This window comes from Nocardioides sp. Z30_9, from assembly GCF_058215735.1.
On the sequence record NZ_JBZAJF010000002.1, the window covers coordinates 1,349,529 to 1,405,718 of the forward strand.

Annotated in this window: 53 protein-coding genes and 2 tRNA genes (1 of these 55 cut by a window edge); 40 read left to right on the forward strand and 15 right to left on the reverse strand. The window is 72.1% G+C overall.

Annotated elements, in window-relative coordinates; genetic code table 11:
• Nucleotides 1-425, forward strand: the final stretch of a protein-coding gene (gene serA / locus AC4BGB_RS17200; protein WP_490548143.1) for a phosphoglycerate dehydrogenase. 1,177 nt of this gene lie to the left of the window's left edge; the window shows 425 of its 1,602 coding nt (coding positions 1,178-1,602); the start codon falls outside the window, past its left edge; its stop codon occupies nt 423-425.
• A 27-nt stretch (nt 426-452) separates the two neighbouring features.
• On the opposite strand, the gene yczR is transcribed toward serA, so the two are convergent.
• The gene (yczR, locus tag AC4BGB_RS17205) at nt 453-1,886 is read right to left on the reverse strand and encodes a MocR-like transcription factor YczR (RefSeq protein ID WP_490548145.1); all 1,434 of its coding nucleotides are present in this window, start codon (nt 1,884-1,886) and stop codon (nt 453-455) included.
• Nucleotides 1,887-1,947: 61 nt separating this feature from the next.
• On the opposite strand from yczR, the gene yczE reads away from it, so the two are divergent.
• On the forward strand, nt 1,948-2,661 hold the full coding sequence (yczE, locus tag AC4BGB_RS17210) for a membrane protein YczE (protein WP_490548146.1): 714 nt from the start codon (nt 1,948-1,950) through the stop codon (nt 2,659-2,661).
• On the opposite strand, the gene AC4BGB_RS17215 is transcribed toward yczE, so the two are convergent.
• Nucleotides 2,662-3,228, reverse strand: coding sequence for an O-methyltransferase (locus AC4BGB_RS17215; RefSeq protein ID WP_490548147.1), 567 nt, complete (start codon nt 3,226-3,228; stop codon nt 2,662-2,664).
• A gap of 360 nt (nt 3,229-3,588) precedes the next feature.
• Here AC4BGB_RS17215 and AC4BGB_RS17220 point away from each other — a divergent pair, with 360 nt between their 5' ends.
• The 8 genes from AC4BGB_RS17220 (at nt 3,589) to AC4BGB_RS17255 (ending at nt 13,112) form a co-directional block, all read left to right on the forward strand.
• Entirely contained in the window at nt 3,589-3,714 is a 126-nt protein-coding gene (locus AC4BGB_RS17220) for a hypothetical protein (protein WP_490548148.1), read from the forward strand.
• 24 nt (nt 3,715-3,738) lie between these two features.
• The gene (locus tag AC4BGB_RS17225; RefSeq protein WP_490548149.1) at nt 3,739-4,797 is read left to right on the forward strand and encodes a 3-isopropylmalate dehydrogenase; all 1,059 of its coding nucleotides are present in this window, start codon (nt 3,739-3,741) and stop codon (nt 4,795-4,797) included.
• Nucleotides 4,798-5,091: 294 nt separating this feature from the next.
• Nucleotides 5,092-6,174 carry a branched-chain amino acid aminotransferase gene (locus AC4BGB_RS17230; RefSeq protein WP_490548150.1) on the forward strand — a complete coding sequence of 361 codons (1,083 nt, stop codon included), beginning with the start codon at nt 5,092-5,094 and terminating at the stop codon, nt 6,172-6,174.
• A 22-nt stretch (nt 6,175-6,196) separates the two neighbouring features.
• A complete protein-coding gene (locus AC4BGB_RS17235; RefSeq protein ID WP_490548152.1) occupies nt 6,197-7,879 on the forward strand; it encodes a protein kinase domain-containing protein in 1,683 nt (560 codons plus the stop codon).
• 123 nt (nt 7,880-8,002) lie between these two features.
• A complete protein-coding gene (locus tag AC4BGB_RS17240) occupies nt 8,003-9,043 on the forward strand; it encodes a matrixin family metalloprotease (RefSeq protein WP_490548153.1) in 1,041 nt (346 codons plus the stop codon).
• Between the two features lie 217 nt (nt 9,044-9,260).
• Nucleotides 9,261-10,832: a citramalate synthase gene (gene cimA, locus AC4BGB_RS17245; RefSeq protein WP_490548154.1), complete on the forward strand. Its 1,572-nt coding sequence runs from the start codon at nt 9,261-9,263 to the stop codon at nt 10,830-10,832.
• Nucleotides 10,833-10,877: 45 nt separating this feature from the next.
• Entirely contained in the window at nt 10,878-12,269 is a 1,392-nt protein-coding gene (locus AC4BGB_RS17250) for an amidase (protein WP_490548155.1), read from the forward strand.
• Between the two features lie 126 nt (nt 12,270-12,395).
• Nucleotides 12,396-13,112: a hemerythrin domain-containing protein gene (locus tag AC4BGB_RS17255; protein WP_490548156.1), complete on the forward strand. Its 717-nt coding sequence runs from the start codon at nt 12,396-12,398 to the stop codon at nt 13,110-13,112.
• 19 nt (nt 13,113-13,131) lie between these two features.
• On the opposite strand, the gene AC4BGB_RS17260 is transcribed toward AC4BGB_RS17255, so the two are convergent.
• The 3 genes from AC4BGB_RS17260 to AC4BGB_RS17270 are packed head-to-tail and all read right to left on the reverse strand — an operon-like array spanning nt 13,132 to nt 17,940.
• Nucleotides 13,132-16,485 carry an ATP-binding protein gene (locus AC4BGB_RS17260; RefSeq protein WP_490548157.1) on the reverse strand — a complete coding sequence of 1,118 codons (3,354 nt, stop codon included), beginning with the start codon at nt 16,483-16,485 and terminating at the stop codon, nt 13,132-13,134.
• A gap of 46 nt (nt 16,486-16,531) precedes the next feature.
• Nucleotides 16,532-17,446 (reverse strand): 3-methyladenine DNA glycosylase, encoded by a 915-nt coding sequence (locus AC4BGB_RS17265; protein ID WP_490548158.1) that lies wholly within the window; start codon nt 17,444-17,446, stop codon nt 16,532-16,534.
• Between the two features lie 2 nt (nt 17,447-17,448).
• Nucleotides 17,449-17,940 (reverse strand): MmcQ/YjbR family DNA-binding protein, encoded by a 492-nt coding sequence (locus tag AC4BGB_RS17270; protein WP_490548159.1) that lies wholly within the window; start codon nt 17,938-17,940, stop codon nt 17,449-17,451.
• A gap of 51 nt (nt 17,941-17,991) precedes the next feature.
• Between AC4BGB_RS17270 and AC4BGB_RS17275 the strand changes: the two genes are divergently transcribed.
• The 9 genes from AC4BGB_RS17275 (at nt 17,992) to AC4BGB_RS17315 (ending at nt 25,079) form a co-directional block, all read left to right on the forward strand.
• Entirely contained in the window at nt 17,992-18,789 is a 798-nt protein-coding gene (locus tag AC4BGB_RS17275; protein ID WP_490548160.1) for a fumarylacetoacetate hydrolase family protein, read from the forward strand.
• On the forward strand, nt 18,786-20,303 hold the full coding sequence (gltX, locus tag AC4BGB_RS17280; protein WP_490548161.1) for a glutamate--tRNA ligase: 1,518 nt from the start codon (nt 18,786-18,788) through the stop codon (nt 20,301-20,303). The genes AC4BGB_RS17275 and gltX overlap by 4 nt, the downstream gene beginning before the upstream one ends.
• The gene (locus AC4BGB_RS17285) at nt 20,303-21,379 is read left to right on the forward strand and encodes a CPBP family intramembrane glutamic endopeptidase (protein WP_490548162.1); all 1,077 of its coding nucleotides are present in this window, start codon (nt 20,303-20,305) and stop codon (nt 21,377-21,379) included. Before gltX ends, AC4BGB_RS17285 begins: the two co-directional genes overlap by 1 nt.
• Nucleotides 21,380-21,484: 105 nt before the next feature.
• Nucleotides 21,485-21,556: transfer RNA gene (locus tag AC4BGB_RS17290), tRNA-Gln, on the forward strand.
• A 69-nt stretch (nt 21,557-21,625) separates the two neighbouring features.
• Nucleotides 21,626-21,701, forward strand: a tRNA-Glu gene (locus AC4BGB_RS17295).
• 117 nt (nt 21,702-21,818) lie between these two features.
• A complete protein-coding gene (locus AC4BGB_RS17300) occupies nt 21,819-22,688 on the forward strand; it encodes a sigma-70 family RNA polymerase sigma factor (RefSeq protein ID WP_490548163.1) in 870 nt (289 codons plus the stop codon).
• Between the two features lie 96 nt (nt 22,689-22,784).
• Nucleotides 22,785-23,021 (forward strand): hypothetical protein, encoded by a 237-nt coding sequence (locus tag AC4BGB_RS17305; RefSeq protein ID WP_490548164.1) that lies wholly within the window; start codon nt 22,785-22,787, stop codon nt 23,019-23,021.
• A gap of 58 nt (nt 23,022-23,079) precedes the next feature.
• A complete protein-coding gene (locus tag AC4BGB_RS17310) occupies nt 23,080-24,570 on the forward strand; it encodes an AlkA N-terminal domain-containing protein (RefSeq protein WP_490548165.1) in 1,491 nt (496 codons plus the stop codon).
• A gap of 17 nt (nt 24,571-24,587) precedes the next feature.
• Nucleotides 24,588-25,079, forward strand: a complete 492-nt coding sequence (locus AC4BGB_RS17315; RefSeq protein WP_490548167.1) for a methylated-DNA--[protein]-cysteine S-methyltransferase — start codon at nt 24,588-24,590, stop codon at nt 25,077-25,079.
• 21 nt (nt 25,080-25,100) lie between these two features.
• Here AC4BGB_RS17315 and AC4BGB_RS17320 read toward each other — a convergent pair whose 3' ends face one another.
• The 3 genes from AC4BGB_RS17320 to AC4BGB_RS17330 all read right to left on the reverse strand — a co-directional run bounded on the left by AC4BGB_RS17320 (nt 25,101) and on the right by AC4BGB_RS17330 (nt 28,767).
• Entirely contained in the window at nt 25,101-26,915 is a 1,815-nt protein-coding gene (locus AC4BGB_RS17320; RefSeq protein ID WP_490548168.1) for a DUF6752 domain-containing protein, read from the reverse strand.
• 153 nt (nt 26,916-27,068) lie between these two features.
• The gene (locus tag AC4BGB_RS17325) at nt 27,069-27,932 is read right to left on the reverse strand and encodes an NAD(P)H-binding protein (RefSeq protein ID WP_490548169.1); all 864 of its coding nucleotides are present in this window, start codon (nt 27,930-27,932) and stop codon (nt 27,069-27,071) included.
• A 112-nt stretch (nt 27,933-28,044) separates the two neighbouring features.
• Nucleotides 28,045-28,767 (reverse strand): IclR family transcriptional regulator, encoded by a 723-nt coding sequence (locus AC4BGB_RS17330; RefSeq protein WP_297605168.1) that lies wholly within the window; start codon nt 28,765-28,767, stop codon nt 28,045-28,047.
• Nucleotides 28,768-28,872: 105 nt separating this feature from the next.
• On the opposite strand from AC4BGB_RS17330, the gene leuC reads away from it, so the two are divergent.
• From leuC to AC4BGB_RS17345, 3 genes are all read left to right on the forward strand, one after another.
• Nucleotides 28,873-30,309, forward strand: a complete 1,437-nt coding sequence (gene leuC, locus AC4BGB_RS17335; protein WP_490548171.1) for a 3-isopropylmalate dehydratase large subunit — start codon at nt 28,873-28,875, stop codon at nt 30,307-30,309.
• 2 nt (nt 30,310-30,311) lie between these two features.
• Nucleotides 30,312-30,914, forward strand: a complete 603-nt coding sequence (gene leuD, locus AC4BGB_RS17340; protein ID WP_490548172.1) for a 3-isopropylmalate dehydratase small subunit — start codon at nt 30,312-30,314, stop codon at nt 30,912-30,914.
• Nucleotides 30,915-31,046: 132 nt separating this feature from the next.
• Nucleotides 31,047-31,823: an HU family DNA-binding protein gene (locus tag AC4BGB_RS17345; RefSeq protein WP_490548173.1), complete on the forward strand. Its 777-nt coding sequence runs from the start codon at nt 31,047-31,049 to the stop codon at nt 31,821-31,823.
• 68 nt (nt 31,824-31,891) lie between these two features.
• Here the strand turns inward: AC4BGB_RS17345 and cofC are convergent, their stop codons facing one another.
• The gene (gene cofC / locus AC4BGB_RS17350; protein ID WP_490548174.1) at nt 31,892-32,515 is read right to left on the reverse strand and encodes a 2-phospho-L-lactate guanylyltransferase; all 624 of its coding nucleotides are present in this window, start codon (nt 32,513-32,515) and stop codon (nt 31,892-31,894) included.
• Nucleotides 32,516-32,654: 139 nt separating this feature from the next.
• Between cofC and AC4BGB_RS17355 the strand changes: the two genes are divergently transcribed.
• The gene (locus tag AC4BGB_RS17355; RefSeq protein WP_490548175.1) at nt 32,655-33,425 is read left to right on the forward strand and encodes a lysophospholipid acyltransferase family protein; all 771 of its coding nucleotides are present in this window, start codon (nt 32,655-32,657) and stop codon (nt 33,423-33,425) included.
• Entirely contained in the window at nt 33,422-34,423 is a 1,002-nt protein-coding gene (locus tag AC4BGB_RS17360; RefSeq protein WP_490548176.1) for an NAD(P)H-dependent glycerol-3-phosphate dehydrogenase, read from the forward strand. Before AC4BGB_RS17355 ends, AC4BGB_RS17360 begins: the two co-directional genes overlap by 4 nt.
• 19 nt (nt 34,424-34,442) lie before the next feature.
• Here the strand turns inward: AC4BGB_RS17360 and AC4BGB_RS17365 are convergent, their stop codons facing one another.
• Nucleotides 34,443-35,495: a trans-sulfuration enzyme family protein gene (locus AC4BGB_RS17365; protein WP_490548177.1), complete on the reverse strand. Its 1,053-nt coding sequence runs from the start codon at nt 35,493-35,495 to the stop codon at nt 34,443-34,445.
• A 45-nt stretch (nt 35,496-35,540) separates the two neighbouring features.
• Between AC4BGB_RS17365 and AC4BGB_RS17370 the strand changes: the two genes are divergently transcribed.
• Nucleotides 35,541-36,653, forward strand: a complete 1,113-nt coding sequence (locus AC4BGB_RS17370) for a D-alanine--D-alanine ligase family protein (RefSeq protein WP_490548178.1) — start codon at nt 35,541-35,543, stop codon at nt 36,651-36,653.
• A gap of 82 nt (nt 36,654-36,735) precedes the next feature.
• Here the strand turns inward: AC4BGB_RS17370 and AC4BGB_RS17375 are convergent, their stop codons facing one another.
• A complete protein-coding gene (locus tag AC4BGB_RS17375; protein WP_490548179.1) occupies nt 36,736-37,266 on the reverse strand; it encodes a DUF3515 domain-containing protein in 531 nt (176 codons plus the stop codon).
• Nucleotides 37,245-37,481: an Lrp/AsnC family transcriptional regulator gene (locus tag AC4BGB_RS17380; protein WP_490548180.1), complete on the reverse strand. Its 237-nt coding sequence runs from the start codon at nt 37,479-37,481 to the stop codon at nt 37,245-37,247. The genes AC4BGB_RS17375 and AC4BGB_RS17380 overlap by 22 nt, the downstream gene beginning before the upstream one ends.
• Before the next feature lie 123 nt (nt 37,482-37,604).
• Here AC4BGB_RS17380 and AC4BGB_RS17385 point away from each other — a divergent pair, with 123 nt between their 5' ends.
• A complete protein-coding gene (locus AC4BGB_RS17385; protein WP_490548181.1) occupies nt 37,605-38,579 on the forward strand; it encodes a thiamine-phosphate kinase in 975 nt (324 codons plus the stop codon).
• A gap of 82 nt (nt 38,580-38,661) precedes the next feature.
• Here AC4BGB_RS17385 and rpmB read toward each other — a convergent pair whose 3' ends face one another.
• The gene (rpmB, locus tag AC4BGB_RS17390) at nt 38,662-38,847 is read right to left on the reverse strand and encodes a 50S ribosomal protein L28 (RefSeq protein ID WP_348089035.1); all 186 of its coding nucleotides are present in this window, start codon (nt 38,845-38,847) and stop codon (nt 38,662-38,664) included.
• Between the two features lie 166 nt (nt 38,848-39,013).
• Here rpmB and AC4BGB_RS17395 point away from each other — a divergent pair, with 166 nt between their 5' ends.
• The 7 genes from AC4BGB_RS17395 to rnc all read left to right on the forward strand — a co-directional run bounded on the left by AC4BGB_RS17395 (nt 39,014) and on the right by rnc (nt 45,586).
• A complete protein-coding gene (locus AC4BGB_RS17395) occupies nt 39,014-40,654 on the forward strand; it encodes a DAK2 domain-containing protein (RefSeq protein ID WP_490548182.1) in 1,641 nt (546 codons plus the stop codon).
• Entirely contained in the window at nt 40,654-42,828 is a 2,175-nt protein-coding gene (locus AC4BGB_RS17400) for an ATP-dependent DNA helicase RecG (RefSeq protein WP_490548183.1), read from the forward strand. The genes AC4BGB_RS17395 and AC4BGB_RS17400 overlap by 1 nt, the downstream gene beginning before the upstream one ends.
• A complete protein-coding gene (gene rsmD / locus AC4BGB_RS17405) occupies nt 42,825-43,397 on the forward strand; it encodes a 16S rRNA (guanine(966)-N(2))-methyltransferase RsmD (protein ID WP_490548184.1) in 573 nt (190 codons plus the stop codon). The genes AC4BGB_RS17400 and rsmD overlap by 4 nt, the downstream gene beginning before the upstream one ends.
• Before the next feature lie 13 nt (nt 43,398-43,410).
• Nucleotides 43,411-43,914 carry a pantetheine-phosphate adenylyltransferase gene (gene coaD, locus AC4BGB_RS17410; RefSeq protein ID WP_490548185.1) on the forward strand — a complete coding sequence of 168 codons (504 nt, stop codon included), beginning with the start codon at nt 43,411-43,413 and terminating at the stop codon, nt 43,912-43,914.
• Between the two features lie 128 nt (nt 43,915-44,042).
• The gene (locus tag AC4BGB_RS17415; protein ID WP_490548186.1) at nt 44,043-44,573 is read left to right on the forward strand and encodes a YceD family protein; all 531 of its coding nucleotides are present in this window, start codon (nt 44,043-44,045) and stop codon (nt 44,571-44,573) included.
• A 75-nt stretch (nt 44,574-44,648) separates the two neighbouring features.
• The gene (gene rpmF / locus AC4BGB_RS17420) at nt 44,649-44,834 is read left to right on the forward strand and encodes a 50S ribosomal protein L32 (RefSeq protein WP_490548187.1); all 186 of its coding nucleotides are present in this window, start codon (nt 44,649-44,651) and stop codon (nt 44,832-44,834) included.
• Nucleotides 44,835-44,848: 14 nt separating this feature from the next.
• Nucleotides 44,849-45,586 (forward strand): ribonuclease III, encoded by a 738-nt coding sequence (gene rnc / locus AC4BGB_RS17425; RefSeq protein ID WP_490548188.1) that lies wholly within the window; start codon nt 44,849-44,851, stop codon nt 45,584-45,586.
• Between the two features lie 24 nt (nt 45,587-45,610).
• On the opposite strand, the gene AC4BGB_RS17430 is transcribed toward rnc, so the two are convergent.
• On the reverse strand, nt 45,611-47,236 hold the full coding sequence (locus AC4BGB_RS17430; RefSeq protein ID WP_490548189.1) for an alpha/beta hydrolase: 1,626 nt from the start codon (nt 47,234-47,236) through the stop codon (nt 45,611-45,613).
• Between the two features lie 160 nt (nt 47,237-47,396).
• Between AC4BGB_RS17430 and mutM the strand changes: the two genes are divergently transcribed.
• The 7 genes from mutM (at nt 47,397) to ftsY (ending at nt 55,477) form a co-directional block, all read left to right on the forward strand.
• Nucleotides 47,397-48,260, forward strand: a complete 864-nt coding sequence (mutM, locus tag AC4BGB_RS17435; protein WP_490548190.1) for a bifunctional DNA-formamidopyrimidine glycosylase/DNA-(apurinic or apyrimidinic site) lyase — start codon at nt 47,397-47,399, stop codon at nt 48,258-48,260.
• A 79-nt stretch (nt 48,261-48,339) separates the two neighbouring features.
• A complete protein-coding gene (locus AC4BGB_RS17440) occupies nt 48,340-48,546 on the forward strand; it encodes a hypothetical protein (RefSeq protein ID WP_490548191.1) in 207 nt (68 codons plus the stop codon).
• A gap of 196 nt (nt 48,547-48,742) precedes the next feature.
• The gene (smc, locus tag AC4BGB_RS17445) at nt 48,743-52,300 is read left to right on the forward strand and encodes a chromosome segregation protein SMC (protein WP_490548192.1); all 3,558 of its coding nucleotides are present in this window, start codon (nt 48,743-48,745) and stop codon (nt 52,298-52,300) included.
• Nucleotides 52,301-52,366: 66 nt separating this feature from the next.
• The gene (locus AC4BGB_RS17450; RefSeq protein ID WP_490548193.1) at nt 52,367-53,380 is read left to right on the forward strand and encodes an AF_0692 family protein; all 1,014 of its coding nucleotides are present in this window, start codon (nt 52,367-52,369) and stop codon (nt 53,378-53,380) included.
• A 5-nt stretch (nt 53,381-53,385) separates the two neighbouring features.
• On the forward strand, nt 53,386-53,853 hold the full coding sequence (locus AC4BGB_RS17455) for an acyl-CoA thioesterase (RefSeq protein WP_490548194.1): 468 nt from the start codon (nt 53,386-53,388) through the stop codon (nt 53,851-53,853).
• A gap of 89 nt (nt 53,854-53,942) precedes the next feature.
• Nucleotides 53,943-54,233 (forward strand): hypothetical protein, encoded by a 291-nt coding sequence (locus tag AC4BGB_RS17460; protein WP_490548195.1) that lies wholly within the window; start codon nt 53,943-53,945, stop codon nt 54,231-54,233.
• A gap of 110 nt (nt 54,234-54,343) precedes the next feature.
• On the forward strand, nt 54,344-55,477 hold the full coding sequence (gene ftsY, locus AC4BGB_RS17465) for a signal recognition particle-docking protein FtsY (RefSeq protein ID WP_490548196.1): 1,134 nt from the start codon (nt 54,344-54,346) through the stop codon (nt 55,475-55,477).
• Here ftsY and AC4BGB_RS17470 read toward each other — a convergent pair.
• Entirely contained in the window at nt 55,474-56,109 is a 636-nt protein-coding gene (locus tag AC4BGB_RS17470) for a TetR/AcrR family transcriptional regulator (RefSeq protein ID WP_490548197.1), read from the reverse strand. The genes ftsY and AC4BGB_RS17470 overlap by 4 nt on opposite strands.
• Between the last annotated feature and the right edge of the window lie 81 nt (nt 56,110-56,190).

Here is a 56,190-nt window from a genome sequence, read left to right on the forward strand (position 1 = left end):
TCGCCGCCGAGCGCGGCACCGAGGTCCGGCTCATCACCGACTCCGAGAGCCCCGACCACCGCAACCTGATCACCCTGCGCGGCACCCTGGTCGACGGGTCGCAGGTCTCGGTCTCCGGCACCCTGATCGGGATCGGCCAGCGCGAGCGCCTCGTCGAGGTCAACGACTTCGTGGTCGACCTCGAGCCCACCGAGCACCTCGCCTTCCTCACCTACCGGGACCGGCCCGGCATGGTGGGCACCCTGGGCCGCATCCTCGGCGAGGCCGGGGTGAACATCGCCGGCATGCAGGTCTCCCGCGCCGAGAAGGGCGGCCAGGCCCTCGTCGCACTCTCCGTCGACTCCGCCGTCACCGCCGAGGTGCTCGAGGACATCCGCACCTCCATCTCGGCCGACATGGTTCGCGGGGTCGACCTCTCCGAGTAGTTCGCCGAGCGGGCACGAACGTCCCGGTCAGGCCACCAGGTTCGGGGCCAGGCGGGGGGTGAAGCCGGGGTCGGCCACGGTCTCGCGCCAGGCCAGGCCCAACCGGGCGATCGCGTCGACCAGCACGTGCGCCGGTTGGGTGTAGGGGAGCCGGACGAACCGGTCGAGGCCTCCCTCCGGCGCGAAGCTGGGCCCGGAGGCGAGGAGGACGTCGCGCTGCTCGGCGCGGGGCACCAGCGCCGTGGAGAGCGCGTCCGGGAGCTCGCACCACAGGTTCAGGCCCCCGGTCGGCCGCGTGGGCCGCCAGTCGGGCAGGTGCTGGCCGACGGCGACCAGGGCGGCTTCCCTGGAGGCGCGGAGCTGCTCGCGCCGGTGGGCGAGCAGGTCCTCGCCGTCGCGCAGGAGATCGGTCGCCACGAGCTGCTCGAGCAGGGGAGCCCCGAGGTCCAGCGTCAGCCGGGCACGGAAGAACGCGTCCATCCGCGCAGGCGGCACCCGGATCCAGCCGATCCGCAGGCCGCCCCAGAACGGCTTGCTCAGGCTGCCCACGCTCACGGTGTCCTCGAGGTACGACGCGAACGGCGGCGGCATCTCCTGGCCGTCCAGGGAGAGCAACACCATCGACTCGTCGATGATCGGGGTGGTGCGGGTCCGCGCAAGGGTCCGGGCGACCGCGGCCCGCCCGGTGGGGCCCATCAGCGAGCCGGTCGGGTTGTGGAAGTCGGGGATCAGGTAGGCGACCCGAGGAGCCACCTGGCGCAGGGTCGTGGTCAGGGCGTCGGTGTCGGTCTCGTCGCGCGGCAGGTCGACGCCGACGATCCGCGCCCCCGAGTGGGTCAGCGTCGCGATCGCGTTGGGGTAGGTCGGGCTCTCGGTGACGGCGCGGTCACCCATACCGAGCAGGGCCCGCGCCGAGATCGCGACACCGGCCATGGCCCCCGGCACGACCATGATCTGGTCGGGGCTGGTGGGCAGCCCCCGTGCGGCGTACGACGACGCGACGGCCTCGCGCAGCGCCGGCAGCCCGGAGGGGTAGTAGCCCGTCCCCGCGAGGTACGCCGGCAGCTCCGCGACCGCACGCTCGTAGGCGGCGAGCACCCCCGGACCGGGCAGCGGCGCGGCGCAGGTGAGGTCGATCTTGTCCTCGGGGAGGTCTCCCGGCGGCAGCAGGTGGTCGCCACGGTGCCCGCGGGTCGCCGGGAGGCTGGCCACGCTCCCGGACCCCTGGCGCGAGACCAGGTACCCGTGCTCGCGCAGCTGCGCGTAGGCGCGGGTCACCGTGGTCCGGCTGACCTCGAGCGCCCCGGTCAGGTCGCGCTCGCTGGGAAGTCGTACGCCGACCGGGACCCGGCCGTCGGTGATCAGCACCCGCAGTCCCTCGGCGAGGCCCCGGTAGGCGGGGGAGCGGTCGAAGTCGCCGAGGAGGGTGGCGATCCGGGGGGCCGAGATCAGGCGGGACATGCAGACCAGTGAATCAGCATTGGCTATTTGCGACCAGACCACTTCGCGATCCAATGAGGTAATGACCAGCCAGCCCCCTCTCGAGTCCCTGGGCGAGGCGGTGCCCCGTCGGGTGCGCGACCTGGCCCGCCTCGGGCCGGTCGCCCAGCTCCGGGCCGGCCGGCTCCCGCGGCGGTTGGTGCAGCTCACCCTCGGGCTGGTGCTCTACGGCATCACCCTGGCGATGCTGATCCAGGCGACGCTGGGCAACGCGTCCTGGGACGTGCTGCACCAGGGGATGGCCGAGCACCTGCCGATCAGCATCGGCACCGCCGTCATCGTGATGAGCCTGGTCGTGCTCCTGCTGTGGATCCCGCTGCGCGAGCCCCCGGGGCTGGGCACGATCGCGAACTCCCTGGTCGTCGGGCTCGTCGCGGACGCGACCATCAAGGTGCTGGACACCCCCGACGTGCTCTGGGAGCGCGCCGCGCTGATGGTGGCAGGGGTGGTGCTGAACGCGCTGGCCACGGCCGTCTACATCGGCTCGCAGTTCGGCCCCGGTCCCCGGGACGGGCTGATGACCGGCCTGCACCGGCGGACCGGCATGCCCATCGGGGTGGTGCGCACCTGCCTCGAGGTCGTGGTGGTCGCGGTCGGCTGGGCCCTCGGTGGAGTCGTGGGCGTCGGCACGGTGCTCTACACCCTCGCGATCGGTCCGCTGGTCCAGGTGATGCTGCCGCGCTGCATCGTCGAGCTCGACGAGACGAAGCTGCCCGCTCGGCGCCCTGAGGTGTGACTAGCGGCGGGTGGCGATCAGGGCGCTGGCGTCGGGGGCGACCATCACCTCGACGGCGGCGAAGCGCTCGTCGAGGAGCCAGTTCTCGCGGAGCATGTCGACGCGGCCGTCGGTGATCGGCGGCCACATCTGGCAGGGGGCGAAGTCGTCGAGCACGACGATGCCGCCGGGCTCGACGAGGTCGGCCACCACGTCGACGTCGGCGTCCTCGGGGACCGAGGGGTCCAGGAACAGCAGCGAGTACGGCCCCTTGTTGCGCAGTGTCGACCAGTCGGCGGCGAGCACCTCGACCTGCGGGTCGTCCTGGAAGATCTCCTGCGCGGCGACGGCGAGGTCCGAGTCCACCTCGGCGGAGATGATCTGCGTGCCGGGGCGTACGCCGGAGCGCAGCCAGGCGGTGCCGACGCCGGCGCCGGTGCCGAACTCGGCCATCGTCCCGGTCCGCGTGGCGGCCAGGGTCGCCAGCAGCCGCCCGGTCTCGTTGCGGCAGAAGGACACGTAGCCGGCTCGGCGCGAGACCGCGAACGCCCGGGACACGATCTCGGGGACCTCAGGCGGAGCACTCATGCCCCGAGTCTCGCAAATCCCTCGGGCCATCCCAACGACGAGACGGTCGTCTCGAATCGCGAGATGCGGCGTGTCCCCGGCTTCGAACGGCTGGGAGGCAGGCGTAGGCTTGCGCACATCATGCGGAGGAACTTCGTACTTATTTGCCGCCGTGGCGGGGCCTCGATTCGATAGGCCACCTCGCCGCGGAGTTCGGCGTACCCGCCGACAGGCCTCTCAACCCCTCCGCGAGCGAGACACAGAAGTCCCACCCCTGATTTCTCGCGAACCGCATCCGCCCTTGTGATCCATCGGCGTCGAGCGGTTCCTCTCCTCCCGGAGTCCTCTTTTCAAGACTGACTCAACTCCAGGAGAAGCACGATGTACGACATGTACCCCGAGTGGGGACCGGCCAGGAACAACCCGGACAGCTCGTGGAGCAGGCAGGCCCTCCAGGCCGCGCTCGACCTGCGTGACAACGGGGGACAGCGCCCGGACGACAACTGATGCAGGTCCACTAGCATCTGGTCCATGCCCCCCACGAACGAGTCTGTGAAGCTTGCCGTCATCCCCGGTGACGGGATCGGTTCCGAGGTGACCGCAGAGGCCCTCAAGGTCCTCGAGGCCACCTCGACCGGCGTCAAGTTCGAGCCCACCCGCTACGAGCTCGGCGCGGAGCACTACCTCGCGACCGGCGAGGTGCTCCCGGACTCGGTGCTCGAGGAGATCCGCCAGCACGACGTGATCCTCCTCGGCGCCATCGGTGGCAAGCCCAACGACCCGAAGCTGCCGGCCGGGCTCCTCGAGCGCGGCCTGCTCCTCAAGCTGCGGTTCGCGCTGGACCACTACGTGAACCTGCGACCCAACCGGATCTTCCCCGGTGCGGCCTCACCCCTCGCCGCCCCCGGGGACGTCGACTTCGTCGTCGTGCGGGAGGGCACCGAAGGCCCCTACACGGGCAACGGCGGTGTCCTCCGCGCCGGTACGCCGCACGAGATCGCCACCGAGGTGTCGGTGAACACCGCCTTCGGGGTCGAGCGCGTGGTGCGCGACGCCTTCCGCCGGGCCCAGAAGCGCCGCGGCAAGCTGACTCTGGTCCACAAGACCAACGTGCTCGTCAACGCGGGCCAGGTCTGGTGGCGGCTCGTGCAGAGCGTGGCCGCGGAGTACCCCGAGGTCACGGTGGACTACATGCACATCGACGCCGCGATGATCTTCATGGTCACCGACCCCGCCCGGTTCGACGTGATCGTCACCGACAACCTGTTCGGCGACATCATCACCGACCTCGCGGCGGCCGTCACCGGTGGTATCGGCCTCGCGGCCAGCGGCAACGTCAACCCCGACCGGACCGCTCCGTCGATGTTCGAGCCGGTCCACGGCTCGGCCCCCGACATCGCGGGCCAGCAGAAGGCCGACCCCACGGCAGCGATCCTGTCGGTGGCCCTGATGCTCGACCACCTCGGCCTCGAGGACGCAGCCGCCAAGGTCGAGGACGCGGTCGTGGCCGACCTGGCCGCTCGCGAGGGCGGCGAGCGCGGCAGCACCTCGGAGATCGGCGACTCCGTGGCCGCCCGCGTCGCTGGGTAACGCCGGCCCTTCGTCACCGGGGCTGCCCGGCCCCGGCCCCGGCGGCCCGGTGCCGGACCCGCCGAACCCGGCTCCGGGCGGGACGGCCAGGGCCCCCGACAGGGAGCGTAAAAGCGACGCGCGGCGCGAGAAGACCAGGCCGGGAACGGCAGGGAAGTCCGAGCGACGCGGGCCGCCAAGCGACTGAGGGGGTGCTGGGCGGCACGACCGGAGCCGACCCCGTGGTGGTTCCGGCCCCGTTGCGCCACCGAGAGTGACTCCGAAACCCACATCGACGAGAGATAGCGTGCCCTTATGACGCTCGACATCACCACCACCGTCTCGGACGCACCGCGCAACGACTCCGAGGTCGCCGAGATCCTCGCCGACCCCGGGTTCGGCACCTACTTCACCGACCACATGCTCAGCCTCGAGTGGACGAGCGAGCAGGGGTGGCACGACGCCCGGATCACGAAGTACGGGCCGCTGAGCATCGACCCGGCCTCCGCGGTGCTGCACTACGCGCAGGAGATCTTCGAGGGGATGAAGGCCTACCGGCACGCGGACGGGTCGATCTGGACCTTCCGGCCCGAGGAGAACGCGAAGCGGATGGCGCGGTCCTCGCAGCGGCTGGCGCTCCCGGTCCTGGACCCCGAGGACTTCGTGCAGGCGGTCGACGCCCTGGTGCGGGTGGACCACCGCTGGGTCCCGTCGCCGGAGGGGGAGAAGAGCCTCTACCTGCGCCCGTTCATGATCGCCTCGGAGGTGTTCCTCGGGGTGCGGCCGGCCCAGCACGCCACGTTCATGGTGATCGCGTCGCCTGCGGGGTCCTACTTCACGGGCGGGCTCACCCCGCTCAGGCTGTGGCTGACCGAGGAGTACACCCGCGCCGGGCGCGGTGGCATGGGTGCGGCGAAGACGGGCGGCAACTACGCCAGCTCCCTGGTGGCGCAGCAGGAGGCGATCGGTCACGGCTGCGACCAGGTGGTCTTCCTCGACGTCGCCGAGGGCAAGTACGTCGAGGAGCTCGGCGGGATGAACATGTACTTCGTCTTCAAGGACGGGCACATCGTCACCCCCGAGACCGGGACCATCCTGGAGGGGATCACCCGCTCCGCGATCATCGACCTGGCCACGAAGAAGGGCTACCGGGTCGAGGAGCGGAAGTTCTCGATCGACGAGTGGCGCGAGGGCGTCGCGAGCGGCGAGATCACCGAGGTCTTCGCCTGCGGCACCGCTGCGGTGGTCACCCCCGTCGGCACCTTGAAGTGGGCCGGCGGCGAGGTCGGCGGCTCCACCGAGGCCGGCCCGCTGACCAAGGAGATCCGCCAGGACCTGGTCGACATCCAGTACGGCCGCGCCGACGACGCGTTCGGGTGGATGCACCGGGTCTGCTGATGGCCCGACTACCGTTGGGCCGGTGACGAACCTGCCCACGCCCCCGCCCGAACAGGCGCGCGTCGGCGACTACCGACTGCTGGCACTGATCGGCGAGGGCGGGATGGGTGTGGTCCACCTCGCCCTGGCGCCGGACGGCCGCCGGGTGGCGCTCAAGGTGCTGCGACCCCACGTGGTCGGCGACGTGGAGGCCCGTGGGCGGCTGGCCAGGGAGGTCAGCTCGCTGCGCCGGATCATCAGCCCGCGGATCGCGGAGATCCTCGACGCCGACCCGCACGGCCCGGTGCCCTTCGTGGTCACCCGCTACGTGCCGGGGCTCTCGCTCTACCACCACGTGGTGGAGGAGGGGCCGGTCGAGGGCGCCGACCTGCTGCACTTCGCCGACGGGCTGGCCGAGGCGCTGGAGGCGGTCCACCGGGTGGGCGTGCTGCACCGCGACGTGAAGCCCACCAACGTGCTGATGGAGGGTCGCTCCCCGGTCCTGATCGACTTCGGCCTCGCCCGCCTGGCCGACGACGCGCGGTTCACCCAGGCCGGGTGGCTGCTCGGCACGCCCGGCTACCTCGCTCCCGAGATCCTCTACGGCGACGAGGCCACTCCCGCCGCGGACGTGCACGCGTGGGCGGCGACCGTCGCCTACGCGGCCACCGGCCGGCCGCCGTACGGCACCGGCCCGGCGATGGCGGTGATGGACCGGGTACGGCGCGGCGAGCACAACCTGCAGGGGGTGCCCGACCCGATCGCCGAGCTGCTCCGCGCCGGCCTCTCACCCGAGCCCCTGCAGCGGCCGACGGTCGCCGAGCTGCGCTCGACGGTGCGCGAGCTCCAGCACGTCGCGCGCATGGCCGCGCGTCCCGCCCCCGCCCCCGAGCTGTGGACGATGCCGTTCGCGCCGGCTGCACGGGCCGCACCGGCCGGTCCGGCGTCGCCGGCGGCGGATCCTGCGCCCGCGACCCGGGTGCTGCCCCCGGACCCGGCACCCGCAGACCCGCCCGCAGCCCCGTCACCCGTGGTTCCGGTGCCCGCGCAGCCCTCGGAGGCGGTCACCGAGCCGGCTCCGGTCTCGCCGCCGGCCCGCGACCAGGGTCGCGACCAGTTCCGGGAACAGGTCCAACCGGGTCCCGCACCCTGGCTCGCCCCGACGCCGCGCGAGAGCAGCCGTCCCCAGCAGCTGCTGCAGCTGGTGGGGCTCGGCGCCCTGAGCGGTGCCCTGGTGGCCTACGCCCCCTATCTCGGTACGGCGCTGGTGACCCTCGTGGTGCTGGGCCTGCGCACCGCCTCGGTGGCGCGCCAGCGGCACGGACGGCGACGGCTGATCCGTGGCCGGCCGCGCTGGTACGACGTCCCGACGACTGCCGTGTCCACCCCGGGCTACCTGCTGCTCGCCTCCTTCGGGACGGTGTCGCTGATCGCCGGGGCCGGACTGACCGCACTGGCGATGCTCTCCCTCGGCTACCTCTTCGGTCAGCCCGCGGCGGTGGGGCTGCTCCTCGCCGGCATCGGGTTCGCGCCCGCCCTGTGGTGGGGACCGGGCTCGGGCCGGGTGCGCGAGACGACCCGCGGTCTGGTGCGACGCACGAGCCGCTCGGAGTTCGGCGGCTGGGTCGTCGCGGGGGCGTGCCTGCTCGGGACCGCCGTACTGGTCGGCCTGCTGCTCGGTGACGGCCCCAACTGGGCGCCATCCCTGGCCGCGCCCTGGGGCTGAGCGAGCCGCCCTACAGCAGCATTCGGGCCGCTGCACAAGGAACGACTCGAACATTCTCACCCTGGTCTAGTGCGCAAAATCGGTACTATTGGGCCGGTAGCGCGCTTGTCGCACTATTGGCACGTGCCCACCCAGAAGTCCTCGTCGATGCGACCAGCAGCCCTGCTGGTGGCGCTGGTGCTCGCGCTCGTCGCGGCTCCCGCTGTCGTGGCCGTGACGCCGGCCAGCGCCGTGGTGACCAAGGCCGCCGCGGCCGCGAAGCCCGCCGCCAAGCCCGCGAAGCCGGCCAAGGAGCGCCGCACCCTGAGCTTCCACGGGGACACCGCCCACGCCCACGCCGCCGGCCGCGCCCGCCGCGCGCCGTTCGCCTGGAACGGCCGCAGGATCCTCTACACCGAGTCGGTCCCCGCGAAGTGGGACTGGAGCCTGTCCACCGCGATCGCGAAGTGGAACGCCAGCGGCGGCGGCATCAAGTTCGTCCGCGCGGCCAAGCCCCGCAAGGCCAAGCTGCGGATCTCGATGGCCAACATCGGCGGCGCCGCGGGGATGGCGACCGTCGGCCGGACCAAGCGCGCCAGGGTCCAGCTCAGCTCCACCTACAACCGCGTCAGCTCGCTGGACGCCTACAGCCGGGTGCAGGTGATGGGGATCTTCGCCCACGAGCTCGGTCACGTGCTCGGCTTCGAGCACACCTCCGCCCCGTGCTCGCTGATGTCCCCGGTGCTCGACGTGGACGGTTGCGGGGTGCTGCCGGCGAGCATGCCCGGCTTCTACAAGTGCCGCACGATCGACGGTGCCCTGGTCGGCCGGTTCGTGAGGATCTACGGCGGCCGTGCCTGGGCCCCCAACGGCTACTGCCCGATCGACCCACTGCCCGCGCCGCTGGCCCGGGTCGCCGTCACCGGGGGAGCCCACACCCCCGTCACCGTGACCTGGGCGCGCCCCGCCTCGATCCCCTGGGGCACCCGGGTCCTGATCCGGTCCTGGACCGCCGAGCGTTGCGGCGCCGTCCCGCCGAACGCCAGCACGACGTACGCCTCCGCCGCTGCCGGGGTGTGGCGGGACCCGCGCGCGGAGGCGACCGGTTCCACCTGCTACCGGGTGCAGCTGGTCAACCGGTACGGCGCCGGCCGCGCCGCGGTCAACCGGATGATGGTCCGCTGAGCCGGTCCGGTCACCGGGGTGCCCGCAGGGCCGGGGCCCCCGGAGAGCATGTGGCAGACTCGGCCGCGTGCTGCACCGCATCATCATCGCCTAGCGCGACGGCTCCTGGACCAGCCAGGACCCGCCGCGCCGACCTCCTGTTCCCCACAGGAGGTCTTTTGCGTTCCGGGTGCCGGCACGAGCTCACCAGCAACTGCCCCACGAGAAGGCCACCACCATGACCAGCGACCTGTTCCACGTCTACGACACCACCCTGCGCGACGGCGCGCAGCAGGAGGGCCTCAACCTCTCGGTGGCCGACAAGCTGGCGATCGCGCGACAGATCGACCGGCTGGGCGTGGGGTTCATCGAGGGCGGCTGGCCCGGCTCGAACCCCAAGGACACCGAGTTCTTCCGGCGGGCCCGCACCGAGCTCGACCTCCAGCACGCGGAGCTGGCGGCGTTCGGCGCCACCCGCCGGGCCGGGACCAGGGCGGCCGACGACCCGCTGGTCGCCGCGCTGCGTGACTCCGGCGCCGGCGTGGTGACGCTGGTGGCGAAGTCCCACGACCGCCACGTCGAGCTCGCCCTGCGTACGACGCTCGAGGAGAACCTCGCGATGGTGCGCGACACGGTGTCCCACCTGCGCGCCGAGGGCCAGCGGGTCTTCCTCGACGCCGAGCACTTCTTCGACGGCTACCGGGCCAACCGGGCCTACGCGCTCGAGGTCCTGCGGACGGCCGCCGAGGCGGGCGCCGACGTCGCCGCGCTGTGCGACACCAACGGCGGGATGCTGCCCGAATGGGTCGCCGACGTGGTCGGCGACGTCGTCGAGACCACCGGGGTCCGGGTCGGGATCCACTGCCACAACGACACCGGCTGCGCGGTCGCGAACAGCCTCGCCGCGGTGGGAGCGGGGGCCACGCACGTGCAGGGCACCCTCAACGGGTACGGCGAGCGCACCGGCAACGCCGACCTCGTCACCGTCGTGGCGAACCTCGAGCTCAAGCTGGGCCGGCAGGTCCTGCCCGAGGGGATGCTGCGCGAGGCCACCCGGATCGCGCACACCGTCGCCGACGTGACCAACTTCCCGCCGGCGTCGCGGCAGCCCTACGTCGGGACGTCCGCGTTCGCGCACAAGGCCGGCCTGCACGCCAGCGCGATCAAGGTCGACCCGGACCTCTACCAGCACATGGACCCCGCGGGGGTCGGCAACGACATGAGACTGCTCGTCTCGGACATGGCCGGGCGCGCCTCGATCGAGCTCAAGGGCCGCGAGCTGGGCTTCGAGCTCGACCCCGAGCTGGTCAAGCGGGTGACCGCCCGGGTCAAGGAGCTGGAGGCCCGCGGCTACACCTTCGAGGCCGCGGACGCGTCCTTCGAGCTGCTCCTGGTCGAGGAGGTCGAGGGCGCCCGTCCGTCGTACTTCGACACCGAGTCGTGGCGGGTGATCACCGAGACCCGCCCCGGCGACGAGGCGGTCTCCGAGGCCACGGTGAAGCTGCGCGCCGGCGGCGCCCGGATCGTCACCACCGGCGAGGGCAACGGCCCGGTCAACGCACTGGACCACGCGCTGCGGCAGGCGATCGAGCAGCTCTACCCAGAGGTGGTGAAGTTCGAGCTGATCGACTACAAGGTGCGCATCCTCGACCAGGGCCACGGCACCGACGCGATCACCCGGGTCCTGATCGAGACCACGGACGGGGTCGGGTCGTGGGTCACGGTCGGCGTCGGGCCCAACGTGATCGAGGCGTCCTGGCGGGCGCTGCGCGACAGCCTCACCTTCGGCCTGCGGCGCCACGGCGCCTGAGCCGGACGCCTGGGCACTGCGCCGCAGGGCGGTAGCGTCGCGGCCATGACCGAGCTGCACGACCTCACTGCACTGGAGCAGGGCGCCGCGATCCGGGCGGGGGAGACCTCCACGGCGGAGCTGGTCGAGCACCACCTCGCCCGCATCGAGAAGCACTCCGAGCGGCTGGGCGCCTTCGTGACCGTCACCGCCGACCGGGCACGGTCCGCGCGCCCCGTCGGGGACGGTCCGCTGGCCGGCGTACCCACTGCGATCAAGGACCTCAACGCCACCAACGGGGTCCGCAGCAGCTTCGGCTCACCGATCTTCGCCGACCACGTCCCCGACTTCGACGACGAGGTGGTCCGGCGGATCGAGGCCGCGGGACTGGTCAGCCTGGGCAAGACGAGCACACCGGAGTTCGGCTCGCCCTGCTACACCGAGCCCGAGGGGGCGCCCCCGGCGGTGACCCCGTGGGACACCACCCGGATGGCGGGCGGCTCCAGCGGCGGTGCGGCGGCCGCGGTGTCCGGCGGACTGGTGCCGCTGGCCCAGGGCTCCGACGGCGGCGGCTCGGTCCGGATCCCCGCGAGCTGCTGCGGGATCGTCGGCCTCAAGCCCACGCGGGGGCGGATCTCCGGAGCGCCGATGTACGGCGACCCCGTCGGCCTGGCCACCAACGGGTCGCTGGCCCGCACCGTCCGCGACGCCGCCGCGCTGCTCGACGTGATGGCCGGCCGCGCGGTGGGGGACCCGTTCTGGGCACCCGAGGGAACCGAGTCGTTCCTGGCGGCGTGCGACCGCGAGCCGGGCCGGTTGCGGATCGCCCGGTTCAGCGCGCCGGTGATCGCGGACACCGCGGTGGACGCGGAGTGCCTCGCGGCGTGGGAGGACGCGAGCCGGCTGCTCGAGTCGGCCGGGCACGAGGTCGTCGACATCGGCGTGCCGCTGCCGCGGGCCGCGGTGCCGGTCTTCGAGACCTGCTGGGCCGTGCTCACCGCGCTCTCGGTGGTCAACCTGCCGCAGGAGGCCCGGGCGAGCCTGCGCCCGTTGACCCGCTGGCTCGCCGGCCGCGGCACGGAGGTGAGCGGCCCCGAGTTCGGGCTCGCGATCGGGGAGCTGCGCCGGGTCGCCGCGGGCACGCTGGCCGCGGTCTCGGCGTACGACGCGGTGCTCACCCCGACCCTCGCGGTCCCGCCCCTGCCCGTCGGGGCGATCCGCGACGACGAGGACCCGGCGGGCGACTTCGAGGCGCAGAAGCGGTTCACGCCGTACACCTCGATGTGGAACGTCACCGGCAGCCCGGCGATCTCGCTGCCCACCCACCAGACCCCCGACGGACTGCCGGTCGGGGTGATGCTCGCGACCCGCCCCGGTGACGAGGCGACGCTGCTGTCCCTCTCCGCGCAGGTCGAGGCGGCCATGCCCTGGCGCGACCGCACCCCGCCCGGGTGGTGAGCGCCCGGACCGGGTCGACCGACCGGTGGCCGGTGCAAGTCAGCCGCAAGTGACCCTCAAGCGGCGCGGCGCAAGGTGCTCCCAGAGCGCGCAGGGAGCGTGCTGACCGAGAGGACCACGATGGACATGGCTACCGCCCATCCCGACCAGTACCTGCTGCCGCGCCAGGAGGCGGCGCCGCCCGGCCCCGTCGACGTGCGGATGATGTACGTGATGCACTTCGCGTTCCGCCGCGACCTCGCGATGTTCGCCGACGCGGCCCCGGTGACGCCGCTGGAGGACCGCGATGCCTGGCGCGCGCTGGCCGAGCGCTGGCAGCTGTTCAGCGCCAACCTGCACCACCACCACTCCGGCGAGGACGCCGGGCTGTGGCCCCTCCTGCTGGAGTACGCCGACCCCGGCGAGCGGGCCACCCTCGCCGACATGGAGGCCGAGCACGCGCTGATCGACCCGATCCTGGCCGAGTGCGCGGCCGGGTTCGAGGAGGTGGTGAGCACCAGCGACGAGGACGTCGTACGCCGGCTCGCGGACAGCCTGGCCGCAGCCCGGGACTGCCTCGCCGCGCACCTGCGCCACGAGGAGACCGACGCGATGACGATGGTGCAGAAGCACCTCACCCAGCAGCAGTGGGACGACATGGCCAAGGAGAACTTCACCAAGGGCCAGAGCCTCTCCGCGCTGCTCAGGATGCTGCCCTGGGTCGCCCACCAGATGCCCGAGGCCGAGCTCCGCGGCGTCCTGGCCGAGTTCGGCTTCCCGTTCGCGCTGCTGCTCCGGTTGACCCGGGGCCGGTTCGAGCGCCTCGAGGCCCGGGCGACCCGGCACCTCTCCGGGGCCGCCTGACCCCTCGAGCCGGGTCGGCTCAGAACCCGTGGGCCGCCCGGACCTCGGCGAACCACGCGGCGAAGACCGGGATCTCCCAACGCTCGCACAGGCGCAGCGCGTCCTCGGCGTGCCGGGTGGCGAGCTCTCGCCGCCCGGTCGCCTCGGCGGCCATCGCCAGGAACGCGTCCACGGGCCCGATGGCCGCGACGGACCCGGTGCTGGCGGGCCGGCCGGCCAGCTCGGCCAGGTGGGTGTACGCCGGGGCCGCGAGTCCGGGCTCCCGGAGATGGAGCCCGGACTCCGCCGACATCGCCCACATCAGCGGCGAGAACCACGTGTCGAGGTGGTGCTCGCCCTCGCTGGTGGAGAGGTAGTCCCTGGCCTCGTCGAAGCGGCCCATCCGGCACAGGATCGCGGAGACGAACGTCTGCACGGGCAGGGGACTGTTCTGGTCGATCAGGGTCAAGATCTGCGCCAGCTGCTCGTAGTCACCGGTCCACATCAGCTTCATCGCCAGCGACCCCGCCACCGTGTGGTCGTACATCGCGTGCTGCACCCGCTCGCGGAGGCCGGCGAGGTGGTCGAGCCGCTCGTCGGCGCCGGCGAAGTCGCCCCGCAGCGCCAGCCACGGGATCTCCAGGCCGTCCAGGACCAGCTCGGCGTAGAAGTGGCGCTGCCGCTCGGCCTGGGCGCGCGCCTCGCGCACCCCGGCGTCCATGAGCTCGAGGCGGCCCAGCTCGCAGTCCGCGACGACCCGCAGGGTCAGGGCCGTGGAGAGTGCGGCCTGGTCGTCGAGCTCGCGGGCCAGGGCGCACGCCTCGTCGAGGAGCTGGTGGCGGCGCTCGGCGTTGGCGCCGCGCCAGATCGTGGTCGCCGCAGTCAGGCAGCACCACAGCCGCAGGCGGGGTTCGCCGAGGCGCTGCGACATCGCCACCGCGTCCTCGGCCAGGGACTCCCGCTCCTGCGGGGTCGCGGCGTAGTAGATCTCGCCGGCCAGTGCGATCATCACCCGGCAGCGCGCGTCGCCGTCGCCGGGAGGCAGCCGGTCGAGCGCGTCCCGCAGCGCACCGACGACCAGCGGGTCGACCACGCCCTGGGTGGAGGCCTGCCACAGAGCACCGTCCAGGGACATGGTGGCCGCGTGGACCAGCCGGTCGAGGTCGTCGAGCTCGTGCGCGGCCTGGATCGCCCGGTGCACGGTCGGCCTGAGCTCGAGCCAGTTGCCGGAGAGCTGGAGCGCGCGGGCGTAGGCGACGAGGAGGTCGTGCAGCTCGAGGCGGGACGCGTCCGGGTCGGAGGCGAAGACGTCGACGGCGTCGTGGAGCAGGGAGGCGGCCTCCTCGTAGGCGAACACCCGGTGGGCGCGCCGGGCCGCGTCCACGCACGCTCGCCACGCCTGCGCGGCGTGGGCGGGACCGGCGGCCAGCCAGTGCCGGGCCACCTCGCTCTCGCGCTCCGGCCGGTCCCGCAGTGCCTGCGCGAACCGGGCGTGCGACCGGGCGGCCCGGGATCTCGAGACCGAGCCGTAGAGGGTGTCGCGGACGAGCGCGTGCGCGAACCGGAACCGGTCGACGCCGTCCTCGCGCAGCAGGCCGGCGGCCAGCGCGGGCTCGAGCGCGTCCAGGGTGCTCTCCTCGTCGCGGTCCAGCACCAGCGCCAACGTGGCCACGTCGAATTGGCGCCCGGCGACGCTCGCGGTCCGCAGCGCGTGGGCGGTGTCCTCGGGCAGGGAGCCCACCCGGCGGAGCAGCACGTCCTGCACCGCAGCCGGGGGATCGGCCTCGGTGAGCAGCGAGGCGAGGTCGCCGCGGTCGTGGGCGAGCCGGGCACACTCCACCAGGAAGAACGGGTTGCCCTCCGTACGCCGCCACAGCGCCTCCGCCTGCGCACCGGACGGCGTGAGGTCCGCGACGGAGGCGACGACGCGGCCGGCGTCCTCGGCGTCGAGCCCGGTCAGCGTCGTACGCCAGGCGTGGCGGCGGGCGAGCACCTCGGCGACCTCCGCGAGGGCCCCGGTCGGTGCCGGCTGGTCGCGCCAGGTGGTCACCACCATCAGGCGCTCGACCCGGGCGGTCTCCACGAGCAGGCGCAGCACCCGCAGCGTCGAGGCGTCCGCCCAGTGCAGGTCGTCGAGGACCAGCAGCAGCGGCAGGTCGCCGGCCGCCCGCCGTACGGCGTCGACGATCTCCTCCCAGGCGCGGAACTGGCCGGCGGAGTCCTCGCTGCCGGCCGCCACCTCGGAGGGCAGCTGCTCGCCGAGCCCGCGCAGGATCGCGGCCCACGGCCACAGCGGCGGGGCGCCCTCGTCCTGGGAGCACCGGCCGACGAGCACGCGGGCACCTGCCTCCCGGGCCTGGTCGGAGAGGGCGTCGCACAGCCGGCTCTTGCCGATGCCGGGCTCGCCGGTGAGCACGGCGAACCGGGGTCGTCCTTCCCGGGCCTGGCCGAGGAGCTCGACGAGGCCGGCGAGCTGCTGGTCGCGGCCGACCAGGGGCCACGCAGCCTCCTCGGACGAGGCAGCCGCGTCGTCGAGCGGCGGGTCGGGGTGGGGTCCGGGTTGTGGCTCGGGCTCGGCGAGCCGGCCGACCCAGTCGAGCGAGGGGTCCTGGCGGAGCACGGCGGCCTGCAGCTCCCGGAGCTCGGCGCCCGGCTCCAGCCCGAGCTCCTCGGCGAGCAGGGTCCGGACCTGCCGAAGCGCGTCGAGGGCGTCGGCCTGGCGTCCCGACCGGGTCAGCGCCAGGGCCCGCAGCCCCCAGAGCCGTTCCCGGAGCGGATGGGCCTGGACCAGCGACTCGAGCTCCGCCGCCGCGGTCGCGTGCTGCCCGGTGGCGAGCTCGATCACGGCCCGGTCCTCCAGGGCGACCAGGCGCAGCTCCTCGAGCCGGGCCCGCTGGGCCTGCACCGCGGGGGCGTCCTCGAGCTCGGCGTACGGCTCGCCCCGCCACAGGTCCAGCGCCGCCCGCAGCCGGCGGGCGAGCTCGTGCAGCTCCTCCGCGCGGACCCGGTCCAGGCCGCCCGGCGTCGCGGAGAGGGCGCCGACGCGACGGTGCACCTCGGAGACCTCGGCCTCGAACCACGCCGCGTCGAGGGTGCCGTCGAGCACCTGCAGGGCGTAGCCGCCCGGCCGGGTCACCAGCACCTGCGACGGCGCCCGGGGCGCCCGGTCGGGCTCGAGTACCCGGCGCAGACGGGCGATGTAGGACTGCAGCGCCGCGGTCACCGCCTCCGGCGGCCGCTCGCCCCAGACCAGGTCCACGAGCGTGTCCACCGGGACCGTGCGGCCCGCGTGCAACGCCAGCGCCGACAGCAGGGCCCGCTGCTTGCGGGTTCCGAGGTCGACGTCCAGCTCCTCGAGCCGGACCTCCACCGCTCCCAGTACGCGTACCTGCACGCAGGCATGCTATTTGCGCGGAGCCGTCCGCGGCAGGTGTCGCGGCTCAGACCGGGACAGCGGCCAGCAGCCGCTCACACTCCTCGACGAGCCGCTGGCGAAGCGGGGCTCCGCGCTCGGCGAAGCCGCGCTGCGCGGCGACGTACTCCTGGCGGCCCTCGGGCGTCTCGATCGGCACCGGGGTGAAGCCGAGCCCGGCGAAGTCGTACGGCGAGGCGCGCATGTCCAGCTCGCGGATCTCCCACGCCAGCGCGAAGCAGTCGGCGACCAGCTCCGAGGCGATCAGGGGAGTGAGCCGGAACGCGTGCTTGTAGAGGTCCATCCCCGCGTGCAGGCAGCCCGGCTGCTCGAAGGAGGCGCGGTCCTCGTGCCCGGGCTGCAGGGTGTTCAGCGGCCGGGCGGTGTCGGTGAAGAAGCGGAACGCGTCGAAGTGGGAGCAGGTGATCCTGCTGGTCTCCACGACGCGGTCGGTGGCGGCTCCGCCCAGCCGGAGCGGCCAGTCGTGGCGCACCTCGTCGGTCCGGTGCACCATCGCCCACTCGTGCAGCCCGAAGCAGCCCAGGGTGGGCGGCCGACCGGCGGTCGCGACCAGCAACCGGTGGATCGACTCGATGACGGGGAGCTGCGACTCGAGATGGTCCACCGAGACGGATAGTCCGAGACGTTCCCGTCGTGATTCGGTCGCCGCAACGACGGAAACGTCTCGGACTATCCGGCTCTGGTAGCCCTTCAGCCCGGCGTACTCCGCTCCGTCGACGAGCGTCACGCCCCAACCCGGGTGCCAGCGGCGCAGGGCCGCCGGGCGCTGGGAGTAGTAGGTGAACAGGAAGTCGTGGACGGGGTGCTTCTCGCCGCGCTGCCTGCGCTCGAGGTGGGGCTGGATCCAGGTGTCGACGCGGGCCCCGTGCGCGCGGGCACGCGCGCGCCAGGTCTGCTCGTCGAGGATCTCCACGGGACCCAACCCTAGGTGGCCGGTTCGTCGAGCTCCCGGACGAGTCCGGCCGGCGCGAGCAGGCGGTAGCTCTCGGTCACCAGCTCGCCGACCTCGCGCCAGTCGGTGGCCTCGTCGAGCACGACGGCGACCACCTCGTCTCCCCAGGACGAGAGGTACGGCGGCCCGATCGCCGCCAGCGCAGCCCGCTCCTCGCCGATGCTGCGCAGGGTCACCACCGTCACCGGGCGACCGTCGGTGACCCCGAGCCGATCGGCGGCATCCGCGTGGTGCAGCGCCACGACGTGGGCGAACGTCCGCTGCCGGACCCGCCAGCGGACACCCGTCCAGGCGTCCTCCTCGTGGGCGCCGGGCAGGCGCATCGCGAGCTCCGCGACCCGCGCGACGAGCGCGGGATCGGGCTCGGGACGTCCACGCACCATGAACCCCAACCTAGGCGTCCGCGCCGACATCCCGGTCTCCGTGGCGGTGCCGGCGGCACCGGCCGGACCGGGGATCTCCACAGCCGGCACGCTGATGCGTCCGCGGCGCCGACCGGTCGATAGGCTCGGTGGATGCGCATCGCCAGGTTCACCACAGGTGACGACCCACGTTTCGGCATCGTGACCGGAGACATCGACGACTTCGGCATCCCCGACGAGGAGTCGGTGATCACGCCGCTGCAGGGCGACCCGCTCTACGTCGGCCTCCAGCCCACCGACGAGGTGGTCCGACTCAGCGACGCCCGGCTGCTCTCGCCGGTGCTCCCGCGGAGCAAGGTGGTCGGCATCGGGCGCAACTACGCGGCCCACGCCGCGGAGATGGGTGGCGAGGTCCCCGACGAGCCGCTGATGTTCATCAAGCCGAACACGAGCGTCGTCGGCCCCGGCGACCCGGTGTTCTACCCGCGGCAGAGCGAGAACGTGCACTTCGAGGGTGAGCTCGCCGTCGTGATCGGCCGGATCTGCCGCGACGTGCCGAAGGAGAAGTACGCCGACGTCGTCCACGGCTACACCGTGGGCAACGACGTGACCGCGCGCGACCTGCAGAAGAAGGACGGCCAGTTCACCCGCGCCAAGGGCTTCGACTCGTTCTGCCCGCTCGGTCCCTGGATCGAGACCGAGCTCGACGTGAGCGACCTGCGGGTGCAGACCTTCCTCAACGGGGACCTGAAGCAGGACGGACGCACCTCCGACCTGATCTTCGACGTCCCCACCCTGATCGCCCACGTGTCCAGCGTGATGACGCTGCTCCCGGGCGATGTGATCCTCACCGGCACCCCCGAGGGCGTCGGTCCCATGAACCCCGGTGACGAGGTCGAGATCTCGATCCAGGGCATCGGCAATCTGAGCAACAAGGTGGTCTCACGATGACAGATCCAGTCCTGGGCAGCCTCGCCCCCGAGCAGGTCCGGGTGCGGTTCCCACCCTCGCCGACCGGCAACCTGCACGTCGGCAACGTGCGCTCGGCCCTGTTCAACTGGGCGTTCGCACGTCACTACGGCGGCACGCTGGTGCTCCGCATCGAGGACACCGACCTCGCGCGCAACACCCCCGAGGGCTACGCCTCGGTGATCGACTCGCTCGCCTGGCTCGGCATCGACTACGACGAAGGCCCCGGGGTGGGTGGCGAGTTCGGCCCCTACAAGCAGTCGGAGCGGTTCGACATCTACCGCGACATCGTCGCGAAGCTGCGTGGGTCCGGCGCGGCGTACGACTGCTTCTGCACCACCGAGGAGGTCGACGCGCGCCGCAAGGCCTCCGGCTCCAAGGTGCAGGGGTACGACGGCCACTGCCGTGACCTCAGCGACGAGCAGCGCCGCGCGTTCGAGGCCGAGGGACGCACCCACGTCGTCCGGATCCGGATCCCCGACGGCCCGATCGTCTTCGACGACCTCGTCCGCGGCGAGGTGACCTTCCTGCCCGAGCACGTGCCCGACTTCGCGATCGTGCGCGCCAACGGCGACCCGCTCTACACGCTGGTCAACCCGGTCGACGACGCGCTGATGGGGATCACCCACGTGCTGCGCGGCGAGGACCTGCTGTCCTCGACGCCGCGGCAGATCGCGGTCTACGCGGCCCTGCAGGCGCTGGGCATCGGCACCGGCTCCCCGCGCTTCGGCCACCTGCCGATCGTGATGGGGGAGGGCAACAAGCGACTCTCCAAGCGCGACGCCGGCTCAGGACTGAGCGAGTACATCGAACGCGGCTTCCTCCCGGCCGGGCTGCTGAACTACCTGGCGCTGCTCGGGTGGGGGATCGCGGAGGACCGCGACGTGTTCACGATGGAGGAGATGGCGCAGGCCTTCGACATCCGGCGGGTGAACCCCAACCCCGCCCGGTTCGACCTCAAGAAGCTCGAGGCCATCAACGCCGCGCACATGCGGCTGCTGCCCCTCGAGGAGCTCGAGGAGCGGCTGCTGCCGTTCCTGCGCGAGGCCGACCTGGTCGAGGACCCGCCGACCCCGGAGGAGAGCCTCAAGATCAGCGAGGGCTGCGTGCTGATCCACGAGCGCGTGGGCACCCTGGGCGAGGGCGCGGACATGCTGGCGTTCCTGTTCCTCGACGAGGTCGTCTACGACGAGACCGACGTGGCCAAGGTGCTCACCGAGGACGGGCTCCGGGTGGTGGCGGCGGCACGCGATGCCCTTGCCGCGATCCCCGAGTGGAACACCGCCGCCATCGACGAGGCCCTGCGCGCCAAGCTGGTCGAGGAGCTCGGCCTCAAGCCGCGCAACGCGTTCGGCCCCGTGCGGGTCGCGGTCACCGGACGCCGGGTCTCCCCGCCCCTGTTCGAGTCGCTCGAGCTGCTCGGCAGGGAGCAGTCGCTGGCTCGGCTCGACGCCGCTCCTCGCGCCGCCGCGGACGTGGCGAGGGAGCAGGCCTGATGGCCTTCCCGCCCCCGCCGCAGCCCCCCGCGCCGGGCTACGGACCTGCTCCCCGGCAGTGGAGCCAGCGCGAGATCGCGCACCCGCACCCGGAGCCGCGCCTGTACCCGCTGATGCTGCGCACCTGGGACTACGCCTGGTGGAGGCCGGTCGTCGGCATCCTGGTCCTGGCCGTGGGCGGGATGATCCTGATGCCGATCGTGCTGATGCCGATCCTGGCGCTCGGAGTCGCGGTCGAGGGCGGCTCGGGGCCGTTCGCGGATCGCTTCTTCGACTCCGCCAGCCTCACCTCGGTCACCCCGGCCTCGATGCTCTACCTGAACCTCAGCCTGGCCTCGCTGACCCTGGTGGCGATGCTGGTCGTCCGCTACCTGCACCGGTTGCGGCCCCGCTGGCTGTCCTCGGTGATGCCCGGCATGCGCTGGGGATTCTTCTTCGCCTGCCTCGGTCTGTCCGTGGTGGCGCTGATCGCCTCCGTGTTGTTCAGCACACTGCTGCCGGACAACACCAGCGGCGTCAGCGGTGAGCCCAACGAGATCACCGGCCGGCTGGTGGCCACCGGCATCGTGATCCTGCTCACGACTCCGTTGCAGGCGCTCGGTGAGGAGTACGCCTTCCGCGGCTACCTGATGCAGGCGTTCGGCTCCCTGGCCCACGGGATCGCGGAGACGTTCGGCCTGAGCCGGCAGGCGGCCGTGCGGATGGCGGTCGGGTTCGCGCTCCTGGCCACCTCCGCGCTGTTCGCGCTGGCGCACGGCGCCCAGAACGCCCCGCTGTTCTTCGACCGGTTCGCGTTCGGCCTGATGGCCGGCGCCACCGTGATCCTGGTCGGCGGGCTCGAGGCGGGGATCGCACTGCACATCTTCAACAACCTGCTGGCGTTCGCCATCGCGATCTTCTTCGGCGACCTCCAGGGGGCCCTGACGGTCTCGGAGGTGTCCTGGTGGCAGACACCCGTGACCATCGTCCAGAACGGCGTCTACCTCGTCCTGGTGCTGCTCGTGGCGCGCAGCATGGGGCTGCGCAACAAGACCGCACCGCCCGCGGTGCCCGGCACCCAGCCGCAGGCCGCGTGAACGCGGGGAGACGACAACGTCACACCGCCCCGATTGGTGGCGGGCCCGGGCGTGTGTGTATGTTTGTGCCTCGGTTCGCCCGGTGATCTGGGCGAGCCGAACCCATGGGGTATGGGGTAATTGGCAGCCCGACTGGTTCTGGTCCAGTTAGTCTAGGTTCGAGTCCTAGTACCCCAGCGAACACGACGATTTGGTTCACAAGTTAGCGAACGATAGAGTCTCGTCGGTTCTCAGCAAGATCGCCAGGCCCCCGTTGTGTAGTGGCCTAGCACGCCGCCCTCTCAAGGCGGTAGCGCGGGTTCGAATCCCGTCGGGGGTACCAACACGAAGGGTCCTGACCAGCCAAGAGCTGGGCAGGACCCTTCGTCGTTCCTGTCACATCCGGGTCCCGCCGTACGTCTTCCTCTCGAGCGCGACTTGGGAAAAGGTGGTGGGCACCATGGACGAGGACGACCAGACGCGGGCCTTCGAGGCCGAGCGGCCGCGGCTGCAGGGCCTTGCCTCGAAGGTGCTCGGCGACCCGGCCGAGGCGCAGGACGTGGTGCAGCAGGCGTGGTTGCGCCTGCACGGCACCGAGACCGTGATTGAGAACCTGCCGGCCTGGCTGACCACGGTGACCACCCGGCTGTGCCTGGACCGCCTTCGGTCACGTTCGCCCGTGCCGCACGCCGACCTGGAGACCGAGCTCCAGGGCAGTCCCGAGGCCGACCATGCCGGCTCCGCCGACCCCGCCGACGAGGTCGCCCTGGCCGACACGGTCGGGGTGGCGTTGCAGGTGGTGCTCGACCGGCTCTCGCCGCAGGAGCGGGTGGCGTTCGTGCTCCACGACAGCTTCGGCTTCGAGTTCCTCACGATCGCGGCCGTGCTCGAGACCACCCCCGTGGCCGCACGCAAGCTCGCCTCGCGGGCGCGCGCCAAGGTGGTCCAGCCGTCGGCCGAGGACCAGCTCGCCGACTGGGCCGTGGTGGACGCGTTCATGGACGCGGCCCGCCGGGGTGACTTCTCGCGCCTGCTCGAGCTGCTCGCACCCGACGTCGTCGTCGTCGGCGACGAGGCCGCGGTGCTGCTCGGGACCCCGGCCCTGGTGGAGGGCCGGCGCGAGGTGGCCACGTTCTTCAACGGAGCGGCGCAGTCCGCGCTGCCGGTCTTCCTCGGTGACCGGCCCGGGGCGGCCTGGTTCGACCGCGGCGTGGCCCGGGTGGCCTTCGACTTCGCAGTGGCCGGGGGACGGGTACGCCGGATCGACTTCCGCGCCGACCAGGACCTGCTCACGCAGGTCCGCAAGCGCAGGGCAGGGGACCCGCGGTGAAGGTCGTCTCGCCGTTCAGCTTCTCGGTCACACCTGCGCCGTCGCGATCGTCGTAGGAGTGAGAGCACACCCAGGAAGAACCGGAGATGAACTGAGATGAAGACCATGACCTGTCGCCAGCTGGGCGGCCCCTGCGAGCTGGGCCACCACGGAGAGACGGCCGACGACGTGATTGCGGCCCAGGACAAGCACCTCAAGGAGGCGGAGAAGGCCGGCGACGCCTCCCACCAGGAAGCACGCGACGCCATGAAGTCCCGCTGGCGGCACCCGAAGAAGTCGCTGGGGTGGTACAACGACGCCAAGGCGGCCTTCGCCGCCCTGCCCGAGACCTGATCACACCTGCGTCCGAATCCCGCTAGCACCGAGGTCCCCGGGCGCGCAGACTGGAGGCATGGAGCTCGACCAGGACGCCTGCTACCGCGCGGTGAAGGGACGTGACCGTCGCTTCGACGGGATCTTCTACACCGCGGTGCACACCACCGGCATCTACTGCCGTCCGTCCTGTCCAGCGACCACCCCGCGGCGGGGCAACGTGTCCTTCCACCGCACCGCGGCCAGCGCCCAGGGTGCCGGGTTCCGGGCCTGCCGCAGGTGCCTGCCCGACGCCACCCCCGGGTCCCCGGAGTGGGACGTCGCGGCGGACGTGGCCTCGCGGGCGATGCGCCTGGTCTCCGACGGCGTCGTCGAGCGGGAGGGGGTGGAGGGCCTGGCCGGTGCCCTCGGGTACTCCACCCGGCAGCTCAACCGGCTGGTCACCCGCGAGTTCGGCGCCGGCCCGCTGGCACTGGCCCGGTCGCGTCGCGCCCAGACCGCGCGGGTGCTGATCGAGACCACCGAGCTGCAGTTCTCCGAGATCGCGTTCGCGGCCGGCTTCGCGAGCGTGCGGCAGTTCAACGACACCGTCCGCGAGGTGTACGCCGCCTCGCCCACGCGGCTGCGGCAAGGAGCAGCCTCCCGGCGCCACGGGAGCAGCGCCGGCGCGATCCGCACGCGGATAGCCGTCCGCGAGCCGTTCGCCGGCGACGCCCTGCACTTCTTCCTCGCGGTCCACGCCGTGCCGGGGCTCGAGGCCACCGGGCCGGGCTGGTACGAACGCGCGCTGCGGCTCCCGCACGGCCCCGGGGTGGCCCGGGTCCACTTCGGGGAGGCGACGCCGGGACAGGTGCCCTGCACGTTCACCCTGGCCGATGCCCGCGACCTCGCACCGGCGATGGAGCGCACCCGACGCGTGCTCGACGCCGACTGCGACCCGGGTGCGGTCGACGAGGCCCTGGCCGAGGACCCGGTGCTCGCGGCGCTCGTGGCGGCGCAACCTGGACTGCGCGTCCCCGGGCACCCCGACGGTGCCGAGCTCGCGGTGCAGACGGTGCTGGGACAGCAGGTCAGCCTCGCCTCCGCCCGCACCGCAACGCGGCGCCTCGTCGAGGAGCACGGCGACCCGCTGGGTCTCGACGGCGACCACGAGGTGACGCACCTGTTCCCGACGGCCGCGCGGCTCGCCGCGATCGACCCCGAGGACCCGGCCGCGCTGCGGATGCCCCGCTCCCGCGCCCGGGCGCTCACCGGTCTCGCCGCCGCGCTGGAGCGCGGTGAGGTGCGGCTCGACCGCAGCGCCGACCGGGACGGGACCCGGGCAGCCCTGCTGGCGCTGCGAGGCATCGGCCCCTGGACGGCCGACTACGTCTCCATGCGCGCGCTCGGCGACCCGGACGCGTTCCTGCCCACCGACGTCGGCGTGCGCAACGCCGCCCGCCGGCTCGGGCTGTCGGACGTGGTGAGCCGCAGCGAGGGCTGGCGGCCGTGGCGCTCCTACGCGCTGATGCGGCTGTGGTCGGTCGTGCTCGGGGACCTGCGACCAACGAGAGAGGCGGACATAGGGTGAGGACGAGGGAGCTGGAGATGACGACGATGTGGACCGTGACGAGATCCCCGGTCGGCGACCTGCGGATCGTGGCCCGGGACGGGGCGATCGCGGCGATCGAGTACACGCCGTTCCAGGCGTCGCCGGTGGGGCTGCCCATCGGTGAGCGGGTGGACGACGACCCGTTGCTCCTCAGCGTGGTGGAGCAGCTGGCGGCGTACTTCGCCCGGGACCTGAAGCAGTTCGACCTGCCGCTGGCCCCCCGGGGCAGCGACTTCCAGCACCGGGTGTGGGAGCAGCTGCGCCTCATCGGGTACGGCGAGACTGCGTCGTACGGCGAGATCGCCCGCCGGCTCGGGATGACCAACGCCGCGTCGCGGGCGGTGGGGCTGGCCAACGGCCGCAACCCCGTGCCGATCGTGGTGCCGTGCCACCGGGTGATCGGGGCGAACGGGATGCTCACCGGCTACGCCGGGGGAATCCCGCGCAAGCAGCTGCTGCTGGAGCTGGAGCAGGACGCCCTGTTCTGAGCGGCCTGTTCTGAGCGTCCCTCAGGGGGCGAGCGTCGTGCGGCGGTAGTTCTCCAGCAGCTCCTGCACCTTGGCCTCGTCGCGGTCGGCGATCGGGACCAGGAGCTCGGCGACCACGTCGGTGAGCTCGGCGATGCGCCGGTTGAGCCGCCGGTTCTCGTGGACCGCCTCCTTGAGGTCGCGGACCAGCTCGGGGAACGAGGCTGCCGTGCGGAGCAACCCGCGGGGCGGGGGAGTGCTGTCGCTGGTCATGGCGGCTCCTGAACGGTGGTGGGTGGATGGTTTCGGGGTCCAGCGGACCTCCAGGCGGGCAGTGCGGGGGTCCGGCTGGTCGAAGAGGTCGAGACCGGGGCCGGACTCGCGGTGCACGACCCGGCCGCCGGCGGCCTCGATCTCGCGCACGAGCTCGTCGGTGTCGAGCCGCTTGACCAGTCCGTCGGTGGTCACGCCGGGGAGGCCCTTGCCGGTCTCGGCGTACTCCAGGAACAGCGCGCCGCCGCGGCGCAGGGCCATCGAGCCGAGCCGCCACAGGTTGCGCCGGGCCTCCTGGTCCAGGCACCCGGCGAGGCCCCGTGCGTAGAGCCACGGCGGCTCGCTCTCACGGGCCAGCTCCGCACCGATCAGCAGGGCCGACCGGGTGTCGTTGAGCACCAGGACGCGCACGTCGGCTTCCTGGCCCCCGCGGGAGAGCTTGCGCGCGGCCTGGCGTACGGCGGTGCCGGCGAAGTCGGCGGCGACCACGCGGTGGCCCTGCCGCTTGAACCAGGCGGCGTCGCGGCCGTTGCCGGTGCCGAGGTCGACGACCACGGCGGCCTCGGGCATCCGCGAGCGTGCCCAGGAGGCGAACGTCGATCCCTTGCGCGGGATCTCGTCCTTGCGGTAGCGCAGCAGCTCGTTCCAGGGGATGACGTGGGTGCGGAAGCCGCGCATCCACCCGTCGAGGCGGCGCAGGCCCGGCAGGGGGTCGACGGGCTGGAACGCCGGGTCCGGGACCCGCCAGCGCGGCCCGTAGAGGAACTCCAGGACCGCCTCCGGGTCCGCCGGCGCGGCCAGCTCCACGCCTTCGAGGACGACCGTCGAGGCGGGGGTCAGGGCCTCGCGGGGGAGATGGCCGCTGCGCCCGCCGAGTTGGTAGAAGACGCCCTCGACGTGGAAGGCGCCGAACACGTCGACGTGCACGTTCCTCCCGTCGGACAGCGGCAGGAACAGCTTGAGGTCGGCCCCGGACATCCGGACCACCTTCCAGCCGAGCTCGCGCATCTCGCGCTCCATCCGGAACGACTCGCGGATGATGTCGGCAGGGTGCGTGTGTGCGCTGAGGTAGGCGAGGTCGGAGTCGGAGTCGTGCCCGATCATCGCCCCGGAACGGACGGCTCCGAGCAGGCAGCCGTAGCTCACGTGGGCGTCGATCCCGACCTTGTCGCGCAGGTCGGCGATCGCACGTGCCGTGCCCTCGGCGATCTGCCGGCGTACGTCGTCGCCGGTCTCGGAGAAGACCCGGGTCAGGTGCCCGGCCTTGTCCAGGGCCAGCGGGTGCCCGTGCGCGTCCCGCAGCTCCAGCCGCGCGGTGTTGCCACGAAAGGAGACCGGGCCGTCGAAGTGCACCTGCTCGTCGTCGCTGCCGGCCAGCCGCACGTGCGTGGTGCCGTCGAGCAGGGGGCGGATCACCTGGGGCCAGTCGATCCGGCGGCCCGCGCGGGTGCGGACGCCGTCACGGTCGGGGACGAACGACCAGACGTATCTCCCGTCGAAGGAGACCACCACCGGGTCGTGGCCTGCGGCCGGGATGACGACGTGCTCGTCGGTGACGATCGCGGACACGAGGGCCGGGGGCATGTGGGCTCCGATCGGACATCCCAGGAATGAAAGTCGAGCGGAAGACTACACTTAAACCCTGGGGCTGATCACACGTTAGGCCCCGGCGAGCCGCGCGGGCGTGAATGACCCGTGTCGCGCTCGCGAGCCACTGCGCGAGTGCGGGTCATCCGTTCAACCGGTCGTGCCGGAGAGCGTGGATCGGCTGTCCAGCAGGAAGGTCTCCAGGCTGCGTGCGGGGGTCCCGGTGACCTGCTCCACCGTGTCGGTGACCGTCGCGAAGCTGCCTGCGGCGACCCGCTCGAACGTGAGGACGTTCAGGTCGCGCTCGAAGCCCTCGGTCCCGGCCACGGCCTCCTCCACCGAGACCTCGCGGATCTCGACCGGGCGGCCGACCACGCGGGAAAGGTGGTCGGCGGTCTCCGTCAGTGCGAGTGCCCGCGGGCCGGTGAGCTCGTAGGTCCGGCCGCCGTGACGGCCGTTCAGCAGGGCCTGCTCGGCCACCGCGGCGATGTCGCGGGCGTCGATCCACGCGATCCGACCGCCGCCGGCGGCGAACGCCAGGTCCTCGCCGCGGACGATCTGGTCGCGGAAGAAGCGAGGATCGGTGAACACCTGCATGAACCAGCTGGGGCGCAGGATGGTCCAGTCGTGACTGCTCTCCCGGACGGCGCGCTCGGCACGCGGCGCCCAGCCCTCGGGGCCGACGGAGTCCGCGTCCTGCTCCGACAGCAGCACCACGCGAGAAGTCGCCGGCGTCCGGGCGAGGAGGTCGCGGATCAGCTCCGGCGCCTCCGGCCGGTCCGGGCGTACGACGTAGACCGCGTCGGTCTCCTCGACTGCCGCTGCCCAGCCCTCCGGGTCGTCCCAGGAGAACGCGATCGGCCGGACTCCGTCGATGCGCACAGCGGAGGGGTCACTGCTGCCACCGAGGACCTCGACCTCCGGGCGGGAGGCGAGAAGTCTCGCCAGCGGGTCGCCGGTCTTGCCGCGGACGCCGGTCACGAGGACGCGCGTCCTGCCGGCTGTCTGGCTCATGGGCGCACTGTTCCATCAGGCGCCGTGCAGCACACCCTCTGCGGTTCCCGTGTCCGAAACCCGCCGGACCGGGTGGCCGGCCCCCGTGGCTGGAGGCCGTCACTCGTGGGTGCTACTCGGCCGCGGCGCGGCGCAGCGACTCGGAGAGGCGCTCGGCGGCCGCGAGCACGGCGGGTGCGTGCATCCGGCCGGGCTGGCGGGAGAGCCGCTCGAGGGGTCCCGAGACAGACACTGCGGCGATGATCTTGCCGCTGGGGGAGCGCACCGGTGCGGACACCGAGGCGACTCCCTGCTCGCGCTCGCCGATCGACTGCGCCCAGCCACGGCGACGGATGCCGGCCAGGGCGGTCGCGGAGTAGGCGGCGTTCTGCAGCCCGCGGTGCATCCGCTCGGGGTCCTCCCAGGCGAGCAGCACCTGGGCGGCGGAGCCCGCGCGCATGGTCAGCTGGGAACCGATCGGGATGGTGTCGCGCAGGCCGCTGGGGCGTTCTGCCGCTGCGACGCACACGCGGTGCTCACCCTGGCGACGCCACAGCTGGGCGGACTCGCCGGTGATGTCGCGCAGGCGGGCCAGCACCGGGCCGGCGGTGGCGAGCAGGCGGTCCTCGCCGGCGGCGGCCGAGAGCTCCGCGAGGCGTGGGCCGAGGACGAAGCGCCCCTGCATGTCGCGTGCCACCAGCCGGTGGTGCTCGAGGGCGACCGCGAGGCGGTGGGCCGTGGGACGCGCCAATCCTGTGCCGGCGACCAGTCCGGCGAGGGTGGCAGGACCTGACTCCAGTGCAGCAAGTACCAGGGCGGCCTTGTCCAGGACGCCGACTCCACTTGTGTTGTCCATATTCTAATACTGCCGTCTCGTAGTATGGGATGCAACGGTTAGGATCGGGCTCACGTCTTTGTGAGAACTGTTCAGCATGATTAACGAACCAGGAGGGATTCGGATATGGGTAAGACGCTTTCGGAAAAAGTCTGGGACGAGCACGTCGTCCGCAGCGCCGAGGGCGAGCCGGACCTCCTCTACATCGATCTCCACCTGATCCACGAGGTCACCTCACCCCAGGCATTCGACGGGCTGCGGCTCGCAGGTCGCACCGTACGCCGCCCCGACCTCACCCTGGCTACCGAGGACCACAATGTCCCCACCCTGGACTGGGACAAACCCATCGCCGACCCCGTTTCGCGCACCCAGGTGGACACTCTGCGCAAGAACACCGCCGAGTTCGGCGTGCGCTCTCACCCACTGGGAGATGTCGAGCAGGGGATCGTGCACATCATCGGCCCGCAGCTGGGCCTGACCCAGCCCGGCATGACGATCGTGTGTGGGGACTCTCACACCTCCACCCACGGGGCCTTCGGCGCCATCGCGTTCGGCATCGGCACCTCCGAGGTCGAGCACGTGCTCGCCACCCAGACGCTGATGCAGGCCCGCCCCAAGACGATGGCCGTCACTGTCACCGGCTCCCTGCCCGAGGACGTCACCGCCAAGGACCTGGTGCTGGCCCTGATCACGCAGACCGGCACCGGCGGCGGGCAGGGCTACATCGTGGAGTACCGCGGCCCCGCCATCGAGGCGCTCTCCATGGAGGCCCGGATGACGGTGTGCAACATGAGCATCGAGTGGGGCGCGAAGGCAGGGATGATCGCTCCCGACCAGACGACCTTCGACTACATCAAGGGCCGGCCCGAGGCGCCCAAGGGTGCCGACTGGGACGCCGCCGTGGAGCACTGGAAGTCCCTGGTCACCGACGACGACGCGGTCTTCGACGAGGAGATCGTCCTGGACGCCTCGACGCTGACGCCGTTCGTCACCTGGGGGACCAACCCCGGCCAGGGTGTCCAGCTCGGCGGCGTGGTCCCGGACCCGGCCGGGTTCGAGGACGCCGACGCCCGCATCGGCGCCGAGAAGGCGCTGGAGTACATGGCGCTCGAGGCCGGCACCCCGATGCGCGAGGTCAAGGTCGACACGGTCTTCGTGGGCTCGTGCACCAACGGCCGCATCGAGGACCTGCGCCTCGCCGCGGAGATCCTCCAGGGCAGGACCGTCGACCCGGACACCCGGCTGCTCGTCGTACCCGGCTCGTTCCGGGTCCGGATGCAGGCCGAGGAGGAGGGCCTCGACACCATCTTCAAGGAGGCCGGGGCCGAGTGGCGTGGCGCCGGCTGCTCGATGTGCCTGGGGATGAACCCCGACCAGCTCGCCCCCGGTGAGCGCAGCGCATCGACCTCGAACCGCAACTTCGAGGGACGCCAGGGCAAGGGTGGACGTACGCACCTCGTCTCGGTCCCCGTGGCCGCCGCCACCGCGGTGCGCGGCACCCTCAGCTCGCCCGCGGACCTGCCCGCGCCGGCGACCACGAGCCCCATCGGCAAGGAGGCCTGAGCATGGAGAAGTTCCGCACCCACACCGGTGTCGGCGTCCCGATGCGCCGCAGCAACGTCGACACGGACCAGATCATCCCGGCCGTCTACCTCAAGCGCGTCACCCGGACCGGCTTCGAGGACGGGCTCTTCGCAGGCTGGCGCACCGACCCGGCCTTCGTGCTGAACAGGCCGGAGTACGCCGCGGGCTCGGTCCTCGTCGCCGGACCCGACTTCGGCACCGGCTCCTCGCGCGAGCACGCCGTGTGGGCCCTGCAGAACTACGGGTTCCGTGCCGTGATCAGCCCGCGCTTCGCCGACATCTTCCGCGGCAACTCCGGCAAGGCCGGACTGGTCGCCGCGCAGGTCGACGAGAAGGTCGTGCAGCGCCTGTGGGACTACCTCGAGGAGTTCCCCGGAGCGACCGTGACCGTCGACCTGGAGACGCGAACCGTCAAGGCTGGTGAGGGTCCTGACGCGATCGTCGACTCCTTCGACATCGACGACTACACCCGGTGGCGGCTGCTGGAAGGACTCGACGACGTGGGCATCACGCTCTCGCACGAAGAGGACATCGAGCGGTTCGAGAAGAGCCGCCCATCGTGGAAACCGGCCACAATTCACTGATCTGATGGGGTTTTCCGCAGAACAACTCCTGCGACACGCCCCTTTCCCATTGTGGTGGGTGTCACTTTTCCCTAGCGTGCAAGGGATTAGTCGGGCATCGTGGCTCGGCTGACGTTCACGGAAGGGAAGCTTGTGAACAAGAGTCAGTTGATCGACGCGCTCGCAGCTCGTTACGAAGGCAACCGCAAGGCGGCCGCGCACGCGCTCGAGTCGGTGCTCGACACCATCACCCGCGAGGTCGCTCGCGGCGAGAAGGTCGCCATCACGGGCTTCGGCTCGTTCGAGAAGCGCGTCCGGGACGCCCGGTGGGTGCGCAACCCCGCGACCGGTGACCGGATCAAGGCCAAGAAGAAGGCCGTTCCGGCGTTCAAGGCCGGTGCGCAGCTCAAGGACGTCGTCTCCGGAGCCAAGAAGCTGCCCAAGCTGACCCTCGCCGCGGTGGAGAAGGCGGCCCCGGCTGCCGCGAAGCCGACCGTGCGCAAGACGGCCGCTGTTGCGAAGAAGGCCACCGGGGCCGGCTCGTCGTCGACCTCCAAGAAGTCGGCCGCGAAGAAGTCGTCGGCGACCAAGGCTCCTGCGAAGTCCACGGCCAAGAAGTCCTCGCCGGCGAAGAAGTCGACGAGCACCTCGACCGCCAAGAAGGCCTCCACGACGAAGTCGGCTGCCACCAAGGCTCCCGCCAAGTCCACGGCCAAGAAGTCCTCGCCGGCGAAGAAGTCGACCAGCACCTCGACTGCCGAGAAGACCTCCACGACGAAGTCGGCCGCGACCAAGGCCTCGTCGAGCTCGGCCACCAAGTCCACGGCGGCCAAGTCCGCGGCCAAGAAGTCCTCGCCGGCGAAGAAGTCGACGAGCTCCTCGACCGCCAAGAAGTCCCCGGCCAAGAAGAGCACCGCGAAGAAGTCCTGAACCACGCCCCAGCGCAGCGGCGGTGACCCGGAAGGGTCACCGCCGTTCGTGCGTCCGGGCCCGGGGACTCACGAACGCGGCAGGTCGACCGGGCCGAGCGCCTGCGCGGTGTGCGCACCCACCCCGGTGCGCATCGCCCGGGCGAGGTCGGCCCGGGTGTCGACGTCCATGCGCAACGTCGGCACCTCGGCGCGCACCGGCCTGGCCCCGGAGACCTCGTGGCGGTGGGCCGAGTCCGCACCGAAACGAGGATCGAGGTCCACACCGGGACCGGCGGCGAGCAGCGTCGTACCGTCCCCGGAGGCGTCCGCGACGAACCAGCGCGGGGTGACCCCTGACCCCAGGGCGACGTCGAGGTCCGCGGAGGTCAGGCACGGCAGGTCGGCGCACATCGCGGCCACTCCCAGGTGGGGGTGCAGCAGTCGCACCCGCAGCGAGGCGAGCTCCAGGGCCCGGTTCAGGTCGCCGGCGCCCTCGTCCTCGAGGCGGATCGCGCCGTCGACCTCGAAGCCCGGCTCGTCGGTCACGACGTAGACCTGGGCGACCGAGGCCGCCTCGCGTGCCGCGGTGATCGCGTCGAGCGCGAAGGCGCGCATCAGGGGCGCCCTCTGGTCCGGGGCGGGTACCTCCAGACGCGACTTGGCCAGGGTGAGGGTCTTCACCGGCATCAGGAGCGCGAACGTCTGGGGCATCGGCCCGATCCTCTCAGCAGGTCGCGGCCGAGGGTGACGAGCCCACACGAACGGGCGCGGGTCAGCCCCGCTTCAGCGTTTCCGGAGGTGGTCAGGGCGTAGGGTCGCGAGACGCAGGGACGGGAGATCAGGAGGTCTGGTGGCGAAGGTTCGGCGGCTGCAGCACAAGCTCGGCTGGGCGTGGGGGACGGTCGTCGTCATCGTCAAGCCCACCCTGCTGACGCTCACCAGGCGGGACTGGATCGACGGCGAGAAGATCCCGGCCACCGGCGGCTGCGTGGTGGCGGTGAACCACATCTCCCACATCGACCCGCTGACCCTGGGGCACTTCCTTTACGAGCACGGGCGCCTGGTGCGCTACCTGACCAAGGACGCGCTGTTCCGCACGCCGGTGGTCAAGCACATCGTCAGAGACGCGGGCCAGATCCCCGTCTCCCGGATGAGCGAGGGGGCCGCCAGTGCGTTCCAGGCGGCCGTCGAGGCGGTCCGTCAGGGCGAGTGCATCGGGGTCTACCCCGAGGGCACCATCACCAAGGACCCGGACGGCTGGCCGATGCGCGGCAAGACCGGCGCGGCCCGGATCGCCCTGGCCACCGGTGCCCCGGTGATCCCGGTCGGTCAGTGGGGGGCCCAGGACATCCTTCCGGCGTACACCCTGCGCCCGCACGTGTTCCCGCGGCGTACGGCGCACTACAAGGTCGGCGACCCGGTCGACCTCGACGACCTGCTCGGCCAGCCGGTCACGGCGGAGCTGCTGCACACGGCGACGGACCGGATCATGGCGGCGATCACGTCGCTGGTGGAGGAGCTGCGCGGCGAGCAGGCGCCGGCCGTACGCTTCGACCCGAGGCAGTCGGGCGTGACCGAGATCGGAAACCCTCTCAAGAAGAAGCGGTGGAACCAGGGATGAGCAAGGTCGCGGTGTTCGGAGCCGGATCGTGGGGCACGGCGTTCAGCCTGGTGCTGGCCGACGCAGGCAACGACGTCACCATCTGGGGACGCCGGCCCGAGGTGTGCGAGGCGATCAACGAGCGTCACGAGAACGCCGAGTACTTCCCGGGCATCGAGCTCCCCGAGACCATCCGTGCCACCACCGATCCCGCCGAGGCCGCGGCCGACGCCGAGTTCGTGGTGCTCTCCGTGCCCTCGCAGACCCTGCGCCACAACCTCGGCCAGTGGACCGACGTGATGCCGAGCGACGCGGTCTTCGTCTCGGTGATGAAGGGCATCGAGCTCGGCACCACCAAGCGGATGAGCGAGGTGATCGCCGAGGTCACCGGTGCCGGTCCCGAGCGGATCGCGGTCGTCAGCGGACCCAACCTCGCCCGCGAGATCGCCCTGCGCGAACCCGCGGCCAGCGTGATCGCCTGTGCCGACGAGTCGGTGGCCGCGCGCCTGCAGGACCTGTGCCACTCCCAGGCGTTCCGGCCCTACCGCAGCACCGACGTCCTCGGCTGCGAGCTCGGCGGCGCCTACAAGAACGTGGTCGCGTTGTGCGTGGGGATGGCGGTGGGCCTGGGCTTCGGCGACAACACCACGGCCTCGCTGATCACCCGTGGCCTGGCCGAGACCGCCCGCCTGGCGATGAAGCTCGACGCCGACCCGCTCACCCTGATGGGCCTGGCCGGCCTCGGCGACCTCGTCGCGACCTGCTCCTCCCCGCTCTCGCGCAACCGCACGTTCGGCGAGAAGCTCGGCCAGGGGATGACCACCGAGGAGATCGTCGCCTCCACCAGGCAGGTGGCCGAGGGCGCCAAGTCGTGCGCCTCGATCTACGACCTCGCCGACCGCAACGGCGTCGACGCCCCGGTGGCCCAGCACGTGGCCGCCGTGGTCGCCGGCGAGATGAGCGCCCGCGACATGATGTACGCCTTCATCGCCCGCGACACCAAGCACGAGCGGGACTGACTCAGCGGTACGGCGCCGGCTAGCCCCTCGCCGAGTCCAGCGCCTGCTCGAGGTCCTCCCAGAGGTCCTCGACGTCCTCGATGCCCACCGAGAGGCGGAGCAGGCCCTCGGGGATGCTGCCGGGCTCGGACTTCCAGCGGCGGCGCCGCTCCAGGGTGGACTCGACGCCGCCGAGCGAGGTGGCGTAGACCCAGAGCTGTGTGCCGTGCTGGACGAGGTCGGCCGCACCGCCGTGGGGGAGCACGATCGAGATCATCGCCCCGAAGCCCGGGTAGCGGACCTCGGCGACGTCGGGGCGCTCCCGCAGCCGGCGTACGAGCTCCTGGGCGTTGGCCTGGGCCCGCTCCATCCGCAGCGGCAGGGTCCGTAGCCCGCGCAGCGCCAGCCAGGCCTCGAAGGTGCCGGGGATCGCCCCGTAGAGGTCGCGGCGGCCCTTGAGCACCCCGTGGAGCGCGTCGTCGCGGGTGACCACGGCCCCCATGAGGACGTCGGAGTGCCCGGAGATGTACTTGGTGGCGGAGTGCACCACCAGGTCGACGCCCCACTCCAGCGGCTGCTGCAGGACCGGCGTCGCGAAGGTGTTGTCGACGACCACGTAGGCGCCGGCCCGGTGGGCGGCCTCGGTGATCGCGGGGATGTCCGCGATCTCCATCGCCGGGTTGGTGGGGGACTCCAGCCACACCAGAGAGGCGTCCTCGCAAGCGGCGCTGACGGCCTCGGTGTCGGTGATGTCGACCAGGACGGGAGCGACGCGCGCGCGCAGCTCGAGGTCGCCGAGCTGCATCAGGGCGCCGTTGTAGCAGTGCCGGGGGGCCACCACCTTCTCCCCGTTGCCGACCAGGTCGAAGATCGTCCCGACGGCTGCCAGGCCACTCGAGAAGGCCAGGCAGCGGCCGCCCTCCAACGCCCCGAGGGCGTCCTCGAAAGCCGTCCAGGTGGGGTTGGTGTAGCGGCCGTACTCGCGGTCACCACCCGCGACGTACGTCGAGGCCATCGTGATCGGCGTGTTCAGCGGCTGGTCGGCCTCGTGGGGTGGACGACCGACATGGACAGCTTGGGTGGCAGGGCGCATGTCGCCAGCGTATTTGTCAGGGGCTCCGCCGGTAGGGTCGGGCGGGTGAGCAGCTCCTCGGTACCGGCCCGCAAGCCGCGCGTGGCGGTCATCTTCGGCGGGCGCTCCAGCGAGCACTCCATCTCCTGCATCTCGGCCGGCAGCGTGCTGGCCGCGATCGACAAGGACAAGTACGACGTCGTTCCCGTCGGCATCGCCCGGGACGGCCGCTGGGTGCTCGAGTCGGTCGAGCCCGGCCACCTCGCGCTCGGCCCCGGCGGCGAGCTGCCCTCGGTGTCCGGGGAGCGGGAGATCACCCTGGTCAACGGTCAGGGGCTGGTCGTCACCGAGCCCGGGGACGTCCCCAAGGTGCTCGGCGAGGTCGACGTGGTCTTCCCGGTGATGCACGGGCCCTGGGGCCAGGACGGGACCCTGCAGGGCCTGCTGGAGATGGCCGGCGTGCGCTACGTCGGCGCCGGCGTCCTCTCCAGTGCAGTGGGCACCGACAAGCACTTCATGAAGCAGGTCTTCCTGGCCGCGGGCCTGCCGGTCCTGCCCTACGTGCTGGTGCGCCCGCGCCAGTGGGAGAAGGACCCGGCCGCGGTCCGCGAAGCCGTGGAGGCGCTCGACTACCCGGTGTTCGTCAAGCCCGCCCGGGCCGGCTCCAGCTTCGGCATCACCCGGGTGGACAGCGCCGAGGAGCTCGACGCGGCGATCGAGGAGGCCCGGCGCTTCGACCCGAAGGTGCTCGTCGAGACGGCGGCGGTCAACGCCCGCGAGGTGGAGATCGGCGTGCTCCAGGGACTCGGCGGCGGTGACCCCGAGACCAGCGAGATCGCCGAGATCAAGGTGGGCGCCGAGCACGCGTTCTACGACTTCGAGGCGAAGTACCTCGAGGAGAGCTTCCAGATCCCCGCCTCCCTGAACGAGGACGTGACCGAGAGCGTGACCACGCTCGCGGTGCGCGCCTTCGAGGCGCTCGACGTCGAGGGCCTGGCCCGCGTCGACTTCTTCGTGCTCCCGGACGGCCGGGTGATGCTCAACGAGGTCGAGACGATGCCGGGCTTCACCGCCACGTCGATGTTCCCGCTGCTGTGGCAGGCCTCGGGGCTGACCTACCCCGAGCTGGTCGAGCGGCTGGTGCAGCTGGCCACCGAGCGGAGCACCGGGCTGCGCTAGCAGCGACTTGTCGAGGGCTGTGCACGGTTTCCACCCGGCACGGCCCTTGTCGAGCGTCCATAACCCCGATTTACATGGGGTTCTAGGAGCAGCGCTTGACCACCTTGGTGTGCGCCTCGATGGCGTCGGCCAGGTCGACCATGGCGGCGACCGGGGGCCGGTACCGCGCCGGGAGCCGCACCTCGACGGACGGGACCCGGCCGTAGGTGGTCATCACCACGTCAACGTCCTGGTCGTCCATCCCCTCGGAGGGGACGAACCAGTCCAGGTCGTTGGCCGTCTGGCAGCCGACGATCGGGTCGTAGTCCTCGGGCTCGCCGACGCCGCAGCGCAGCACGATGGGCGGGTCGCCCCAGGCGGCGCCGAGGGGATTGCCCTTGGTCTCGCGCCGCTCCTGGTCCGAGACCGAGTCGGGCAGGTCGTCGACGAGGGCGGCGCACGCCTCGCGCTGGGACGCGGGCACGTCGGTGTCCGGCACGTCGACCTTGCAGCCGGTGAGCACGACGAGCGCGACGACGCCCGCCAGCCCGAGGGCTGACGGGCGTCCGGGTCGAGCGTGCCGCCGTGGCAGCAGGCGTCGCGGCGCGAGGCTCAGATGTGTACGACGGGGCACGTCAGCGTGCGGGTGATGCCCTCGAGCGTCTGGACCTTGGCCACGACGAGCTTGCCCAGCTCGTCGACGTTGCGGGCCTCGGCACGAACGATGACGTCGTAGGGGCCAGTGACGTCCTCGGCGAGGACGACGCCCTTGATCTCGGTGATCCGCTGGGCGACCTCGGCGGCCTTGCCGACATCGGTCTGGATCAGGATGTAGGCCTGCACGACCATGTGGCACTCCCTCGGTGGATCGGAAAAGTACGTCGGAACCGTCTCGCAACCTACCCGACACCCTGCCGGGGTGGAACCGACGGCCCCGCCGGGGGCGTCGGGAGGGTCTGGTGGGATGGGTCCATGAGCTCCTCGCAATTCGCCGCCGGCGCCACCCTGGCCGACGTGGGGGAATTCGGTCTGGTGACCGCCCTCACCGGTCGCTTCGAGCAGGGAGCGCAGGTCTTCGTGGGCCCGGGGGACGACGCCGCGGTGCTGCGTACGCCGCGGGGACACGTCGTGGTCTCCACCGACCTGCTCGTCGAGGGCCGGCACTTCCGCCGCGAATGGGCACCCGCACGTGACATCGGTCGCAAGGCGGCGGCCGCCAACCTCTCCGACATCAACGCCATGGGCGGTACGGCGCACTCGCTGACCGTCGGGCTCGGGGCTCCCCAGGACCTACCGGTCGCCTGGATGCTCGAGCTCGCCGACGGGATCGCGGAGGAGGCGGCCCTGGTCGGGGCCAGCATCGTCGGCGGCGACCTGACCACGGCGAGCGAGGTCGTGGTCGCGGTGACGGTGATGGGCACCTGCGAGGTGGCGCCCGTGCTGCGCAGCGGCGCCCAGCCCGGCGACGTGGTCGCACTGGCCGGCCGCCAGGGCTGGGCCGCCGCCGGCCTCGCGGTGCTCGGCCGCGGGTTCCGCTCCCCACGCGCCCTGGTCGAGGCCTACCAGCGGCCCCGGCCTCCCTACGCCGCGGGACCGCTCGCCGCCCACGGCGGCGCCACCGCGATGATCGACGTCTCGGACGGGCTGCTGGCCGACCTCGGGCACATCGCGAGCGACTCGGGCGTGGTGATCGACGTGCGCAGCGACGCCTTCGAGCTCGCCGACGCCATGCACGCCGTGGGCTCGGCCCTCGGGGTCGACCCGATGCGGTTCATCCTCGGGGGAGGAGACGACCACGCGATCGCGGCAACCTTCCCCGCGGGCGTGGCCCTGCCCGAGGGGTTCACCGTGATCGGCCAGGTGACGCAGGCCGGCGACGATGTCGCCGGGATCACGGTCGACGGAGCGGCGTACGACGGCCCGGCGGGCTGGTCGCACTTCGGCTGAGCCGTTCGGCCGCTGGATCCGGGTACAGCGAAACGGCGCACCCGAGTAGCAGGGTGCGCCGTCAGGCAGTGTTGTCAGACGGTCAGCGGGTGACCTTGCCGGCCTTCAGGCAGCCGGTGCAGACGTTGAGACGCTTGGGCGCACCGTTCACGGTCGCGCGCACACGCTGGATGTTCGGGTCGAAGCGACGCTTCGTGATTTTGCGCGACCAGGGACGGTTGTTGCCGAAACCGGGCTTCTTGGCGCAGATGTCGCAGACGGCAGCCACCGTGCACTCCTCGGATAGTTCTGGGATTCAGATCGGGGGGTCCGGAACTCACCGAAGTGAGCGGTCCGGACAACCTCACGAGACTAACTCAGAGCCGTGTCTCGACGCGAATCGAGACTGAACAACTACGGTGATCCCTCACCCTCACCCGCCAGGAGTACGACGTATGCCAGCACGCGAAGAGGTCGCCACCTTCGACCTCGACGTCGTACGCCGGTTCGCCGACCTCGCGGTGGACGGGCTCGCCGCCGCGCGTGAGGAGATCGACGCCCTCAACGTCTACCCGGTGCCCGACGGCGACACCGGCACCAACATGTTCCTCACCGTGGAGTCGGCCCGGGACGCCCTGGTCCGCGCCCTCGAGGAGCACCCCGACGACCTCCGTGCGGCATTGCACGCCTACTCGCGCGGAGCGCTGCTGGGCGCCCGGGGCAACTCGGGGGTGATCCTGAGTCAGCTCGTCGGGGCCCTGCTGCGCCGGATCGGCCAGGCCGGGCCCGGTGACCGGTCGGCGGCCGTGTTCGCGGAGGGGATGGCCCTGGCCACCGACGCCGCCTACTCCGCGGTCGGCAAGCCGGTGGAGGGCACGATCCTCAGCGTCGCGCGGGCCGCCTCGCAGGCGGCCGCCGAGGCCGCGGAGGTGCCGGAGGACCGCCTCGGCGACGTCGTCCGCGCCGCGGCGACCGCTGCCCGCGAGGCCCTGGCGAGGACTCCCGACCAGCTGCAGGTCCTCAAGGACGCCGAGGTGGTGGACGCCGGCGGCCGCGGGCTCTGCGTGGTGCTCGACTCCGCCGAGTCGGCGATCACCGGCAAGCGGGCCGCCTCGGCCACGCCGCGGGTCGGTCACCCGGCGATCCCGGTGGTCAGGGTGCCCACCGACGACCTGACCGAGGACGGCCCCGCCTACGAGGTGATGTACCTCCTGCAGGCCGACGACCAGGACATCCCCCAGCTGCGCGAGGAGCTGGCGCCGCTGGGCGACTCGCTGGTCGTGGTCGGTGGCGAGGGACTGTGGAACGTGCACATCCACGTCGACGACGTGGGCGCTGCCGTCGAGGCCGGCATCCGTGCGGGGGTGCCGCGACGGATCGCGGTCACGCACTTCGCCGAGCAGGTCGCCCGGGCCAGGCAGAAGCGGTCCGAGCGCCAGGGCCGCAAGCTGGTGATCATGGCCGCCGGCCCGGGGTTGGCAGAGCTGTTCGAGAAGTCCGGCGCGGAGGTCCTGCGGGGCGGACCGGGCAGCAGGCCCAGCACGGGGGAGGTGCTGGCCGCGATCGAGGCGACCGGCGCCAAGGAGGTCATCGTCCTGCCCAACGACCCGGACACCATCGGCGTCGCGGAGGCGGCGGCCCATGAGGCCGAGGCCAGAGGGGTGCAGGTCGTGGTGATCCCCACGCGGGCCCAGGTCCAGGGCATCGCCGCGCTGGCCGTGCACGAGCCCGGCCGCCCGCTGGAGAGCGACGTGGTGCAGATGACCTCGGCGGCGCGCGGCGCCCGCGACGGCGCGGTCACGGTGGCCGCCAAGCAGGCGATGACCACCGCTGGTCCCTGTGCCGTGGGCGACGTCCTCGGCGTGGTGCACGGCGACTTCGCCATCGTCGGCGAGGACATCTACGAGGTCGCGACCGGCGTGCTCGAGCGGCTCCTCGGTGGCGGCGGCGAGCTGGTGACGCTCGTGGCCGGATCGGAGGCGGGCGACCTCGCGCAGGCCTGCGAGCACTGGGTCCAGAGCGCCCATCCCGGGGTGGACGTGGTGCTCTACCAGGGTGGGCAGGAGCGCTACCCCCTGCTGATGGCGGTGGAGTAGTGGTCCAGGTCTCGTGGGACTCACCCGTCGCGGCGGTCGGGGGGAAGCACTACAAGAAGATCGTCAAGGCCACCGGCGTCGAGACCGTCGGCCAGCTCCTCGGCATCTATCCGCGCCGCTACGTGCGCAAGGGCTCCCTGAGCGAGCTCGAGGAGCTCACCGAGGGAGACATCCTCTCCCTGGTGGGCGAGGTGGTCTCGTCGGTGCAGAAGCCCTACCAGGACAAGCGCACCCGGCGTACCGCCTACCGGCTGGAGGTGCGGGTCCGCGCGGAGGGCGGCAGCCTGCTGCTGACCTACTTCGACAAGCACCAAACCACGGCCGACTGGCGCGCCACCCAGGAGCTGCCCGTCGGGAGCGTGGGCGTCTTCAGCGGCCGGTTGAAGTGGTTCAACCACCAGTGGCAGCTGACCAACCCCGCCTCCAGGATGTACGGCGGTCCCGGTGACGACCTCGCTGAGATGCCCGACCTGATCCCGCTCTACGCCTCGGTGGCGGGGGTGAACACCTGGCAGTTCGAGGACACCATCCGGATGGCGCTCGACCTCGTCGAGGAGGTGCCCGAGGTCCTCCCGGAGGGGGTGCGGGAGGCCGAGGACCTGATCGCGGCCGGGCCGGCGTACCGCTGGATCCACCGGCCGGACACCTACGCCCAGAAGGCCAGCGCGGAGAAGCGGCTCAAGTTCGACGAGGCGTTCATCACCCAGACCGTGCTCGCCCGGCGCCGCGCGGCCGTCGAGTCCACCGTCGCGAACCCGCGACCGGGCAGGCCCGGCGGGCTGCTGGACCGGTTCGACCAGCGGCTGCCGTTCGCCCTGACCCAGGGGCAGCGCGACGTGGGGGAGGAGATCGCAGGCGAGCTCGGCCTCGGCCACCCGATGCACCGGCTGCTCCAGGGCGAGGTCGGGTCGGGCAAGACCGTGGTCGCGCTGCGCGCCATGCTCCAGGTGGTCGACTCCGGCGGGCAGGCCGCGCTGCTGGCCCCCACCGAGGTGCTCGCCCAGCAGCACCACCGCTCCATGCTCGGCATGCTCGGTGACCTCGCGGAGGGCGGCCTGCTCGGGGGTGCCGAGGGCGCTACCCGCGTCGCGCTGCTGACCGGCTCGCTGAACGCCGCCGCCCGCCGGCAGGCGCTGGCCGAGGCGGCGGGCGGGGAGGCCGGGATCGTCATCGGCACCCACGCCCTGCTCGAGGAGCACGTCCAGTTCGCCGACCTCGGCCTCGTCGTGGTCGACGAGCAGCACCGGTTCGGGGTCGAGCAGCGCGCCGCGCTCGGCACCAAGGCCGGGCTCCCGCCGCACGTGCTCGTGATGACGGCGACCCCGATCCCGCGCACCGTGGCGATGACCGTCTTCGGGGACCTCGACACCTCCACGCTCTCCGAGCTCCCGGCCGGCCGCGGCGAGGTGCAGACGACCGTCGTCCCCATCCTGGCCCGCCCGGAGTGGCTCGAGCGCGCCTGGGAGCGGGTCCGCGAGGAGGTCGCGGCCAGCCACCAGGCCTACGTCGTGTGCGCCCGGATCGACCCCGACGAGGGCACTGAGGACCCCGAGGTCAAGGTGCCGCTGCGGGCGGTGGAGGAGCTGGCGCCGGAGCTGGCCGCGGGTGCGCTCTCGGGGCTGCGCGTGGAGATGCTGCACGGCCGGCTCGCGCCCGAGGAGAAGGACCGCGTGATGCAGGCGTTCGCCGCGGGCGAGGTCGACGTGCTCGTCTCGACCACCGTGATCGAGGTGGGCGTCGACGTGCCCAACGCCACGGTGATGGTCATCCTCGACGCCGACCGCTTCGGCGTCTCCCAGCTGCACCAGCTCCGTGGCCGGATCGGGCGGGGCGGGCACAACGGTCTCTGCCTCCTGGTCAGCGCCGCGGACCCGGCCGGCCCCTCGATGGAGCGGCTGCTCGCCGTGGCCGGGACCCGCGACGGGTTCGAGCTCTCCCGCATCGACCTCGAGCAGCGCCGCGAGGGCAACGTCCTCGGCAGCGAGCAGAGCGGGGGCCGCTCGGGGCTCAAGCTGCTCTCGGTGCTCCGCGACGAGGACGTGATCGCCCGTGCCCGCGCCGCAGCCAAGGCCAACCTGGCCGCCGACCCGGACCTGTCCAGCACCCCTGCCCTGGCCGCCGCGACCCGCCTGCTCGAGGAGTCCGAGCAGGCGGAGTACCTGGAGAAGACATGACCCGCATCATCGGCGGCTCCGCGGGCGGCCGCCGGCTCAAGACGCCCCCCGGCGAGGGCACCCGGCCCACCTCCGACCGGGTGCGCGAGGCGCTGTTCTCGGCGCTGGAGTCCGACCTGGGCTCGCTGAGGGGCCTGCGCTTCCTCGACCTCTACGCCGGCTCCGGCGCGGTCGGGCTCGAGGCGATGTCACGTGGTGCCGGCGTGGTGACCGCGGTGGAGTCGGACCGGCGTACGGCGAGGCTGGTGCAGGAGAACGCCGCCGCCCTGCACTTCCACAAGGTCGAGGCCCTGGCCCTTCCCGTGGCGCGGGTGCTGGGACAGCCGCCGCTGGCCCCCTACGACGTGGTGTTCGCCGACCCGCCGTACCCGCTGGAGAACGCGGCCCTCGAGGCCGTCCTGGCCCAGCTCCTCGACCAGGGCTGGCTCGCCGCGGGAGCCGTGCTCGTCGTCGAGCGCTCGGTGCGCAGCCCCGAGCCGGCGTGGCCACCGGGACTGGTGCGCGACCGGGAGCGCAAGTACGGCGAGACGGTGCTCTGGTACGTTCGCGCCGATGTCCCCGAACCCTGATGAGGAGCGCCCCGTGCGCAGAGTCGTGTGCCCGGGATCGTTCGATCCTGTGACCAACGGCCACATCGACATCATCTCGCGGGCCTCGCTGCTCTTCGACGAGGTCGTCGTCGCGGTGGGGGTCAACAAGAGCAAGTCCCGCGCCCGGCTGTTCACGGCCGAGGAGCGGATGTCGATGCTCGAGAAGGCCTGCGCGGACTTCCCCAACGTGACCGTGGCGGGCTTCGAGGGCCTGCTCACCACGTTCTGCGAGGAGCGCGGCATCCGCGCCATCGTCAAGGGGCTCCGGGCCGTGAGCGACTTCGACTACGAGCTGCAGATGGCCCAGATGAACTCCTCGCTGGTCGACGTGGAGACCGTGTTCATCCCCACCAGCCCGGAGTACTCCTTCCTGGCCTCCTCGCTGGTCAAGGAGGTTGCCACGTTCGGGGGAGACGTCTCCGGACTGATCCCGCCGGACGTGCTCATCCGGCTCACCGAGCGGCTCGCGGAGCGCGCCGCCGAGGACGGCTCCTGATCCACCTCACGCGGGAGGATCTTCCCGCGTTTTGGCTCGGTGGCGGGTCGCCGGTAGACTGCCGCAGGTTCTGCATGTACCAAGACGGAAGTGAAACTTTGCGCAGTCTCGACCCGAGAGCGCCGCTCGTGCTCGACACCCGCGAGCTCGGCCGCCGCCCGGGGTCGCAACGCAAGAAGACATTCTCCGCCGAAGCACCTGCAGAGCTTGGCATCGAGATCCTGGGCGTACCCGAGGGCAGCAAGATCGACATCGATCTGCGGCTCGAGGCGGTCATGGAAGGTGTGCTCGTCACCGGCACGGCGCAAGCCGTGCTGGAGGGGGAGTGCGCACGGTGCCTGGAGCCGATCACGGACAACATCTCGGTCGACCTCCAGGAACTGTTCGTCTACGACGACTCCGGAGACGCAGCACGCGGTGACGAACAGGACGACGAGGTCAGCAGGCTCGAGGACGATCTGATCGATCTCGAGCCACTGCTGCGGGACGCGGTGGTGCTTGCACTGCCGTTCCAGCCGCTGTGCCGGGACGACTGCCCGGGTCTGTGCGTCGAGTGTGGCGCGCGGCTCGCGGACGACCCGGAGCACCACCACGACGAGCCGGTGGACCCCAGGTGGGCCGCCCTCGGCAACGTCGTGGTGGAGCCGGAGCAGGACTAGCACCACCAGCACCACCGTCGGCACCCGCCGAAGACCGCATCACCCAAGAACTTTCCTCGAACTCAAGGAGCAACCGTGGCTGTCCCGAAGCGGAAGATGTCGCGTTCGAACACGCGGCACCGTCGTTCTGCCTGGAAGGCCGTCGTGCCCTCGCTCGTGACCTGTTCCAACCCCGCCTGTGGCTCCAAGCACCTGCCGCACCGTGCCTGCCCCCAGTGTGGTCAGTACGGCGCCAAGGCTGACCGCCGTCAGGTCCTCTGACCACGAGCTCCAGGTTGTCAGCATCGGGTCGGCCCGACAGCAACGAGCTGCGTGAGGCGCTCGGGAATCCCACTCTGGATCCCGAGCTCCTCGAGCTTGCCCTGACGCACCGCTCGTACGCCTACGAGAACGGCAACCTGCCGACCAACGAACGGCTCGAGTTCCTCGGCGACTCCGTGCTCGGCGTGGTGATCACCGAGACGCTCTACGTGACCCACCCGACCCTCTCGGAGGGACGGCTGGCCAAGCTGCGGGCAGCCGTGGTCAACGCCCGCGCCCTGGCCGAGGTCGCCCGCACGATCGGGCTCGGCGAGCACATCCGGCTCGGCAAAGGCGAGGAGTCCACCGGCGGCCGCAACAAGGCCTCGATCCTCTCCGACACGGTGGAGGCGCTGATCGGCGCCGTCTACCTCTCCGGTGGCTTCGAGAGCGCCGGACGGCTGATCCACCTGCTCTTCGACCCGATGCTCGAGGCCGCTGCGGCCATGGGCGCCGGCCTCGACTGGAAGACGAGCCTGCAGGAGCTCAGCGCCCTGCACGCCCTCGGCGTCCCGGCGTACGTGATCGAGGACGCGGGGCCCGACCACATGAAGACGTTCACCGCCCAGGTCAGGGTGGCCGACCGGCTGCACGGCCACGGCGTGGGCCGGTCGAAGAAGGAGGCCGAGCAGCAGGCGGCCGAGTCGGCCTACCGCACCCTGAGCAAGGAGCTGCCGCCGTCGGTCGACGAGCACACCGCGGACCAGGCCTGAGGCTTCTCAAGCCCCGCGGTCCGGCTACCCACGGCGCATCAACCCACGCAGCTCCTCGAGCTGGGCGGGACCCCATCCCTGCGGCCGGATGATCGCGTTCCACGCATCCACGTGCTCACCGCTGAAGTTGTGCCCGTGCCCGGGAGGGTTGGAGAACCCCAGGGCCAGATCGGCCGACACCTGCCAGAACGTGACGAGGGGCACCCAGCGCATCGAGTCCGAGACGTCGGCACCCCGGTCCTCCTCCAGCCAGTCCGGGCGGTTCAGCACCAGGTCGGGACTCCACCACGTGACCGGGTCCGAGGCGTGCTGGAGGTAGACGACGCGGGTCCCGTTCCAGGCGCGGCCGGTCGGCGGGATGGAGGTGCGGGCCCGGTTGGCGAAGCGGATGGTCCGTCCGTCCCGGTAGACCGGCTCCACCTCGGGGCTCCCGGAGTCGCGACCGTCCACGAAGTCGCGGTACAGCGGGTTGAAGCTCGGTGGGCCCACGAACAGGGCGCCGTCGGTCCGGTTGCCCAGGTCGACCTCGCCGCTGAAGGCGTTCTCGCCGCCGAAGGAGCCCAGGCTCTCGCCGAAGACGTAGAGCTTCGGCCGCTGGTCGGCCGGGAGCCCTGACCATCGGCTGTAGACCGCGTCGAAGAGGTCCCGGCCCGCGTCGCGCGCCTTGCGCTGGTCGACCAGGAAGGCCAGCCACGACGGCAGGTGGGAGTACTGCAGCGCCACGATCGCGGAGTCCCCACCGGTCAGGTACTCGAAGCTGCTGGCCGCGCTCGGCTCGACCCAGCCGCTCCCGGTGGTCGTCACCACGAGCAGCGCCTTGCGCTCGAAGCCCCCTGCGCGTGCGAGGTCCCGGACCGCCAGCCTGGACTGGGCCTCGGTGCCCTCGGCCGAGGCGGTGCCGGCGAAGATCCGGATGGGCTCCTGGGCGGGTGCCTGCGTCAGGGCCGTGATGTCCTCGGCGTCGGGGCCTCGACCGGTGAAGGTGCGGCCCTCGCGCCCCAGGGTGTCCCACTCGATCAGCGACCCCGGACCGCCGGAGCGCAGGCCGGTCTCCGGTGCGGTGACCCCGCGCGGGGTGGTCAGGTCACTGACCGCGAAGCTGCTGTCGACGGCGCTGATCGCCCAGTTCCACGCGACCCCGGTGAGCGTCAGCGCCAGGAACGTGGTCAGCAGCACGAGGCCGGTGGCCCGGGCTGCCCGCCTGCCCATGTGGCGTTGCAGCCTGGCCGAGAGCCTGCGGTACGCCGTGCGCACGGCCCGGGCCAGCGCCACGAGCGCGACGAAGACCAGGCCTGCGACCACCGGGACCACCAGCAGCGACCACAGCCCCGCGGGATCGGTCCCGATCAGGTCGGCACTCTGCCGCTGCCAGCGCAGGCCGAGCAGCGTGCCGACCAGGGCCAGCACCGGAGCCGCGATCGCGAGGATGCGCCAGGACCTCGCCGAGGGTGGACGGGGGTCGCGGTCGGCGTACTCACGCCACACCCAGGCGCCGAGCAGCCCGAGCCCGTAGCCCAGAGCCCCGTCGATGCCGGCCAGGGCGCCCTGGAAGACCGCCGGTCGGGGGAGGAGCGAGGGCGTGAACGAGAGCAGCGCGAAGACGAGTGCCGTCCACAGTCCCGGGAGGGTGTAGCGGCAGCGTTCGGCCACGCTCCTCAGCGGCCAGCGCGCAGGTCTCGGGCGACCCGCCCTGACCCGTGGACGTCGGCTCTCCGCGCCGTCCGGTGGAGGCACTTTGACAGTATGGGCCACTCGATGGTCTCCAGGGGGTTCCCGGACTCGGGGCCGGTTCCGAGCGCGAGGAGGTGCGATGCCCGAGCTGCCCGAGGTCGAGGTGGTACGACGCGGCCTGGAGGCCCACGTGCTGGGGCACCGGATCGAGCACGTCGAGGTCCTCCACCCCCGTCCGGTACGCCGCCACGCCGGCGGCGCGTCCGACTTCGCCGCCCGCCTGACCGGGCAGTCGTTCACCGGCGCCCACCGCCGCGGCAAGTACCTGTGGCTCTCCCTCGACGGCGGCGACGCCCTCCTCGGCCACCTCGGGATGAGCGGCCAGCTGCTGGTGCAGCGGCCCGGCGCCCCCGACGAGCGCCACCTGCGGGTCAGGTTCGTCCTCGCCCCGCAGGCCGGCGAGCCGCTCGAGCTGCGCTTCGTCGACCAGCGCATGTTCGGTGGCCTCGCGATCTCCGAGGGGGGTGCGGTGGTCCCCTCCGAGATCGCGCACATCGCCCGCGACCCGCTGGACGAGAAGTTCGACGAGGCCGCCTTCGTGACCCGGGTCCGGCGCAGCCAGTCGGGGATCAAGCGACTGCTGCTCAACCAGAACGTGGTCTCCGGCGTGGGCAACATCTACGCCGACGAGGGCCTGTGGCTGGCGCGGGTGCACGGCGAGCGCCCCGGATCCCGCCTCAGCAAGCGCGAGGTGGGGACGGTCATCGAGGGCGCCCGCGCGGTGATGCTGGAGGCGCTCGCCCAGGGCGGCACCTCCTTCGACGCGCTCTACGTCAACGTCAACGGCGAGAGCGGCTACTTCGACCGCTCGCTGAAGGCCTACGGGCGGGAGGGCGAGCCCTGCCTGCGCTGCGGTACGCCGATCCGCCGGGCCACGTTCATGAACCGCTCCTCGTTCTTCTGCCCGGTCTGCCAGCCCGCTCCCCGCCGCCCGCGGGGTTGATGGGGGTGCCGTGCCCATGAGACTCTTGTAGACGGCCCGGGCGGGCCATACATCTCGGCTTTTCCGGAAGGCACATTTCATGGCGAAGGCGCTACTCGGCTCCATCGGCGGCGACCCTCGCGAGGCGACCCGTCTCCTGCTCGAGAACCGTGCCCTGCGTCAGCGGGTGGCAGACCTCGAGCAGATCGTGCTGCGGCTCCAGAAGGAGAACGACGCGCTCGCCGCGGTCGCCTCCGAGTCGGTCGACCAGGCGGTCGCACGCGACGGAAGCCTCGCTCACTCCTGACCACGGTCCGACGCCGGTCCCGTTCACGGGGCCAGCTGGTCCTCGGGCACACACCGGCACGCCTCCCCGGATCACCGCACCCCGGTGGCTAGGGTCGAGGCGCTGACCTTCCCCGTCGCGGAGCCAGGCCTGTCCGGTCTGAGATGATGCCGCGTCCAGCAGATGTCGGACCTCGACGACTGGCAGGGAGCGCACGTTGTACCTGAAGAGCCTCACCATCAAGGGCTTCAAGTCCTTCGCGTCCTCGACGACCCTGGACCTCGAGCCGGGCATCACCTGCATCGTCGGTCCCAACGGCTCGGGCAAGTCCAACGTCGTCGACGCGCTCGCCTGGGTGATGGGGGAGCAGGGCGCCAAGTCGCTGCGCGGCGGCAAGATGGAGGACGTCATCTTCGCCGGGACCTCCGGCCGCCCGCCCCTGGGTCGTGCCGAGGTGAACCTGACCATCGACAACAGCGACGGTGCCCTCCCGATCGAGTACACCGAGGTCACGATCAGCCGGACCATGTTCCGCAACGGCGGCTCGGAGTACGCCATCAACGGCAGCAACTGCCGCCTGCTCGACGTCCAGGAGCTGCTCAGCGACTCCGGCATCGGGCGCGAGATGCACGTGATCGTCGGGCAGGGCCAGCTCGACTCGATCCTGCACGCGACCCCGGAGGACCGGCGCGGGTTCATCGAGGAGGCCGCGGGCGTCCTCAAGCACCGCAAGCGCAAGGAGAAGGCGCTGCGCAAGCTGGACTCGACCGAGGGCAACCTCACCCGGCTCAGCGACCTGCTCAGCGAGATCCGCCGCCAGCTCAAGCCGCTGGGGCGCCAGGCCGAGGTCGCCCGCCGGGCGCAGACGGTCCAGGCGGAGGTCCGCGATGCCCGGGCGCGACTGATGGCCGACGACCTCGTCACCGCCCGCACCGCCCTGGAGAAGGAGCTGGCCGACGAGACGGTGCTGCTGGAGCGTCGCGCGGAGGTCGAGGCTGCCCTGGCCGCCACCCGCGAGACCGAGGCCGCCCTCGAGGCCGCGCTGCGCGAGGACCTGCCGGCGCTCTCCCGCGCCCAGGAGACCTGGTTCGGGCTCTCCGGCCTGCGCGAACGGCTCCGTGGCACCGCCGGCCTCGCGGCCGAGCGGGTCCGCAACGCCGCGTCCCAGCCCGAGGTGCCGGCCGGCCGCGACCCCGACGAGCTCGAGGCCGAGGCCGCCCGTGCGCGCACGCAGGAGGAGGCGATCGACGCCGAGGTGGCCGGGAACCGGACCGCGCTCGAGGCGGCGGTCACCGCCCGGCAGGCCGCCGAGCAGGCCTTCACCGAGGAGGAGCGCCGGGTGGCGGGCCTCCAGCGCGCTGCCGCGGACCGCCGCGAGGGGATGGCGCGCCTGCACGGCCAGGTCAACGGGCTGCGGAGCCGGGCGGCGGCCGCCGAGGAGGAGGTCGGCCGCCTCACCCAGGCGCAGGCCGACGTCGTGGCGCGTGCCGAGCGGGCCCAGCAGGACTTCACCTCGCTGGAGTCCCGGGTCGCCAGCCTCGACGCGGGCGAGGAGGGGCTCGACGCCGAGCACGAGGCCGCCAGCGCCCACCTCGCCGACATCGAGGACCGGCTGGCCAAGATCCGCGGCGACCTCACCGCTGCCGAGCGGGAGCGCAGCTCGCTCACCGCCCGCAAGGAGGCCCTCGAGCTCGGCCTGAACCGCAAGGACGGCGCCGGTGCCCTGCTCGCGGCCACCGAGCCGGTCAGCGGGCTGCTCGGCTCGGTGGCGGCCCTGCTCAGCGTCCGGACCGGCTACGAGGCGGCCGTGGCGGCAGCCCTGGGCAGCGCTGCGGACGCCGTCGCGTTCCGTGACGTGGACGCCGCCATCGGGGCGATCGCGCACCTCAAGGACGACGACCTCGGCCGGGCCGGCATCCTGCTCGGCGGAGCCAGCGCCGACGACGCCTCCTGGCCCGGGCTGCCCTCGGGTGCGGCGTACGCCGTGGACGTCGTGGAGTGCCCGGCCGAGCTCCGCCCCGCGCTGGCCCGGCTGCTGCACAAGGTGGCGGTGGTCGAGGACCTTCCCGCCGCCAGGGCGCTGGTGCACGACGCGGCGGACCTCACCGCGGTCACCCGCGAGGGAGACCTGCTCGGCACCCACTTCGCCGCCGGCGGATCCTCGGCCCAGCCCAGCCTGCTCGAGGTGCAGGCGGCGGTCGACGAGGCCACCGAGCAGCTCACCGCCGCGGCGCACACCGTCGAGCGGCTCACCTTCGACGTCTCCACCCTCGAGCGCGAGCGCGAGGAGGCCCTGCGCCGGGCCGACGTCGCGCTGGCGAAGCTCCACGAGTCGGACGCCACCCTGGCCGCCGTCGCCGAGGAGCTCGGGCAGTACAGCTCCCAGGTCCGCAACGCCCGCGCCGAGGCGGCCCGCCTCGAGCAGGCGATCGAGGCGGCGCGGGTGGCCCGCGACAAGGACCTCGAGGGGCTGGCCGACCTCGAGGCCCGCCTCGCCGCGGCCGAGGACGCCCCCGAGGAGGAGCCCGACACCGGCGAGCGCGAGCGTCTCGCGGAGGCCTCACGCACGGCCCGGGCGGCCGAGATGGACGCCCGCCTGGCCCTGCGCACCACCGAGGAGCGTGCGCGCGCCCTGCACGGCCGCGCCGACTCGCTGCTGCGCACGGCGCGCAGGGAGCGCGAGGCCCGGGCCGCCGCGATCGCCCGCCGCGAGCAGCTCCTGCGCGAGGGGCGGGTCGCGGACGCCGTCGGCCGCGGCGTGGCCGTCGTGCTCGCGCGGCTCGAGGAGTCCGTGGCGCTGGCCGCCGCGGAGCGGACCCGCGTCGAGCAGGCCCGCGCCGGGCGTGAGCAGGAGCTGCGCGAGACCCGGGTGCGGCTGCGCGACCTCGGGCGCGAGCTCGACGAGCTGGTCAGCTCGGTGCACCGCGACGAGATGGCACGCACCCAGCAGCGGATGCGGATCGAGCAGCTCGAGGAGCGAGCCCTCGAGGAGCTCGGGATGGACCTCGAGGGACTGGTCGCCGACTACGGCCCCGACCAGCCGGTCCCGCACATCGACCTCGAGACGTCGGCCGCGGGGGATGACGCCGAGCCGCCGCCCCCGGTGCCCTACGACCGCGAGGAGCAGACCAAGCGGCTGCGCAGCGCCGAGCGTGCGCTGGCCCAGCTGGGCCGGATCAACCCGCTGGCCCTCGAGGAGTTCTCGGCGCTGGAGGAGCGGCACCGGTTCCTCACCGAGCAGCTCGAGGACCTGCGCAACACCCGCAAGCACCTCCTCGACATCGTCACCGAGGTCGACGAGCGGGTCGAGCAGGTCTTCACCGAGGCGTACGCCGACGTGAGCCGGGCCTTCGACTCCACGTTCGCCCGGCTGTTCCCCGGCGGCGAGGGCCGGCTCGTGCTGACCGAGCCCGGTGACATGCTCAACACCGGCATCGAGGTGGAGGCCCGTCCGGCCGGCAAGCGGGTCAAGCGGCTCTCGCTGCTCTCGGGAGGCGAGCGGTCCCTGGTCGCGGTGGCGTTCCTGGTCTCGCTGTTCAAGGCGCGGCCCTCGCCGTTCTACATCCTCGACGAGGTCGAGGCGGCGCTGGACGACACCAACCTCGGCCGGCTCCTGGAGATCTACGAGGAGCTGCGCGAGAACTCCCAGCTCCTGGTGATCACCCACCAGAAGCGCACGATGGAGGTCGGCGACGCGCTCTACGGGGTGACCATGCGTGGCGACGGCGTCTCCGCGGTGATCAGCCAGCGTCTCCGTGAGCAGCAGCCGGCCTGAGGCCCGCCCGCGCACGGTCGTGCATTAGTCGTGCATTAATGGAGCGTCCACTCTAGTGTTCCTGGGGTGAGCGAATCGCCGGGTCCAGCAGACGGGCGCACTCGGACCATCGGGGCGCTCTGCCTGCTGTTCGGGGCACCGGTGTTCGCCGAGATCATCCAGTCCTACCTCGACATCACCGGCGAGCTCGGCGGGACGCTGTTCCTGATTGCCTTCCTGGCCCCGTTGTACGGCGGGGTGGGCCTGCTGATCCGCGAGATCGCCGTACGCACCGGTCGTGGGTGGCCCGGACGGCTGCTGCTTGCCGGCGCCGTCGGGGTCCTGATGCCGACGTGGGTTGACCTGTCGCTGTGGATCCCGCAGACGGCCGAGGAGATCGAGCTCTGGGGTGACATCCGCGGGGTCACCATCGCGGGCGTCAGCGTCCTCGCACTGTCGTCCTGGGCCCTGGGTCACGTGGTGATGAGCCTGGCCGCGCCGATGGTGGTCGTCGAGGCGCTGCTGCCGGCAGGCCGCGGGCGCCCGTGGTTGGGCCGGTGGGGAATTGCGGTGCTGACCGCTCTCGCGGTGGGCGTCGCCACGCTGATCCACTTCGACGAGCGTGGGCCCGAAGCCGAGGTCTCGACGGCCAGGTACGGGCTCTCCCTCGCCTTGGCGCTGACGCTGGCCGCCGCCGCCTTCACCCCGCTCGGTGGGCCGGTTACCAGGGTCCAGGGGAGAGGTGCCGGCGCACCGGCCGTGCTCGGCATCGCTGGGTTCGTGCTGATGGGGCTCTTCGACCTGGCGCCGGCCTCCTGGGTCGGACTGGTCATGGTGTGGGGGGCGGCGATCACGGCCGGGGTCCTGCTGGTGCGGTGTGCGAGATCGCCGGACTGGACCGCTCGGCACCTGGTGGCGTTCGCGTTCGGCGGTGTCCTGGAGCGCACCATGATCGGGTTCCTGGTGCCGACGCCCCCAGGTGGGGACCCCGCGGGGAAGCTGGTCCAGAACGTCGTCGTCCTCCTGCTCGTGCTCGCTCTCGGTGCGTTGCTCCGCGCGCGCACCCGAGAGCGGGATCGCGCTCTGGGACCGGCACAATGATGCGCGTGACCGAGCGACCCGTACGCCCCCGCCGCAGTGACTACGCCGTGTGGCGCCAGGCGACCACCCGGTGGTCCGACGACGACGTCTACGGCCACATGAACAACGCCCGCTACTTCGACCTGATCGACACCGCGGTCAACGCCCACCTCACGGAGGCGACCGGCGTGAACATCCGCTCGCTGGACGCGGTCGGGGTGGTGGCGGAGGTGAGCTGCCGCTACTTCTCGGAGATGGGCTATCCTGCGCCGGTCGACATGGGGCTGGTCGTGGACAAGGTGGGCACGTCCTCGGTGATCTACCGGATCGGCCTGTTCCAGGGAGATCCCGAGCGCGAGGGGGCCGAGGCCGCCGCCGAGGGGCGCTTCGTGCACGTATACGTGGACAACACCGGCGAGGCCGGCGCCGGGCGAGCGGTGCGGCCGATTCCCGAGCAGATCCGCGCGGCCGTCGTACCCCTGCTGCGCGACTGAGCAGCCCCCGCGGGAGCACTCGGGCCGCTTTGGGCCGGCGTGGAGACTTGACATGACGCCGGACCATCGCTTCAAACCGAGGGGCACCCATGGTCGTGTTCGTGCTCATGTTGCTGTTTGCGCTCGGGATCAGTGCAGTGATCATGCTGTACGCCGCGTATCCCTACCGTGGTCTCGAGATGCCGTACAAACCCGAGTTCGGGGAGTCCCTGCGCAGGTGGGCGGACGCGCTGCCGGTGCTCGAGCCCGACATCGTGCTCGCTCCGGCGTACGTCGCCGAGACGGACGAGGACTTCGAGGACGCCGAGGACTCGGTGCCGGACGCCCGGGACGCGGTGACGGACGAACGGCCCCATCACCATCACCGCGGGGCTGCCTAGACCGGTCGGGCACGCACCGCTGAGGCTGTCCGGCCGCCTGTTTGATTGGATCGCCTCATGAACCCTCACGCACCTGCCTGCCAGCTCGCCCCGTCTGCGGGGGGCCGGCCATGAGTGAGCTCCTGATCTGGATCATCCTCGCCGTCGCGATCCTCGTGGTGGGGGTCGTCATCGGGACGGTGGCCTTCATCAACGGCCGCCGGCAGCCACCGTCGCGCGACCTGCCGCCCACCGCTCCCGGCGGCACGATCACCCCGGAGGCCCCACCCGAGGCGCCGACCGAGGAGCCGCCCGCCGGGGTCACCACCCTCGAGCGCCCCGAAGGCGCCGCGGGCCGGCTGGTCCGGCTGCGCCAGCGCCTCTCCCGGTCGCAGGGCGGCCTCGGCCGCGGCCTGCTGCTGCTCCTGTCCCGCGACCGCCTCGACGAGGACACCTGGGAAGAGATCGAGGACACCCTGATCACCGCCGACGTGGGGGTGGCCCCCACCCAGGAGCTGGTCGAGCGGCTGCGCAGCCGGATGCGGGTCGAGGGCGTCGGTGCCTCCGAGGCCGCGGCGGTGCTGCGCGAGGAGCTGCTCGCCCTGGTCGACCCGGCCATGGACCGTTCCCTGGCCACGACCGCCAAGGACGGGGTTCCCGCGGTCGTGCTCGTCGTCGGGGTCAACGGCGCCGGCAAGACCACCTCGGTGGGCAAGCTCGCGCGCGTCCTGGTGGCCGAGGACAAGAGCGTCGTGCTCGGTGCGGCCGACACCTTCCGGGCGGCGGCCACCGAGCAGCTGAGCACCTGGGGCGAGCGCGTGGGCGTCGACGTGGTCACGGGTCCTGAGGGCAGCGACCCGGCCAGCGTGGCGTTCGAGTCGGTCCGCGCGGGGGTGGAGCGCGGCGTCGACGTCGTGGTCATCGACACCGCCGGCCGCCTGCAGAACAAGGCCGGGCTGATGGACGAGCTCGGCAAGGTCAAGCGGGTGGTGGAGAAGCAGGCGCCGGTCTCCGAGGTGCTGCTGGTGCTCGACGCCACCACGGGTCAGAACGGGCTGGTCCAGGCCCGCGTGTTCCGCGACGTGGTCGAGGTGACCGGCATCGTGCTGACCAAGCTCGACGGGTCCGCCAAGGGCGGGATCGTCGTTGCGGTGCAGCGTGAGCTGGGAGTCCCGGTGAAGCTGGTGGGTGTCGGAGAGGGTGCCGACGACCTCGCGCCCTTCGACCCCGAGGCCTTCGTGGACGCCCTGCTGGACCAGGGCTAGGCGCCGACCCCGCGGAGCACGAACTCGACGAGCTCGTCGATCTCGTCCATGCCCGGCATCGACTCACCGGAGATGGCGCGGTTCGCCATGATGCCGACGATCAGCTGGACGGCGGCCTTCATCGGCATGTCGGGTCGCGCCTCGCCGCGGGCGATCGCCCGCTCGAAGACCCCGACGGCGTTGGCCTCAGCGCGCTGGCTGGCCTCGCGGTACAGGGTGGCGATCCGGTCGTCGCGCATCGACTCCTTGATCGTGGTGCGGATGTAGTTCGTGCCGGCGGGGGAGTGGATGAAGCTCAGCGCCGCGGAGTACATCGCGAACAGGTCCCCGCGGATCGTGCCCGTGTCCGGGATCGGCATCTCGTCGCGGTAGAGCTGCTCCATCGCCGCCACGGCGAGGTCTTCCTTGCGTGCCCAGCGCCGGTAGACGGTGGCCTTGCCGACGCCGGCCGTCGCGGCCACCTCGTCGACGGTCATGTTGTCGAAGCCGTGCAACAGGATCAGCGAGGAGGCGGCGGCGAGGATGCGCCCGTCCGCCTCGGGGTCGCGCGGACGGCCACGCTTGCGGCGTACTTCGGGGGCTGCTGAGGCGCTCACACCCGCTCCCGTCGCGTCGATGATGCCAGTGTCCACAGTGGGGAGCATAAGTTCGGTTGGCGTGCCCCGTACGGCCTTTTCCGAAATGGGGGCATTTCACCGGGCCGTAACACAAGG

What these genes read in the sequence shown, in the direction of transcription:
- AC4BGB_RS17255 (WP_490548156.1), top strand. Translation starts at nt 12,396, where the DNA reads ATGGCTACCGCCCATCCCGACCAGTACCTGCTGCCGCGCCAGGAGGCG.
- AC4BGB_RS17360 (WP_490548176.1), top strand. Translation starts at nt 33,422, where the DNA reads ATGAGCAAGGTCGCGGTGTTCGGAGCCGGATCGTGGGGCACGGCGTTC.
- AC4BGB_RS17320 (WP_490548168.1), bottom strand. Translation starts at nt 26,915, where the DNA reads ATGCCCCCGGCCCTCGTGTCCGCGATCGTCACCGACGAGCACGTCGTC.
- AC4BGB_RS17385 (WP_490548181.1), top strand. Translation starts at nt 37,605, where the DNA reads ATGAGCTCCTCGCAATTCGCCGCCGGCGCCACCCTGGCCGACGTGGGG.
- cofC (WP_490548174.1), bottom strand. Translation starts at nt 32,515, where the DNA reads ATGCCCCAGACGTTCGCGCTCCTGATGCCGGTGAAGACCCTCACCCTG.
- AC4BGB_RS17395 (WP_490548182.1), top strand. Translation starts at nt 39,014, where the DNA reads ATGCCAGCACGCGAAGAGGTCGCCACCTTCGACCTCGACGTCGTACGC.
- rsmD (WP_490548184.1), top strand. Translation starts at nt 42,825, where the DNA reads ATGACCCGCATCATCGGCGGCTCCGCGGGCGGCCGCCGGCTCAAGACG.
- AC4BGB_RS17440 (WP_490548191.1), top strand. Translation starts at nt 48,340, where the DNA reads ATGGCGAAGGCGCTACTCGGCTCCATCGGCGGCGACCCTCGCGAGGCG.
- gltX (WP_490548161.1), top strand. Translation starts at nt 18,786, where the DNA reads ATGACAGATCCAGTCCTGGGCAGCCTCGCCCCCGAGCAGGTCCGGGTG.
- yczE (WP_490548146.1), top strand. Translation starts at nt 1,948, where the DNA reads ATGACCAGCCAGCCCCCTCTCGAGTCCCTGGGCGAGGCGGTGCCCCGT.
- ftsY (WP_490548196.1), top strand. Translation starts at nt 54,344, where the DNA reads ATGAGTGAGCTCCTGATCTGGATCATCCTCGCCGTCGCGATCCTCGTG.
- AC4BGB_RS17220 (WP_490548148.1), top strand. Translation starts at nt 3,589, where the DNA reads ATGTACGACATGTACCCCGAGTGGGGACCGGCCAGGAACAACCCGGAC.
- AC4BGB_RS17285 (WP_490548162.1), top strand. Translation starts at nt 20,303, where the DNA reads ATGGCCTTCCCGCCCCCGCCGCAGCCCCCCGCGCCGGGCTACGGACCT.
- AC4BGB_RS17250 (WP_490548155.1), top strand. Translation starts at nt 10,878, where the DNA reads ATGACCGAGCTGCACGACCTCACTGCACTGGAGCAGGGCGCCGCGATC.
- AC4BGB_RS17215 (WP_490548147.1), bottom strand. Translation starts at nt 3,228, where the DNA reads ATGAGTGCTCCGCCTGAGGTCCCCGAGATCGTGTCCCGGGCGTTCGCG.
- AC4BGB_RS17330 (WP_297605168.1), bottom strand. Translation starts at nt 28,767, where the DNA reads ATGGACAACACAAGTGGAGTCGGCGTCCTGGACAAGGCCGCCCTGGTA.
- AC4BGB_RS17380 (WP_490548180.1), bottom strand. Translation starts at nt 37,481, where the DNA reads ATGGTCGTGCAGGCCTACATCCTGATCCAGACCGATGTCGGCAAGGCC.
- AC4BGB_RS17225 (WP_490548149.1), top strand. Translation starts at nt 3,739, where the DNA reads ATGCCCCCCACGAACGAGTCTGTGAAGCTTGCCGTCATCCCCGGTGAC.
- leuD (WP_490548172.1), top strand. Translation starts at nt 30,312, where the DNA reads ATGGAGAAGTTCCGCACCCACACCGGTGTCGGCGTCCCGATGCGCCGC.
- yczR (WP_490548145.1), bottom strand. Translation starts at nt 1,886, where the DNA reads ATGTCCCGCCTGATCTCGGCCCCCCGGATCGCCACCCTCCTCGGCGAC.
- AC4BGB_RS17275 (WP_490548160.1), top strand. Translation starts at nt 17,992, where the DNA reads ATGCGCATCGCCAGGTTCACCACAGGTGACGACCCACGTTTCGGCATC.
- AC4BGB_RS17315 (WP_490548167.1), top strand. Translation starts at nt 24,588, where the DNA reads ATGACGACGATGTGGACCGTGACGAGATCCCCGGTCGGCGACCTGCGG.
- AC4BGB_RS17460 (WP_490548195.1), top strand. Translation starts at nt 53,943, where the DNA reads ATGGTCGTGTTCGTGCTCATGTTGCTGTTTGCGCTCGGGATCAGTGCA.
- cimA (WP_490548154.1), top strand. Translation starts at nt 9,261, where the DNA reads ATGACCAGCGACCTGTTCCACGTCTACGACACCACCCTGCGCGACGGC.
- AC4BGB_RS17310 (WP_490548165.1), top strand. Translation starts at nt 23,080, where the DNA reads ATGGAGCTCGACCAGGACGCCTGCTACCGCGCGGTGAAGGGACGTGAC.
- AC4BGB_RS17300 (WP_490548163.1), top strand. Translation starts at nt 21,819, where the DNA reads ATGGACGAGGACGACCAGACGCGGGCCTTCGAGGCCGAGCGGCCGCGG.
- AC4BGB_RS17305 (WP_490548164.1), top strand. Translation starts at nt 22,785, where the DNA reads ATGAAGACCATGACCTGTCGCCAGCTGGGCGGCCCCTGCGAGCTGGGC.
- AC4BGB_RS17365 (WP_490548177.1), bottom strand. Translation starts at nt 35,495, where the DNA reads ATGCGCCCTGCCACCCAAGCTGTCCATGTCGGTCGTCCACCCCACGAG.
- AC4BGB_RS17325 (WP_490548169.1), bottom strand. Translation starts at nt 27,932, where the DNA reads ATGAGCCAGACAGCCGGCAGGACGCGCGTCCTCGTGACCGGCGTCCGC.
- AC4BGB_RS17230 (WP_490548150.1), top strand. Translation starts at nt 5,092, where the DNA reads ATGACGCTCGACATCACCACCACCGTCTCGGACGCACCGCGCAACGAC.
- leuC (WP_490548171.1), top strand. Translation starts at nt 28,873, where the DNA reads ATGGGTAAGACGCTTTCGGAAAAAGTCTGGGACGAGCACGTCGTCCGC.
- mutM (WP_490548190.1), top strand. Translation starts at nt 47,397, where the DNA reads ATGCCCGAGCTGCCCGAGGTCGAGGTGGTACGACGCGGCCTGGAGGCC.